Origin of the sequence: Serratia fonticola (assembly GCF_001006005.1) — a bacterium.
In the GTDB taxonomy this organism is placed as follows: Bacteria; Pseudomonadota; Gammaproteobacteria; order Enterobacterales; family Enterobacteriaceae; genus Chania; species Chania fonticola.
This window is the reverse complement of sequence record NZ_CP011254.1, coordinates 4,319,916-4,377,337: the sequence shown is the minus strand read 5'-3', so window position 1 is coordinate 4,377,337 and position 57,422 is coordinate 4,319,916. Positions and strand designations below refer to the sequence as shown.

General features: G+C 54.9%; 58 protein-coding genes (2 of these 58 cut by a window edge). 22 read left to right on the top strand and 36 right to left on the bottom strand.

What is annotated here, in order from left to right; all coding sequences use genetic code 11:
- The 3 genes in view from WN53_RS19405 to WN53_RS19395 are tightly spaced (at most 51 nt apart) and all read right to left on the bottom strand, a layout consistent with a single transcriptional unit that may run on beyond the window.
- Positions 1-236 carry the 5' portion of a PfkB family carbohydrate kinase gene (locus WN53_RS19405; RefSeq protein ID WP_024485249.1) on the bottom strand. It extends 739 nt beyond the left edge of the window, so 236 of the gene's 975 nt are visible here — the first part of the coding sequence; its start codon is at positions 234-236; the stop codon falls past the left edge of the window.
- A complete protein-coding gene (locus WN53_RS19400) occupies positions 233-1,252 on the bottom strand; it encodes an ADP-ribosylglycohydrolase family protein (protein WP_024485248.1) in 1,020 nt (339 codons plus the stop codon). Before WN53_RS19400 ends, WN53_RS19405 begins: the two co-directional genes overlap by 4 nt.
- Before the next feature lie 51 nt (positions 1,253-1,303).
- Entirely contained in the window at positions 1,304-2,554 is a 1,251-nt protein-coding gene (locus WN53_RS19395; RefSeq protein WP_024485247.1) for a nucleoside permease, read from the bottom strand.
- A gap of 352 nt (positions 2,555-2,906) precedes the next feature.
- Here WN53_RS19395 and phoP point away from each other — a divergent pair, with 352 nt between their 5' ends.
- The 3 genes from phoP to WN53_RS19380 all read left to right on the top strand — a co-directional run bounded on the left by phoP (position 2,907) and on the right by WN53_RS19380 (position 6,243).
- Positions 2,907-3,578, top strand: coding sequence for a two-component system response regulator PhoP (gene phoP / locus WN53_RS19390; protein WP_021804688.1), 672 nt, complete (start codon positions 2,907-2,909; stop codon positions 3,576-3,578).
- Positions 3,579-3,583: 5 nt separating this feature from the next.
- Positions 3,584-5,041 carry a two-component system sensor histidine kinase PhoQ gene (gene phoQ, locus WN53_RS19385; RefSeq protein ID WP_024485246.1) on the top strand — a complete coding sequence of 486 codons (1,458 nt, stop codon included), beginning with the start codon at positions 3,584-3,586 and terminating at the stop codon, positions 5,039-5,041.
- Positions 5,042-5,121: 80 nt separating this feature from the next.
- On the top strand, positions 5,122-6,243 hold the full coding sequence (locus WN53_RS19380; protein WP_024485245.1) for a ribosomal protein uL16 3-hydroxylase: 1,122 nt from the start codon (positions 5,122-5,124) through the stop codon (positions 6,241-6,243).
- Between the two features lie 53 nt (positions 6,244-6,296).
- Here the strand turns inward: WN53_RS19380 and pepT are convergent, their stop codons facing one another.
- On the bottom strand, positions 6,297-7,529 hold the full coding sequence (gene pepT / locus WN53_RS19375) for a peptidase T (RefSeq protein ID WP_024485244.1): 1,233 nt from the start codon (positions 7,527-7,529) through the stop codon (positions 6,297-6,299).
- 333 nt (positions 7,530-7,862) lie between these two features.
- On the opposite strand from pepT, the gene potA reads away from it, so the two are divergent.
- The 4 genes from potA (at position 7,863) to potD (ending at position 11,751) form a co-directional block, all read left to right on the top strand.
- Positions 7,863-8,969 carry a spermidine/putrescine ABC transporter ATP-binding protein PotA gene (potA, locus tag WN53_RS19370; protein WP_024485243.1) on the top strand — a complete coding sequence of 369 codons (1,107 nt, stop codon included), beginning with the start codon at positions 7,863-7,865 and terminating at the stop codon, positions 8,967-8,969.
- The gene (gene potB / locus WN53_RS19365) at positions 8,953-9,813 is read left to right on the top strand and encodes a spermidine/putrescine ABC transporter permease PotB (protein WP_024485242.1); all 861 of its coding nucleotides are present in this window, start codon (positions 8,953-8,955) and stop codon (positions 9,811-9,813) included. Before potA ends, potB begins: the two co-directional genes overlap by 17 nt.
- Entirely contained in the window at positions 9,810-10,586 is a 777-nt protein-coding gene (gene potC / locus WN53_RS19360) for a spermidine/putrescine ABC transporter permease PotC (RefSeq protein ID WP_021804693.1), read from the top strand. Before potB ends, potC begins: the two co-directional genes overlap by 4 nt.
- 118 nt (positions 10,587-10,704) lie before the next feature.
- Complete coding sequence (potD, locus tag WN53_RS19355; RefSeq protein ID WP_024485241.1) at positions 10,705-11,751, top strand: spermidine/putrescine ABC transporter substrate-binding protein PotD; 1,047 nt, start codon at positions 10,705-10,707, stop codon at positions 11,749-11,751.
- Between the two features lie 207 nt (positions 11,752-11,958).
- On the opposite strand, the gene cobB is transcribed toward potD, so the two are convergent.
- From cobB to lolC, 5 genes are read right to left on the bottom strand one after another with little or no spacing between them, the layout of a single operon-like run.
- Complete coding sequence (gene cobB / locus WN53_RS19350) at positions 11,959-12,798, bottom strand: Sir2 family NAD+-dependent deacetylase (protein WP_024485240.1); 840 nt, start codon at positions 12,796-12,798, stop codon at positions 11,959-11,961.
- A gap of 9 nt (positions 12,799-12,807) precedes the next feature.
- Positions 12,808-13,725 (bottom strand): N-acetylglucosamine kinase, encoded by a 918-nt coding sequence (gene nagK, locus WN53_RS19345; protein ID WP_024485239.1) that lies wholly within the window; start codon positions 13,723-13,725, stop codon positions 12,808-12,810.
- Between the two features lie 52 nt (positions 13,726-13,777).
- Entirely contained in the window at positions 13,778-15,025 is a 1,248-nt protein-coding gene (gene lolE / locus WN53_RS19340) for a lipoprotein-releasing ABC transporter permease subunit LolE (RefSeq protein ID WP_024485238.1), read from the bottom strand.
- Positions 15,025-15,729 carry a lipoprotein-releasing ABC transporter ATP-binding protein LolD gene (gene lolD / locus WN53_RS19335; protein ID WP_024485237.1) on the bottom strand — a complete coding sequence of 235 codons (705 nt, stop codon included), beginning with the start codon at positions 15,727-15,729 and terminating at the stop codon, positions 15,025-15,027. The genes lolE and lolD overlap by 1 nt, the downstream gene beginning before the upstream one ends.
- Positions 15,722-16,924 carry a lipoprotein-releasing ABC transporter permease subunit LolC gene (gene lolC / locus WN53_RS19330; protein WP_046808178.1) on the bottom strand — a complete coding sequence of 401 codons (1,203 nt, stop codon included), beginning with the start codon at positions 16,922-16,924 and terminating at the stop codon, positions 15,722-15,724. Before lolC ends, lolD begins: the two co-directional genes overlap by 8 nt.
- Positions 16,925-17,168: 244 nt before the next feature.
- Here lolC and WN53_RS19325 point away from each other — a divergent pair, with 244 nt between their 5' ends.
- Both WN53_RS19325 and mfd read left to right on the top strand, forming a co-directional pair.
- Complete coding sequence (locus WN53_RS19325) at positions 17,169-18,149, top strand: threo-3-hydroxy-L-aspartate ammonia-lyase (RefSeq protein ID WP_024487088.1); 981 nt, start codon at positions 17,169-17,171, stop codon at positions 18,147-18,149.
- Positions 18,150-18,498: 349 nt separating this feature from the next.
- The gene (mfd, locus tag WN53_RS19320; protein ID WP_024485959.1) at positions 18,499-21,975 is read left to right on the top strand and encodes a transcription-repair coupling factor; all 3,477 of its coding nucleotides are present in this window, start codon (positions 18,499-18,501) and stop codon (positions 21,973-21,975) included.
- Positions 21,976-22,087: 112 nt separating this feature from the next.
- Here the strand turns inward: mfd and WN53_RS19315 are convergent, their stop codons facing one another.
- The 9 genes from WN53_RS19315 to WN53_RS19275 all read right to left on the bottom strand — a co-directional run bounded on the left by WN53_RS19315 (position 22,088) and on the right by WN53_RS19275 (position 28,875).
- Entirely contained in the window at positions 22,088-22,624 is a 537-nt protein-coding gene (locus WN53_RS19315; protein ID WP_021804702.1) for a glycine zipper 2TM domain-containing protein, read from the bottom strand.
- Between the two features lie 295 nt (positions 22,625-22,919).
- Positions 22,920-24,224: an NAD(P)/FAD-dependent oxidoreductase gene (locus tag WN53_RS19310; protein WP_024485958.1), complete on the bottom strand. Its 1,305-nt coding sequence runs from the start codon at positions 24,222-24,224 to the stop codon at positions 22,920-22,922.
- Positions 24,225-24,556: 332 nt separating this feature from the next.
- A complete protein-coding gene (gene ycfP / locus WN53_RS19305; RefSeq protein ID WP_024485957.1) occupies positions 24,557-25,099 on the bottom strand; it encodes an alpha/beta hydrolase YcfP in 543 nt (180 codons plus the stop codon).
- A 76-nt stretch (positions 25,100-25,175) separates the two neighbouring features.
- Entirely contained in the window at positions 25,176-26,195 is a 1,020-nt protein-coding gene (nagZ, locus tag WN53_RS19300; RefSeq protein WP_037412937.1) for a beta-N-acetylhexosaminidase, read from the bottom strand.
- 37 nt (positions 26,196-26,232) lie between these two features.
- Positions 26,233-27,096 (bottom strand): phosphotransferase, encoded by an 864-nt coding sequence (locus WN53_RS19295; RefSeq protein WP_024485955.1) that lies wholly within the window; start codon positions 27,094-27,096, stop codon positions 26,233-26,235.
- Positions 27,077-27,658 carry a penicillin-binding protein activator LpoB gene (gene lpoB, locus WN53_RS19290; RefSeq protein WP_024485954.1) on the bottom strand — a complete coding sequence of 194 codons (582 nt, stop codon included), beginning with the start codon at positions 27,656-27,658 and terminating at the stop codon, positions 27,077-27,079. Before lpoB ends, WN53_RS19295 begins: the two co-directional genes overlap by 20 nt.
- A gap of 25 nt (positions 27,659-27,683) precedes the next feature.
- A complete protein-coding gene (locus tag WN53_RS19285) occupies positions 27,684-28,073 on the bottom strand; it encodes a YcfL family putative periplasmic lipoprotein (protein WP_021804705.1) in 390 nt (129 codons plus the stop codon).
- 12 nt (positions 28,074-28,085) lie between these two features.
- Positions 28,086-28,436, bottom strand: a complete 351-nt coding sequence (gene hinT, locus WN53_RS19280; RefSeq protein ID WP_021178295.1) for a purine nucleoside phosphoramidase — start codon at positions 28,434-28,436, stop codon at positions 28,086-28,088.
- A 130-nt stretch (positions 28,437-28,566) separates the two neighbouring features.
- Positions 28,567-28,875: a winged helix-turn-helix transcriptional regulator gene (locus WN53_RS19275; protein WP_024485953.1), complete on the bottom strand. Its 309-nt coding sequence runs from the start codon at positions 28,873-28,875 to the stop codon at positions 28,567-28,569.
- A gap of 167 nt (positions 28,876-29,042) precedes the next feature.
- Here WN53_RS19275 and WN53_RS19270 point away from each other — a divergent pair, with 167 nt between their 5' ends.
- On the top strand, positions 29,043-29,798 hold the full coding sequence (locus tag WN53_RS19270; protein ID WP_024485952.1) for an SDR family oxidoreductase: 756 nt from the start codon (positions 29,043-29,045) through the stop codon (positions 29,796-29,798).
- A gap of 65 nt (positions 29,799-29,863) precedes the next feature.
- Here the strand turns inward: WN53_RS19270 and WN53_RS19265 are convergent, their stop codons facing one another.
- Positions 29,864-30,460, bottom strand: coding sequence for a GNAT family N-acetyltransferase (locus WN53_RS19265; RefSeq protein WP_024485951.1), 597 nt, complete (start codon positions 30,458-30,460; stop codon positions 29,864-29,866).
- Between the two features lie 316 nt (positions 30,461-30,776).
- Between WN53_RS19265 and WN53_RS27645 the strand changes: the two genes are divergently transcribed.
- Together WN53_RS27645 and WN53_RS27640 are read left to right on the top strand one after the other, a co-directional pair.
- Positions 30,777-30,929, top strand: coding sequence for a type I toxin-antitoxin system Hok family toxin (locus WN53_RS27645; protein ID WP_021178298.1), 153 nt, complete (start codon positions 30,777-30,779; stop codon positions 30,927-30,929).
- 443 nt (positions 30,930-31,372) lie between these two features.
- Complete coding sequence (locus WN53_RS27640) at positions 31,373-31,525, top strand: type I toxin-antitoxin system Hok family toxin (protein WP_121606592.1); 153 nt, start codon at positions 31,373-31,375, stop codon at positions 31,523-31,525.
- Positions 31,526-31,673: 148 nt separating this feature from the next.
- On the opposite strand, the gene WN53_RS19260 is transcribed toward WN53_RS27640, so the two are convergent.
- The 15 genes from WN53_RS19260 to yceD all read right to left on the bottom strand — a co-directional run bounded on the left by WN53_RS19260 (position 31,674) and on the right by yceD (position 44,756).
- Positions 31,674-32,183 (bottom strand): hypothetical protein, encoded by a 510-nt coding sequence (locus tag WN53_RS19260; protein ID WP_024485950.1) that lies wholly within the window; start codon positions 32,181-32,183, stop codon positions 31,674-31,676.
- A gap of 153 nt (positions 32,184-32,336) precedes the next feature.
- Positions 32,337-33,770, bottom strand: a complete 1,434-nt coding sequence (gene ptsG, locus WN53_RS19255) for a PTS glucose transporter subunit IIBC (protein ID WP_024485949.1) — start codon at positions 33,768-33,770, stop codon at positions 32,337-32,339.
- A 339-nt stretch (positions 33,771-34,109) separates the two neighbouring features.
- Positions 34,110-34,886 carry a metal-dependent hydrolase gene (locus WN53_RS19250; RefSeq protein ID WP_021178300.1) on the bottom strand — a complete coding sequence of 259 codons (777 nt, stop codon included), beginning with the start codon at positions 34,884-34,886 and terminating at the stop codon, positions 34,110-34,112.
- Between the two features lie 14 nt (positions 34,887-34,900).
- Positions 34,901-35,908: a DNA polymerase III subunit delta' gene (gene holB / locus WN53_RS19245; RefSeq protein ID WP_046808177.1), complete on the bottom strand. Its 1,008-nt coding sequence runs from the start codon at positions 35,906-35,908 to the stop codon at positions 34,901-34,903.
- The gene (tmk, locus tag WN53_RS19240; protein ID WP_024485946.1) at positions 35,908-36,546 is read right to left on the bottom strand and encodes a dTMP kinase; all 639 of its coding nucleotides are present in this window, start codon (positions 36,544-36,546) and stop codon (positions 35,908-35,910) included. The genes holB and tmk overlap by 1 nt, the downstream gene beginning before the upstream one ends.
- Positions 36,536-37,561 (bottom strand): endolytic transglycosylase MltG, encoded by a 1,026-nt coding sequence (gene mltG, locus WN53_RS19235; protein ID WP_024485945.1) that lies wholly within the window; start codon positions 37,559-37,561, stop codon positions 36,536-36,538. Before mltG ends, tmk begins: the two co-directional genes overlap by 11 nt.
- A 13-nt stretch (positions 37,562-37,574) precedes the next feature.
- The gene (pabC, locus tag WN53_RS19230; protein ID WP_024485944.1) at positions 37,575-38,372 is read right to left on the bottom strand and encodes an aminodeoxychorismate lyase; all 798 of its coding nucleotides are present in this window, start codon (positions 38,370-38,372) and stop codon (positions 37,575-37,577) included.
- A gap of 262 nt (positions 38,373-38,634) precedes the next feature.
- On the bottom strand, positions 38,635-39,876 hold the full coding sequence (gene fabF, locus WN53_RS19225; RefSeq protein WP_024485943.1) for a beta-ketoacyl-ACP synthase II: 1,242 nt from the start codon (positions 39,874-39,876) through the stop codon (positions 38,635-38,637).
- Positions 39,877-39,957: 81 nt separating this feature from the next.
- A complete protein-coding gene (gene acpP / locus WN53_RS19220) occupies positions 39,958-40,194 on the bottom strand; it encodes an acyl carrier protein (RefSeq protein WP_004719003.1) in 237 nt (78 codons plus the stop codon).
- A gap of 154 nt (positions 40,195-40,348) precedes the next feature.
- Positions 40,349-41,083 (bottom strand): 3-oxoacyl-ACP reductase FabG, encoded by a 735-nt coding sequence (gene fabG, locus WN53_RS19215; RefSeq protein WP_021178306.1) that lies wholly within the window; start codon positions 41,081-41,083, stop codon positions 40,349-40,351.
- A gap of 12 nt (positions 41,084-41,095) precedes the next feature.
- On the bottom strand, positions 41,096-42,025 hold the full coding sequence (gene fabD / locus WN53_RS19210) for an ACP S-malonyltransferase (RefSeq protein ID WP_021804717.1): 930 nt from the start codon (positions 42,023-42,025) through the stop codon (positions 41,096-41,098).
- An 18-nt stretch (positions 42,026-42,043) separates the two neighbouring features.
- Positions 42,044-42,997, bottom strand: a complete 954-nt coding sequence (locus tag WN53_RS19205; protein WP_024485942.1) for a beta-ketoacyl-ACP synthase III — start codon at positions 42,995-42,997, stop codon at positions 42,044-42,046.
- A gap of 6 nt (positions 42,998-43,003) precedes the next feature.
- Positions 43,004-44,038 carry a phosphate acyltransferase PlsX gene (plsX, locus tag WN53_RS19200; RefSeq protein WP_024528541.1) on the bottom strand — a complete coding sequence of 345 codons (1,035 nt, stop codon included), beginning with the start codon at positions 44,036-44,038 and terminating at the stop codon, positions 43,004-43,006.
- Between the two features lie 12 nt (positions 44,039-44,050).
- Positions 44,051-44,218: a 50S ribosomal protein L32 gene (rpmF, locus tag WN53_RS19195; RefSeq protein WP_004943042.1), complete on the bottom strand. Its 168-nt coding sequence runs from the start codon at positions 44,216-44,218 to the stop codon at positions 44,051-44,053.
- A gap of 16 nt (positions 44,219-44,234) precedes the next feature.
- Positions 44,235-44,756, bottom strand: coding sequence for a 23S rRNA accumulation protein YceD (gene yceD, locus WN53_RS19190; protein WP_024485941.1), 522 nt, complete (start codon positions 44,754-44,756; stop codon positions 44,235-44,237).
- 141 nt (positions 44,757-44,897) lie between these two features.
- Between yceD and WN53_RS19185 the strand changes: the two genes are divergently transcribed.
- Complete coding sequence (locus tag WN53_RS19185) at positions 44,898-45,479, top strand: Maf family protein (RefSeq protein WP_024485940.1); 582 nt, start codon at positions 44,898-44,900, stop codon at positions 45,477-45,479.
- Between the two features lie 79 nt (positions 45,480-45,558).
- Here WN53_RS19185 and rluC read toward each other — a convergent pair whose 3' ends face one another.
- Complete coding sequence (gene rluC, locus WN53_RS19180; RefSeq protein ID WP_024485939.1) at positions 45,559-46,527, bottom strand: 23S rRNA pseudouridine(955/2504/2580) synthase RluC; 969 nt, start codon at positions 46,525-46,527, stop codon at positions 45,559-45,561.
- A gap of 553 nt (positions 46,528-47,080) precedes the next feature.
- Here rluC and rne point away from each other — a divergent pair.
- The 7 genes from rne to WN53_RS19145 all read left to right on the top strand — a co-directional run bounded on the left by rne (position 47,081) and on the right by WN53_RS19145 (position 55,000).
- The gene (rne, locus tag WN53_RS19175; protein WP_046808176.1) at positions 47,081-50,407 is read left to right on the top strand and encodes a ribonuclease E; all 3,327 of its coding nucleotides are present in this window, start codon (positions 47,081-47,083) and stop codon (positions 50,405-50,407) included.
- Positions 50,408-50,657: 250 nt separating this feature from the next.
- Entirely contained in the window at positions 50,658-51,707 is a 1,050-nt protein-coding gene (gene pyrC / locus WN53_RS19170; protein WP_024485938.1) for a dihydroorotase, read from the top strand.
- 74 nt (positions 51,708-51,781) lie between these two features.
- The gene (dinI, locus tag WN53_RS19165; RefSeq protein ID WP_024485937.1) at positions 51,782-52,021 is read left to right on the top strand and encodes a DNA damage-inducible protein I; all 240 of its coding nucleotides are present in this window, start codon (positions 51,782-51,784) and stop codon (positions 52,019-52,021) included.
- A 134-nt stretch (positions 52,022-52,155) separates the two neighbouring features.
- Entirely contained in the window at positions 52,156-52,434 is a 279-nt protein-coding gene (locus WN53_RS19160; RefSeq protein ID WP_024485936.1) for a hypothetical protein, read from the top strand.
- A 197-nt stretch (positions 52,435-52,631) separates the two neighbouring features.
- On the top strand, positions 52,632-52,886 hold the full coding sequence (gene bssS, locus WN53_RS19155) for a biofilm formation regulator BssS (protein ID WP_024485935.1): 255 nt from the start codon (positions 52,632-52,634) through the stop codon (positions 52,884-52,886).
- A 145-nt stretch (positions 52,887-53,031) separates the two neighbouring features.
- Positions 53,032-54,144: an N-methyl-L-tryptophan oxidase gene (solA, locus tag WN53_RS19150; RefSeq protein ID WP_046808175.1), complete on the top strand. Its 1,113-nt coding sequence runs from the start codon at positions 53,032-53,034 to the stop codon at positions 54,142-54,144.
- A gap of 214 nt (positions 54,145-54,358) precedes the next feature.
- The gene (locus tag WN53_RS19145; protein WP_046808174.1) at positions 54,359-55,000 is read left to right on the top strand and encodes a LuxR C-terminal-related transcriptional regulator; all 642 of its coding nucleotides are present in this window, start codon (positions 54,359-54,361) and stop codon (positions 54,998-55,000) included.
- Between the two features lie 3 nt (positions 55,001-55,003).
- Here the strand turns inward: WN53_RS19145 and WN53_RS19140 are convergent, their stop codons facing one another.
- A complete protein-coding gene (locus tag WN53_RS19140) occupies positions 55,004-56,062 on the bottom strand; it encodes an AI-2E family transporter (protein ID WP_024486806.1) in 1,059 nt (352 codons plus the stop codon).
- Positions 56,063-56,490: 428 nt separating this feature from the next.
- On the opposite strand from WN53_RS19140, the gene WN53_RS19135 reads away from it, so the two are divergent.
- Entirely contained in the window at positions 56,491-57,045 is a 555-nt protein-coding gene (locus WN53_RS19135; protein ID WP_024486807.1) for a cytochrome b, read from the top strand.
- A gap of 26 nt (positions 57,046-57,071) precedes the next feature.
- Positions 57,072-57,422: the 5' portion of a YceI family protein gene (locus WN53_RS19130; RefSeq protein ID WP_024486808.1), read on the top strand. 228 nt of this gene lie beyond the right edge of the window; the window shows 351 of its 579 coding nt (coding positions 1-351); the start codon lies at positions 57,072-57,074; the stop codon falls past the right edge of the window.

Here is a 57,422-nt window from a genome sequence, read left to right as displayed (position 1 = left end):
GGCAGCAGGTTACGACTGGTAATGCCCAACTGGCGCAGAGCCACAGCGATATTCAGCGCGCAGCCCCCTAAATGCAGCCCCTGCATCTGGGCCGACACATCGCCACCGCGCACCGGCAACGCATCGGCGCTCACCACCATATCCATTACCGCTGCGCCAATCACCGTCACCGGGCACTGCTGATGCCAGCCGCCCTGGGTCAGCGTCTGCAATAACTCGCGTCTTTCGTTACTCATTCAGCCTCCTGCCAGCGCTGGCGGAAACGGAGAAAGGCCTGCGCGTAGTGGTTGATATCCAGCGGATTCACCCGCTTCAGTTCTGCCAACATGGCCGCGTCGAACGCGTCGATACCGTTCAGGGCACCGCAGATCGCCGTGGCCATCGCGCCAATGGTGTCGGTATCACCGCCCAGGTTGGCGCACAGGATCGCACAGCGGGTAGGATCGGTTTGCGCCAGTTCAACCATCGCCAACGCGGCCGGTACGGATTCTATGGTGCTGACCCCTGCGCCAACCAACTGGTAGACCCGTTCTGAGGCCTGCTCGGTACCGCCTGCCTGTTCGACTACCTGGAAGGCCAGTTCGATGCGCGCCGCTAAAGAAGCACTGAAGGTGGTGCTCTGGCGGCGCTGAGCGTAATCTGCCACCCCTGGCAAGGCCAGGCGGATCTCTGCCCAACTAGCCCCTTCGACCGCCTTGGCAACTGCCCAGGCAATCACCACCGCACCGGCAACCGCGATATCGGATTTATGCGTCGGGCTGGAGGCCAGCCAAACCTGCTGGCAAAACTGCTCCAACGGCGCAGAAGGTAATACGCACCCCAACGGGGAAACCCGCATCGCCGCGCCGTTGGTCACGCCGTTGTTTTCCAAATCACTAATCGGCGTGCCCTTCTTCTGCTCCCCCAGCGCCAGTTTGGAACTTGGGCCAAGGATGTTTTTGTTGAAGGCGTCAAAACTATCAACCCAGCGGATCACGTTGCGGGCAATCAGCTCCGGCACCACTTGACCATCGGCCTCGATCAACGCGTCGGCGAGCGCCAGAGCCATCGAGGTATCATCGGTATACTGCGCTGCCGTGAAATAGCAGGCGGCGTTGTTCTCCGCCGGGCCGTCAAGGAAACGGTCGATCCAGCCAAAGTGGCGCTTAACCCGCTCACGCGGCCACAGCTCGGAAGGCATGCCGAGTGCGTCGCCCAGCATTTGGCCATAAAGTGCGCCCACCACGCGTTGTTCCTGGGTTAACTGCTTCATCTGTTTCTCCTGAATTTTTACCTTGCCGGGCAACACGCCCGGCGCAATGAATTAAGACCGTGCCACGTCAATCGGGGTGATGCTGTCGCTGCGTTCACGGAAGAACAGCAAGAACAGCAGCATGACGCCCACCACCATCACCGCACCCACGCCCCACACGGCGAACCAGTCAAACGTCATACCGTCTCGCGGCTGTTCGAGAGCGAAAGTGGTCATCGCACGCCCCCCGAGCCAGTTACCGATAAAGCTGCCCAACCCCTGGCAAATCAGGGTGATCAGGCCCTGAGCCGCGGTACGCATATGCGGTGGCGCTTTTTTGTCGACGTAGATATAACCGGTCACGAAATAGAAATCGTAGCTGACACCGTGCAGCAAAATGCCCAGGAACAGCATGCTGTAGGCCCAGACGTCCGCAGTGCCGCCGTAAATAAAGAATACATAGCGGATTGCTGCGGTCACAAAGCCCAGCAACAGCACCTTCTTGATACCGTACCGCTTGAGCAGCAACGGCAGCGCCAGCATGGCGAAGATTTCCGAGACCTGCCCCAGCGTCATCCAGCCGGTGGCATTCGGCAGCCCAACCTGCGTCAGATAGCCATTGGCAAACTGGTAGTAAAACGCCAACGGCATACAGAACAGGAACGAGCACAGGGCGAAGGTGGCAAATGAGCGATCCTTCAGCAGGCCAAGCGCATTCAGGCCCAGCAACGCCTTGATATCCACCGGGCCAGAGCCTTTGGCTGGCGTATTGGGCAGCACAAAGCTGTACAAACCGAGCGCGATCGAGGCCACTCCGGTAATGATTAACGGCAGGTTGCTATCGGAAATATTGCCTAACCCCAGCAGCGGCGGCAGCATAAAGCCCACCACCAGACCGGAGGCAATCCAACCCAAGGTGCCCAGTACGCGGATGCGCGGGAACTCTTTTTCGGTATCGGTAATGTTGGCAAAAGCGATGCTGTTGGTCAGCGCCACGGTCGGCATATAGGTAATGGCATAAATCACCAGCAGCGGGAAGAAGGTGGCAAAGGTGGTTTGCCAGGCGATGATAAACATCAGCCCCCCACCAGCCAGATGCAACCAGCCCAAGACTTTTTGCGCGGCGAAGTAGTGATCGGCAATGACGCCAACCAGCACCGGCGAGAGGATTGCCGCAATCGCCGTACTGCTGTACGACCAGGCAATTTCGCCCGGCGTAAAGCCCAGTTTGTTGAGGTATTGCCACAGGGGAACAAACCACGCTCCCCAGATAAACCACTCGATAAACATCATTACAGACAGCTTCAGATGAGGACGTTTCATTATTATGTATCCTTGCTGGCTACCTTCCCGGCATCGGCTCGGGAAAGCGGTGTAGGGTTCCTGGTATTAGCATCATTACGATACCTATATGATACCTTAATGATACCTTTGGTCCTTTGCCGCGATCCCGCTCACACTTCAGGCAGTCAGCTTTGTTTAAGTTTTGTTTACCTTTGGCACTGCGCTGTTTATCCTGCGTTTATCAGCCATTGCCGATAATCAATGGATGACAGAATCAAACGATCAGGGAATGGTCAGCTAATGCGCGTTACCACAACGTGGCCAACAGCGTGTAACCTTTTCAGTGTGGGTGCCTGGTATTGCACCCGCCTAAACAACAGGAGTCTGTACCATGCGAGTACTGGTTGTTGAAGACAATGGCCTATTGCGCCACCATCTTAGTGTGCAAATGCGCGAAATGGGGCATCAGGTTGATGCCGCAGAAGATGCCAAAGAAGCTGACTATTTTCTGCAGGAACATGCGCCTGATATCGCCATTGTCGATCTCGGGTTGCCGGGTGAAGACGGCCTGAGCCTGATCCGCCGTTGGCGTGCCAACCAGATGAAGTTGCCGATCCTGGTGCTGACCGCCCGCGAAAGCTGGCAGGATAAGGTGGCGGTGCTGGAAGCCGGTGCCGATGATTACGTCACCAAGCCCTTCCACCTGGAAGAAGTGATTGCCCGCATGCAGGCTTTGATGCGCCGCAATAGCGGCCTGGCCTCACAGGTGATCGTACTGCCGCCGTTCCAGATCGACCTCTCGCGCCGTGAGCTGAGCGTCAACGAACAGCAAATCAAACTGACGGCCTTTGAGTACACCATTATCGAAACGCTGATCCGTAACGCGGGTAAAGTGGTCAGCAAAGATTCATTGATGTTGCAACTCTACCCGGATGCCGAACTGCGCGAAAGCCACACCATCGACGTATTAATGGGCCGCCTGCGTAAAAAGCTACAGGCCGAATACCCACAGGAAGTGATCACCACCGTACGTGGTCAGGGCTACCGTTTCGATGCCAAGTGAGCATAATGTTCAACAGAGATAAAAAGCCCTTCTCACTGCGCGCCCGCTTTCTGATGGCCACCGCCGGGGTGATCCTGGCGCTGTCGCTGTCCTACGGGCTGGTTGCGGTCGTCGGCTATATCGTCAGCTTTGATAAAACCGCTTTCCGTCTGCTGCGCGGTGAGAGCAACCTGTTCTTCAGCCTGGCGCAGTGGAAAGACCAGAAGCTGACCATTGCCATCCCGCCCGATCTCGATCTCAATTCCCCAACGCTGGTGTTTATCTACGACGATAAAGGCAACCTGTTGTGGAGCCAACGCTCGGTGCCGGAACTGGAAAAACGGATCCAGAAAGAGTGGCTGCAAGAGTCCGGTTTCTATGAGATAGACACCGACACCCGGGTCAGTAGCGAAGTGCTGGGCGATAACCCCAAGGCCCAGGATCAGCTGAAAGACTATGACGATACCGACCATGAGGCGTTAACCCACTCGGTGGCCGTCAATACCTATGCCGCCACCCCACGCCTGCCCGCCTTGAGCATTGTGGTGGTCGACAGCATTCCGCAGGAGCTGCAACGCTCGGACGTGGTATGGGAATGGTTCAGCTACGTACTACTGGCCAATCTGCTACTGGTTGTGCCTCTGCTGTGGCTAGCTGCGTATTGGAGTTTGCGGCCTATCAAGGCGCTGATAACACAGGTCGGTGAATTGGAAAACGGCGAGCGCGAGCAACTGGATGAAAATCCCCCCAGTGAACTACGTGGCCTGGTACGGAACCTGAATATCCTGGTGCGCAACGAGCGTCAGCGCTACACCAAATACCGCACTACGCTGTCCGACCTCACCCACAGCCTGAAAACCCCGCTGGCGGTATTGCAGACCACCCTGCGCTCGCTGCGTTCCAGCAAGCAGACCACCATCGAAGAGGTCGAGCCGATCATGCTCGAGCAGATTAGCCGTATTTCGCAGCAGATTGGTTATTACCTGCATCGGGCCAGCATCAACTCTGGTCAAACCGTGCTGACCCGCGAGATCCATTCGGTTTCTGCCCTGCTCGACAGCCTGAGCGTGGCGCTGAACAAGGTCTATCAGCGTAAAGGGGTAGTCATCACCCTCGATATCTCACCAGAAGTCACCTTTATGGGCGAGAAAAACGACTTTATGGAGGTGATGGGCAACGTGCTGGAGAACGCCTGTAAATATTGCCTGGAGTTTGTGGAGATCACCTCGCTGCACTCGGACAAATACCTGACGATCGTCATTGATGACGACGGCCCCGGCATCCCGGAAAGCAAGCGTGAGTTGATCTTCCAACGCGGCCAACGCGTCGATACTCTGCGCCCCGGTCAGGGGATTGGCCTGTCGGTCGCCGCCGAGATCATCGAGCAATATGACGGGCAAATTACCATCAGCGACAGCCCGCTGGGTGGTGCACGGATGGAGGTCACCTTCTCCCGCCAGCACGACTCCCACCATCACGATTAAATTCTCTCGCTCAGGCCCCGATCCACGGGGCCTAACTTCCGTTATAATCCCTGCAGGCTCACTCTATCCTGGAATAGAACATGGATTACCAATTAGATCTCGACTGGAACGACTTTTTGCAACGCTATTGGCAAAAGCGCCCGGTAATTATCAAGCGTGGTTTTAGCAACTTTATCGATCCGATTTCCCCGGATGAGCTGGCCGGGTTGGCTATGGAAAACGAGGTGGACAGCCGCCTGGTGAGCCATCAGGAACGTCGCTGGCAGGTTGGCCACGGCCCGTTCGAAAGTTTCGACCATCTGGGCGAGAACAACTGGTCATTGCTGGTACAGGCCGTTGATCACTGGCATCAGCCATCCAGTGCCCTGATGCAACCGTTCCGTAAGCTGCCGGACTGGCGCATGGACGATCTGATGATTTCGTTCTCGGTACCGGGCGGCGGCGTTGGCCCGCATCTCGATCAATACGACGTGTTCATCATCCAGGGCACTGGCCGCCGCCGTTGGCGCGTGGGCGAAAAAGTGCCGATGAAACAGCACTGCCCGCACCCTGACCTGTTACAGGTAGAGCCGTTTGATGCCATCATTGACGAAGAGATGGAGCCTGGCGATATTCTGTATATCCCACCGGGATTCCCGCATGAAGGCTATTCGCTGGAAAATTCCCTCAACTATTCCGTCGGTTTCCGCGCGCCGAATGGCCGCGAGATGGTGAGTGGCTATGCCGACTACGTGCTAGCGCGGGAGTTAGGCAGCAAACGTTACACCGATCCGGATATCGCGCTGCGCGATCACCCGGCGATGGTTCTCTCCCATGAGGTCGATGCACTGCGTGGGATGATCCTGGAGCTGGTGCAGCAGCCGGAGCACTTCCAGAACTGGTTTGGCGAGTTTATTTCGCAGTCACGCCACGAGCTGGACATCGCGCCGCCAGAGCCGCCTTATCAGGCCGGTGAAATCTATGAGCTGCTGCAACAGGGTGAGCCATTACAACGTTTGGGTGGGTTGCGCGTGCTGCGCGTTGGCGACCAATGCTTTGTCAACGGTGAGCTAATCGACACCGAACATCTGCAAGCCGCCGATGCGCTGTGCCAGCACGCCAGCGTTGATGCCGCCTTGCTGGGCGACGCAGTGAACGATCCGTCGTTCCTGGCCCTGCTGACGGCGTTGATTAACAGCGGTTACTGGTATTTTAACGACTAATCATATTGAGTGAGGGGTAAACTAGCCCCTCACTCATTCTGTTAACGCAAAAACTACCGTTTAGCGCGCTCGGCGCTCAGAGTAGCAATGCGCATGATCACCGCCACCGCCTGCTCCATCCCTTCCAGCGTAATAAACTCATGCTTGCCATGGAAGTTATAGCCACCGGTAAACAGGTTTGGACAAGGCAGCCCCTTGAAGGATAGCTGCGCACCATCGGTACCACCGCGGATCGGCTTCATCACCGGCTCAATATCGCAGTCCCGCATCGCCTGCTGTGCCAGCTCGATCACATGAGGATGCTCAGCCACCTGCTCACGCATGTTGTAGTAATTATCCTCGATCGCCACCTCAATGTAGCAATCCCGTGGTAACCCACGGCCAACCTTTTGCGCGACTTCAATCATCTTGCGCTTGCGAGCCTCAAAGCCTTCACGCTCAAAATCCCGCAAGATGTAATGCATCTCGGCACGTTCGACGTTCCCCTTGATGCTGTTGAGATGGTAAAAGCCCTGATACCCCTCGGTATGCTCCGGTGTTTCCTCGGCCGGTAGCTCCTGTTGGAAACGGGTTGCCAGCGACAGCGCGTTCACCATCACCCCTTTGGCACTGCCAGGGTGTACGTTATTGCCGACGATTTTCACCGTCACTGCAGCTGCATTGAAGTTTTCACACTCCAGTTCGCCCACACCACCACCATCGACGGTGTAGGCCCACTCTGCATCGAACGCGGCAACGTCAAAGAAATGCGCTCCCTTGCCCACTTCTTCATCCGGCGTGAACGCCACGCGGATATCGCCGTGAGGAATTTTTTGCTGCTTTAGCCGCACCATCGCGGTCAAGATCTCGGCAATCCCGGCTTTATCGTCGGCACCCAACAGCGTTTTGCCGTCGGTGGTGATCAGCGTTTGCCCCAGCATCTGATGCAAGATCGGGAACATCACCGGCGATAACACTTCATCACCGATGCCCAAGGCAATGTCACCGCCGCGATAGTTTTCCACTATCTGCGGTGTCACATGCTTACCCGAAAAATCGGGTGAGGTATCAAGGTGAGAAATAAAGCCAATGGCCGGCACTGGCCAGCTCACATTGCCAGGCAACGTGCCCATCACGCAGCCATGTTCGCTTAGCGATACCCGTTCAAACCCCAGCCCAATCATTTCCTGTTGCAACGCACGCGCCAGCTTCAGTTGCCCTTCGGTACTAGGCACATGTTTGACGTTCGCTTTAGCCTGTGTGTCAAATGAGACGTAGTTAAAAAAGCGATCTAGTAGTTTATCCATGGTTCCGCCCTCAGAATTTCGCGTTTCATTATGCGGAACCGATCCGGATCAAATATTGAGACAGGTCATTAATAATCAGATTTAACACAAATCATTAAAGCAAGTGATGGTTTAATAGGGTCACTATCGACGCAAAAATCGGCCAACTGGCATGACTTATGGGCGGTTTGGCTTTCAATTACCGGATTCTGCGTCTATCATGCGCCCTCTTAAATTTTTGATCGGCGCCGCTGGCTTTGAGCTTCAGTACCTGACGGGTCACTCCCGTAAGCTCGCGCAGTCTTTTCCAGCGGCGGTTCTATCTGCACCACCGTACGGGATAGAGACACTAAAATGACTGAACAATCCTCTTTGGTTACACTGAACGCCCTGAGTAAAAGCTTTGACGGCAAAGAGATCATTCGCGATCTCAACCTTGAGATTAATGATGGTGAATTCCTGACCCTGCTTGGCCCTTCCGGCTGCGGGAAAACCACCGTGCTGCGGCTGATTGCCGGGTTGGAAAATGCCGACCACGGGCAGATCGTGCTCGACGGGCAAGACATCACCGCCATCCCGGCCGAGCATCGGCACGTTAACACCGTGTTTCAAAGCTATGCCCTGTTCCCCCATATGACCGTGTTTGAAAATGTCGCCTTTGGCCTGCGCATGCAGAAAACCCCAGAAGCGGAGTTAACGCCGCGCGTGGAGGAAGCCCTGCGCATGGTGCAATTGGACGAGTTCGCTCAGCGCCGCCCGCATCAGCTGTCTGGAGGGCAACAACAACGGGTCGCGATTGCCCGGGCCGTGGTGAATAAACCTAAACTGTTACTGCTCGACGAGTCGCTTTCGGCACTGGACTACAAGCTGCGCAAGCAGATGCAGAACGAGTTGAAGGCGCTACAGCGCCAATTGGGTATCACCTTTGTGTTTGTCACGCACGATCAGGAAGAGGCGCTGACCATGTCCGATCGGATTGTGGTGATGCGTGACGGACGAATAGAACAGGACGGCACCCCACGGGAAATCTATGAAGAGCCCAGGAACCTGTTTGTCGCCAGCTTTATCGGTGAGATCAATATCTTTGATGCGGTAGTGCTACATCGTATCGATCCGCAGCGAGTGCGCGCTCGTGTAGAAGGCCGTGAGTGTGATATCTACGCCGATCTCCCCGTCGAGCCAGGGCAATCCCTGAAGGTTCTGCTGCGCCCGGAAGACCTGCGCGTCGAAGAGGTGAACGACAGCGAGCAGATAGATGGCCTGATCGGCTACGTGCGCGAACGCAACTATAAAGGCATGACGCTAGAATCGGTGGTTGAACTGGAAAACGGTAAGATGGTGATGGTCAGCGAATTCTTCAATGAAGACGATCCTGACTTTGACCACTCGTTAAACCAGAAGATGGCGATAACCTGGGTTGCAAGCTGGGAGGTAGTGCTGGCCGATGAAGAAATCGCGTAATTTGCTGCAAAACCTGGTGATCAGCGGCACGGTCGGCTGGCTGGTGCTGTTTGTTTTTCTGCCGAACCTGATGATCATCGGCACCAGTTTCCTCACCCGTGACGACGCCAATCTGGTGCAGATGGTGTTCACTCTGGATAATTACACCCGGCTGTTTGATCCCCTGTATGGTCAGGTGATGCTGCACTCGCTGAACATGGCGGCGATCGCTACCTTGTGCTGCCTGCTGCTGGGTTATCCCTTCGCCTTTATTCTGGCTCGCCTGCCGCAAAGGGTGCGCCCGCTGCTGCTGTTCCTGCTGATTGTCCCCTTCTGGACCAACTCTCTGATCCGTATCTATGGCCTGAAGCTGTTTCTCAGCACCCGCGGCTATCTGAACGAGTTCCTGATGTGGGCCGGGATCATCGATACGCCGTTACGCATTATGTATACCTCTGGCGCCGTGGTGCTGGGGCTGGTCTACATCTTATTGCCGTTTATGGTGATGCCGCTCTACTCCAGCCTGGAAAAGCTGGATAAATCCTGCCTGGAGGCGGCCCGCGATCTCGGGGCCAGCAAGCTGCAAACCTTTATCCGCATCATCATTCCGCTGACTATGCCAGGCATTATCGCCGGTTGCCTGCTGGTGCTGCTGCCCGCCATGGGCCTGTTCTATGTGGCCGACCTGATGGGCGGAGCCAAAAACCTGCTGATCGGTAACGTCATCAAGAGCCAGTTCCTGAATATCCGTGATTGGCCGTTTGGCGCCGCCACCAGCATTTGCCTGACGCTGGTGATGGGGCTGATGCTGTGGATCTATTACCGGGCCGCCAAGTTGCTGAACAAAAAGGGGGAGCTGGAATGATCGGACGCCTGTTGCGCGGTGGCTTTATGAGCCTGATTTACGCCTATCTCTATATTCCCATCGTGATCCTGATCGTTAACTCGTTTAACACCTCGCGCTTTGGCATCAACTGGCGGGGTTTTACCACCCACTGGTACAGCATGTTGATGAACAACGACAGCCTGTTGCAGGCCGCTGGGCATTCACTGACCATGGCCGTGCTGTCCGCCAGCTTTGCGACCATGATCGGCTCTTTGGCGGCAGTGGCGTTATACCGCTATCGTTTTCGCGGGAAGCCCTTTGTTGGTGGCATGCTGTTTGTGGTGATGATGTCGCCGGATATCGTCATGGCCATCTCGCTGCTGGTGCTGTTTATGCTGCTGGGGGTCTCGTTGGGCTTCTGGTCGCTGTTATTTTCGCATATTACCTTCTGCCTGCCCTTTGTGGTGGTCACCGTCTATGCGCGCCTGAAGGGCTTTGACGTCAAGATGCTGGAGGCCGCACGCGATCTGGGTGCCAGCGAAATGGTGATCCTGCGCAAAATCATCCTGCCGTTGGCCATGCCCGCCGTCGCCGCCAGTTGGCTGCTAAGCTTCACGCTATCGATGGATGATGTCGTGGTTTCTTCGTTCGTGACCGGGCCAAGCTACGAGATTTTGCCCTTGAAGATCTATTCGATGGTGAAGGTCGGCGTATCTCCTGAAGTTAACGCCCTGGCGACCATTCTGCTGGTATTATCGCTAGCGCTGGTGCTGACCAGCCAACTGCTGTTGCGCGATCGGCAAAAACACTGATTTGCCAACGGGATAAGCGTCTTTACCCCGCTGGGTACGCCACCTATAATGGCCGCTCTCTGGGGTATGGCGCATCACGCTATACTGTAAAAACACGCACTGCTAAAGGATCCGTACCATGAAAAAGTGGTCACATCTGCTCGCAGCCGGGATGATGGCACTGAGCCTTGGCTCGGCAAACGCCGCGGACGACGGCAAAACGCTCTATTTCTACAACTGGACCGAGTATGTCCCGCCTGGGCTGCTGGAACAGTTCACCAAAGAAACCGGTATCAAGGTGATTTACTCCACCTATGAATCCAACGAAAGCATGTATGCCAAGCTCAAAACCTACCGGGACGGCGCGTACGATCTGGTAGTCCCTTCCACCTATTTCATCGCCAAGATGAGCAAGGAGGGGATGCTGCAAAAGATCGACAAAAGCAAACTCAGCCACTTTAACGATCTCGATCCCAACCTGTTGCACAAGCCGTTCGATCCCAACAACGATTACTCCATTCCCTATATCTGGGGCGCCACCGCCATTGGCGTCAATTCGGATGCCATTGATGCCAACACCGTAACTGCCTGGGCCGATCTGTGGAAACCGGGATACAAAGGCCGCGTACTGCTCACCGATGATGCACGTGAAGTGTTCCAGGTCGCGCTGCGCAAACTGGGTTATTCGGGCAATACCACCGATCCTAAGCAGATAGAGGCTGCCTATAACGAGCTCAAGAAGCTGATGCCAAACGTGCTGGCGTTTAACTCCGATAATCCGGGTAATCCGTATATGGAAGGTGAAGTCGATCTGGGCATGGTATGGAACGGTTCCGCCTATGTCGCGCGCCAGGCCGGTACCCCATTGGAGATCGTCTGGCCGAAAGAAGGCGGGATCTTCTGGATGGATAGCCTGGCCATTCCGGCTAACGCCAAGAACGTTGAGGGAGCGTTGAAGTTGATCGACTTCCTGCTGCGCCCAGAGATCGCGGTGCAGGTGGCGGAAACCATCGGTTACCCTACTCCCAATCTGGCCGCGAGAAAGCTGCTACCTAAAGAGATCGCCAACGACAAGTCGCTGTATCCAGATGATGCGGTGATTGAGAACGGTGAATGGCAAAATGATGTGGGTGAGACCAGTACGCTGTATGAAACCTACTTCCAGCAGCTAAAAGCTGGGCGCTGAGCCCCCTCACCCCAACCCTCTCCCACAGGGAGAGGGAGCTGTCCTGAGCGCGTAATTAGCCCGAGCAGCTCCGGAAAGCAGGGAGTAAGAACAAGTAAAACAAGGTATTACGCAAAGCAATCAACGAACTCGATCGGTCCCGTCTCCCTGTGGGAGAGGGTTAGGGTGAGGGGCATACTAAAGCCACCAATCTCACCCAACATTCTGCTAAGGCTTATCCGCCCGCTCGACCTTGCCCATCAGGAACTTGTGCACAAAGCGTGGCACCACTTCGCTGGCCGGGCCGTAATGCTTCTCTTCGAACTGGCTTTCCACCAGGCTCGGCTCCAGGTTCAGCTCCATGGTATAAGCCCCGCCCAACCGTGCCTCGTGAACAAAGCCTGCCGCCGGGTAAACATTGCCAGAGGTGCCAATCGCAATAAAGAAATCGGCCTTGGCCAACGCAGCGTAAATCTCATCCATCCCCAACGGCATTTCACCAAACCACACCACGTGGGGTCGCAGAGGCGCAGGGAACTGGCAGCAGTGGCAACGTTCATCCACGCTCAGGTCTCCCAACCATTCCACCACCTGCCCGGAGCTGGTGCAGCGCACTTTCAGCAGTTCGCCATGCATATGCAGCACCTGCTTGCTACCGGCCCGCTCGTGCAGGTTGTCGATATTTTGCGTAACCAGCAGGAAGTTCTCCTCCCCCAGCCACTCTTCCAAATCAGCCAGCGCACGATGAGCCGCATTAGGGCCGATATCCGACTGCTGTAGCTGCCGGCGGCGCGCATTATAAAACTCCTGCACCAAGGCAGGATCGCGCTGAAAACCGTCCAGGGTGGCGACATCTTCCACCTTGTGCTCTTCCCACAGCCCATCGGCAGCGCGGAAAGTACGGATGCCGGACTCGGCAGAGATCCCGGCCCCCGTCAGCACCACGACAAACGGCTTTTTCAGCTCTGCCGCCGCCATGGTATCGCGTTGGAATATCCGCGAGCGAAAACGCTGATGCCGCACATGCTTACTCTTGCGAAACTGACACAACCGATGGCGAGTGTGCATGAACTCTCCTTATTTATGACTTTCCACCAAATTGAGGAACGCTGCCCCACGAACACCACCGGCATCGCCATAGCGCGCCTTCTCGATGCGTGGCAGTTTGGCTACCCGTAACAAATGGGCGGGCAAACGCTGGGGCAACGCCTGATAAATTGCGGCAAAATTCGATAAGCCGCCGCCAATCACCACCAGGTGGGGGTCGATGATGGTCAGCAGGTTGCCCAGGCAAATGGCCAGGACATCCAGAAAACGTTCTACGTGTGCTACAGCCTGTGGTTCACCGGCCTGATAATGCGCAATGATTTGCTGCGCTGGCAACTGTTGTTGATAAAAATGCGCGTACATCCACTCAAATCCGCGGCCCGAGATGTAATTCTCGATGCAACCGTCATGGCCGCAGCCACAGGGAACGCGAGGAATATCACGCCCGAGCACCTCCAGCGCATCCACCGGCAAGCGGAAGTGGCCAAACTCTCCGGTGATAAAGTTACGCCCAGAGACCACTTTACCATTAACGATCAAACCACCACCAACTCCGGTGCCCAGGATGATGCCCAGCACCGTCGGGTAATGGCGAAACTCTTCGTCCCAAGCTTCCGAGAGCGTGAAGCAGTTGGCGTCGTTATCGACCTTGACCTCACGGCCAATCAGCGCGCTCAGATCGCGCGGCAATGGCTGCCCCATCGCGGCCGGGACGTTGGCGGTAAACAAGGTACCATCTTCGTTTGGTAACCCGGGAATGCCGATGCCCACCAGCCCTTGCGTACCACAAACGGCATCGGCTTCATGGGTGAGATCGCGTAATACCGCCAGCAGTTGCCGGTAGTCGTCACGCGGCGTCGGCACCCGCTTTTGCCAGATACGTTGCAGATTGGCGTCGAACACCCCAAGTTCAATCTTGGTGCCGCCCATGTCGAAACCGTAGTACATAACTCGCCCTCAGGGTAAAAAAATGGGGCCCGCTACTGGCCCCAGGTTTTTATTACTGCCCGCTCAATACGCGGGCCGGATCGATGCGGCTGGCACGTCTGGCCGGATACCAACTGGCCAGCAGGCTAAGCACGATTGCCGTACCCAGTACGATGGCCACATCAAGCCAGTGCAGCTCGGACGGCAGGAAATCGATAAAGTAGATATCGCCAGACAGGAAAGAGTGGCCCATCAGCTTTTCGATGCCCTTGATAATATTGGTCAACTGTAGCGAGGCGATCACTCCAACCACTACCCCACTAAGGCTACCTACCAGCCCGGCCAGCAAGCCGTACCAGACAAAGATGGCGCGGATAAAGCCGTCTTTGGCTCCCAGCGTACGCAGCACGGCAATGTCGCCACTCTTGTCCTTCACCGCCATCACCAGGGTGGAAACAATGTTGAAACAGGCCACGCCGATCACCAGCACCATCGCCAGATACATGATGGCGCGGATCATCTGAATGTCGCGATACATAAAGCCGTAGGTGCCAATCCAGCTCTTGATATAGACGGTGGCATCGGCGACTTCTCCGGCGTCACGCACCAGCTTGTTAGCGGCGAACACGTCGTTAACCTTGATGGCGATACCGGTGACACTGTCACCCATATCCAGATATTGCTGGGCATCCGCCAACGGCACCATAGCCATGCTGTGATCGAGCTGGCCGCTAAGTTGCAGAATACCGGTGACATGCAAGCGAATACGCTTCGGCTGCAGCAGCTTCATCTCAGGATCGCTGTTGGGGATCATCACAGTGACGTAAGAGCCCTGCTTCACGCCCAGCGCTTCAGCCACGCCCTTACCCAGGATCACCTGCTGCTCACCGCTTTTGAAGTTTGCCCAGGCATCGCCCTGCACATAACTTGGCAGCGCGCTGAGCTGTTTTTCCTGCGCAGGATCGACGCCTTTTACCTGCACGGCGCGTAGCTGAGCACCATTTTCCATCAGCCCGGTAAAGTTGATATAAGGTGCCGCAGCCACAATGCCCGGAACCTTTTCGACCCGTTGCAGGATCTCAGGCCAGCCGGTGAACGGTTGTTTGACCGGTTCGATCTCGCCGTGCGGCACCACCGCCAGAATACGGTTTTGCAGTTCACGTTCGAAGCCGTTCATCGCGCTCAACCCGACGATCAGCACCGCCACGCCCAGCGCGATGCCGATGGTGGAGATCACCGAGATTAACGAAACCATGCCGCCGCGCCGCCGGCCACGGCTAAAACGCAGCGCCATCAGCAATGAAAGTGGCGAAGCGCTCATTACTCGGCCCCCATCAGGGTCAGTTGCGCCTGTAGATGGCCGTCTGCCATTTCCAACTGGCGGCTCAGGCGCTTAGCAAGTTGCAGATCGTGGGTGACCACCAAAAATGCGGTGCCCTGGCGTACGTTCAATTCGCCCAGCAGATCGAAGATGCTGTCTGCGGTGCGTTTATCCAGGTTGCCGGTAGGCTCATCCGCCAACACCAGCGAAGGGTTATTCACCAACGCACGGGCAATCGCCACGCGCTGACGTTCACCGCCGGAAAGCTCGGACGGGCGATGTTTGCTACGTTTTTCCAAGCCCACGGCCGCCAGCATCTCCAGCGCCTTTTCCTTCGCCAGCGCCGGTTTCATGCCGCCGATCAGCAGCGGCATCGCGGCGTTCTCCAGCGCGGTGAAATCTGGCAGCAGATGATGGAACTGATAGATAAAGCCGAGCTGGCGGTTGCGCAGCTCCGCTTTGGCAGTGGAAGAAAGCTTGTTCAACGACTGCCCTTTGTAGATCACCTCACCCGAGGTAGGTGAATCCAGCCCCCCCAGCAGGTGCAGCAAAGTACTTTTACCGGAACCCGAGCTGCCGACGATCGCCATCATCTCGCCCGGTTGCATGGCAAAACTGACATTGCGCAGCACGTCGGTATGCAGGTTGCCTTCCTGATAGGTTTTACACAGGCGCTCACACTGCAATAAAGGATGGTTACTCATAACGTAAAGCCTCAGCGGGTTGTACGGCGGCAGCGCGCCATGAAGGGTAAAGCGTGGATAACAGCGAGACCGCCATCGCCACTACGGCAATGATCGTGACCTGGATAGGGTCAACCGCCACTGGCAGAGAAGCCCCGTCGATCAACGCGCCAAGGATTGGCATCAGGTTGTTTAGATTGGTGGCAAGCAGAACGCCTAATAGCGTTCCCAGCAATGAGCCGATAATCCCGGCGCTGGCCCCCTGCACCATAAAGACCGACATGATCTGCCGCCGCGTCAGGCCCAGGGTTTGCAGAATGGCCACTTCGCCCTGCTTCTCCATCACCAACAGGCCCAGCGAAGTAATGATATTGAATGCCGCCACCGCCACGATCAGGCTAAGCAGCAGCCCCATCATGTTTTTCTCCATGCGCACCGCCTGGAACAGCTCGCCCTTGCGTTCGCGCCAGTCCTTCCACTGGGTGCCTTCCGGCAGCGTTTGCTGGCTAAGGGTGTCCACCGTCAACGGCTGTTGCAGGAACAAACGCCAGCCGGTGATATTGCCTGCCGGGTAGCGCATCAGACGTGAAGCATCTTGCTGGTTCGCCAGCAGCTGATAGCCGTCCACTTCGCTATTGGCATGGAAGGTGCCAATCACGGTGAACAGACGTTGGCTAGGGATGCGCCCCATCGGGGTGAACTGGCTGGCGCTCGGTACCATCAGACGCAGCTGATCGCCACGCTTGACGCCCAACTGCCCGGCAAGCTGTTCACCGATAATCAGGTTGTACTCACCCGGTTGCAGCTGTTGCTGTTTAACGTTGACCAGATAAGGAGTCAGCGGATCGGGCTGCTGCGGGTCAACCCCCAACATGACGCCAACGGCCACGCTGCGAGCGCTTTGCAGCACCACATCGCCGGTAGTCAACGGGGTGACTCGGGTGACACCATGCAGGTTTTGCACGGCAGAGGCTGGCAGCTGTTCAGGGTTGATAGAACCCTGTTTGCTGGTGATCAGCGCCTGCGGCATGAGCCCCAGGATGTTGTTTTCGAGATCTTTCTCGAAGCCATTCATCACTGAAAGCACCGTCACCAGCGCCATCACCCCCAGCGTAATGCCAATGGTGGATAGCCAGGAAACAAACCGCCCAAAGCGGTCTGAGGCTCGCCCACGCATATAACGCAGGCCAATAAATAACGCGACAGGTTGATACATGAAATCCGTTTTGTTGCCGTAGCTTAAGCAAAGTGATCAAGGATAATAAAGGCTCTACCGGGTTTATGGAACCACCCGGCCGGTTTTATTCATCATGTTTGCACGGGTTTACAGAAAATGCCGGATTTTGACCTTCCTGATGGCACGGTTGTTTCTGCCGGCAGCCGCTTAACCGTTTGACAAACCGTTTACAACGGGCAAATTAATAGACTGAACGAATCAATGCCAACCACATGAGGTAGTCATGACCGTTACGTCCCACTGCATCACCGCCGCCGATATTGCCAAAGCGGCCGAAATCCTGCAAAACCACGCGATCCGCACACCAGTAATGACTTCCCGCCAGGCGGATGAGATCGCCGGTGCCCAGCTCTTTTTCAAGTGCGAGAATTTCCAGCGCATTGGGGCCTTTAAATTCCGTGGTGCCTTTAACGCCATCAGCCAATTGACCCCGGCTCAGCGCCAGGCCGGAGTGATAGCCTTCTCATCCGGTAACCATGCGCAGGCCATGGCGTTGGCGGCCCGTGAGCTTGGGGTAAGCGTCACCATTGTGATGCCACATGACGCCCCCGCCGCCAAGCTGGCGGCAACCCGCGGCTATGGAGCTAACGTGGTGATCTATCAGCGGCAAACCGAAGACCGGGAAGCCATCACCCAACGGTTAGCTGCGGAACAGGGCTTAACGGTGATCCCACCTTACGATTATCCGCAGGTAATGGCTGGCCAAGGCACCGCAGCTAAAGAGTTGATCGAAGAAGTTGGCCCGTTGGATATTCTGCTGGTTTGTACCGGTGGCGGCGGGCTGCTCTCTGGATGCGCCATTGCGGCACATCACTGGTCGCCTGGCTGCCGGGTATTTGGCGTCGAACCCGAGGCGGGCAACGATGTGCAACAGGCGTTCCGCAGCGGTGAAAAAGTGTGGATCCCGGTACCAAAAACCATTGCCGACGGCGCGCAGACTCAGCAGGTAGGCAATCTCACCTTCCCGATCATTCAACACTATGTGGAAGATATCCTGACGGTGACCGACCAACAGCTATGCCAGCAAATGCGTTTCTTTATGGAGCGGATGAAGATGGTGGTTGAACCGACCGGCTGCCTGGCTGCCGCTGCGGCGATGAATCAGGTCATCGATCTGCGGGGCAAAAAAGTCGGGGTGATCGTCAGCGGTGGTAACGTGGACGTCGATAAAATCGGCCAGTACCTCGCCATGGCGCAGGATTGATTAAATTACCGCCAACAGGAAGCTTGCTCGCGCTTTTACCGGTGTCAGTTTATACGCCGCTGGGCTAGTATAACCAAGGTAAAAAGGTGATGGGCTTGAACCACTTGATAGTCCCCTCACCCTAACCCTCTCCCAAAGGGAGAGGGAACCGAATGTGCCACAGCCATACTCCGTACCTAACCGCAACTCCGTTCCAGCTCCCTCTCCTTGGGGAGAGGGTTGGGGTGAGGGAGAACGGGTTAGCTTTAGCCAAACACCAGGTCAACAGGATTTTGTGGTATTCACGCGTCGAGCGCCACGGTGAACACCACAAAAACTGTTATTCAATTCATTGATTAAAGATAACTGAATGAGCATTTCTGATAAAAGCCGCAGCTCCGCATCCTCCTACCGTTACTCTCTTCCTGACCGCGCGGGCGATTTACGCCAGCTAGGGCAGCTCACCGGTTCTGCCTGTGCCGTTGAATGCGCCGAAATCGCCGAACGCCATCCCGGCCCGGTGATGCTCATCGCCCCGGATATGCAGAATGCATTGCGGTTGCGTGACGAAATCCAGCAGTTTACCGATCAGATGGTGACCACCCTTTCCGACTGGGAAACGCTGCCATACGACAGCTTCTCGCCCCACCAGGAAATCATCTCGGCGCGGCTTTCCAGCCTGTATCATCTGCCGACCATGGCACGCGGCATCATCATTCTGCCGGTGAATACGCTGATGCAACGCGTCTGCCCGCATGAGTTCCTGCATGGCCATGCGTTGGTGATGAAAAAGGGCCAACGACTATCGCGGGATCTGCTACGGTCACAGTTGGAACAGGCCGGTTACCGCAGCGTCGATCAGGTGATGGAACATGGCGAATTTGCTACGCGCGGTGCGCTGCTGGATCTGTATCCTATGGGCAGCGAAGAGCCTTATCGCATCGACTTTTTCGACGACGAGATCGACAGCCTGCGCACCTTTGATGTGGATAACCAGCGCACGTTGAGTGAAGTGGAAGCCATCAACCTGCTGCCAGCGCACGAGTTCCCGACCGATAAGGCCGCCATCGAGCTGTTCCGCAGCCAGTGGCGTGAACAGTTTGAAGTGCGTCGCGACGCCGAACATATTTATCAGCAAGTGAGTAAAGGCACCTGGCCTGCCGGTATCGAATACTGGCAACCGCTGTTCTTCAGCCAGCCTCTGCCCTCGCTTTTCAGCTATCTGCCAGCCAATACGCTGCTCGTCAACACTGGCAACCTGGAAGGCGCCGCCGAACGTTTCTGGCTGGATGTCAATCAACGCTATGAGAACCGGCGGATCGATCCGATGCGGCCGCTGCTGGCCCCGGATACCCTATGGCTGCGGGTCGATGCGCTATTTGCCGAGCTGAAAGCCTGGCCGCGGATGGCGTTGAAAACCGAGGAGCTGCCTGCCAAAGCGGGTTGCACCAACCTGGGCTACCAAACCCTGCCGGATCTCACCGTCCAGGCCCAGCAAAAGGCCCCACTGGATAATCTGCGGCGCTTTATTGAAAGCTTCACCGGTGGCGTGGTCTTCTCGGTAGAGAGTGAAGGCCGCCGCGAAACCCTGCAAGATCTGCTTGGCCGCATCAAGCTGAGTACCAGCCTGATCCATCATCTGGATGAGGTCGAAGCATCGGGCCGTTACATGATGGTCGGTGCCTCCGAGCGTGGCTTCCTGGATACGCTGCGTGACCGGGCGTTGATCTGTGAAAGCGATCTGCTCGGTGAACGCGTCAGCCGCCGTCGGCAGGATAATCGCCGCACCATCAATACCGATACCCTGATCCGCAACCTGGCAGAGCTGCACCCAGGGCAGCCAGTGGTGCATCTGGAACACGGCGTTGGCCGCTACGTTGGCCTGACGACGCTGGAAGCTGGGGGCATCAAAGCGGAATATCTGATCCTCTCCTATGCCGGTGAAGACAAGCTGTACGTGCCGGTCTCTTCCCTGCACCTGATCAGCCGCTATGCCGGAGGAGCCGACGAGAACGCCCCGCTGCACCGGCTTGGCGGGGATGTCTGGTCGCGAGCCAGGCAGAAAGCCGCCGAACGCGTGCGTGACGTGGCCGCCGAGCTGTTGGACATCTATGCCCAACGTGCCGCCAAGAGCGGTTTTGCGTTCAAACATAATCGTGAGCAGTATCAGCTGTTCTGCCAGACCTTCCCGTTTGAGACCACGCCAGATCAGGAACAGGCCATCAACGCGGTGCTGAGCGACATGTGCCAGCCACTGGCGATGGATCGTCTGGTCTGCGGCGACGTTGGCTTTGGTAAAACCGAAGTCGCGATGCGTGCCGCCTTCCTGGCCGTCGAAAACGGTAAGCAGGTCGCGGTACTGGTGCCGACAACCCTGCTGGCGCAGCAGCACTTCGACAACTTCCGCGATCGCTTTGCCACCTGGCCCATCCGCATCGAAATGATGTCGCGTTTTCGCAGCGCCAAAGAGCAGCAGCAGATCCTGGAAGAGGCGGCCGAGGGCAAAGTCGATATCCTCATTGGCACCCATAAGCTGTTGCAGAGCGATCTGCGCTGGAAAGATCTGGGGCTGTTGGTGGTTGATGAAGAACACCGCTTTGGCGTACGTCACAAAGAGCGTATTAAGGCAATGCGTGCAGACGTAGATATTCTGACGTTAACCGCCACTCCAATCCCACGCACCCTGAATATGGCCATGAGCGGCATGCGCGATCTGTCGATCATTGCTACCCCACCGGCCCGCCGTCTGGCAGTGAAAACCTTTGTCCGCGAGTACGACAGCCTGGTGGTGCGCGAGGCCATCCTGCGTGAGGTACTGCGCGGCGGCCAGGTGTATTACCTGTATAACGACGTCGAGAATATCGATAAGGCCGCCGAACGCTTGGCAGAACTGGTGCCGGAAGCAAGGATTGCCATTGGCCACGGCCAGATGCGGGAACGCGATCTGGAACGGGTGATGAACGATTTCCACCACCAGCGCTTCAACGTGCTGGTCTGTACCACCATTATTGAAACCGGTATCGATATCCCCAGCGCCAATACCATCATTATCGAACGGGCAGACCGCTTTGGCCTGGCGCAGCTACATCAGCTGCGTGGCCGCGTCGGGCGTTCGCACCATCAGGCCTATGCTTATCTGTTAACCCCGAACCCAAAGGTCATGAGCACCGACGCGCACAAGCGGTTGGAAGCGATTGCCTCGCTGGAAGATTTGGGGGCCGGGTTCGCACTCGCCACCCACGATTTGGAAATCCGTGGTGCTGGGGAACTGCTGGGGGAAGACCAAAGCGGCCAGATGACCACCGTGGGCTTCTCGCTGTATATGGAGCTGTTGGAAAGCGCCGTCGACGCCCTGAAGAACGGGCGTGAGCCTTCGCTGGAAGATCTCACCAGCAATCAGACGGAAGTGGAACTGCGCATGCCAGCGCTGCTGCCCGATGACTTTATCCCAGACGTGAATACCCGTTTGTCCTTCTATAAACGCATTGCCAGCGCTAAAAATGAGGGTGAACTGGAGGAACTGAAGGTTGAGCTGATTGACCGCTTTGGCCTGCTGCCGGATGCGGCGCGTAACCTGCTGCAAAGCGCGGCGATGCGTCAACAGGCGCAGATATTGGGGATCAAGCGAATCGAAGGCAACGAGCGCGGGGGCTTTATCGAGTTTGGCGAGAAGAACCGGGTCGATCCGGGTTATCTGATTGGCTTGCTGCAAAGCAAACCGCAGGTTTACCGCCTGGATGGGCCGACCAAGCTGAAGTTTATGCTGGATCTCACTGACAGGGTCGAACGACTGAAGTTTATCGGCGAGCTGCTGGCGGCGTTTCGGGAACATACTTTGGCAGTTTGATTACCGCACCGTTCCAGCGCCCTTTTAAGGGGAAAGCAGTTCCCTGATAAGGACGCCAGAACGGCTCCCTCTCCCTGTGGAGAGGGTTGGTGTGAAGGGTAAACTCCGAAGATCAGACCTTGGTCAGCACTAACTGGCCGCTTCTATCCAGCGGGATCTGGGTGCCTGGATCGTGATCCATGCGGATTTTGCCCTGCTGGTCGCCAATCTTATAAGTCACGTCATAGCCCAGCATTTTCTGCGATTTGTCATACACCGTTTTGCAGCGCTGCTGCGTGCTGGTGGTAGTGTCGTTGTCTTGCAAGGCCCCCTGCACCTGGTGACCGGCATAGCCACCACCCAACGCACCTACTACGGTCGCAACATCACGGCCCCGGCCACCGCCAAACTGGTGACCAATCACCCCCCCAGCAACTGCGCCCAGCACGGAGCCAGCGATGCGGTTTTCATCCTGAACCGGCGCACGATGGGTCACCGTGACGTTCCGGCACTCCTGCCGAGGGGTTTTGATGGTTTCTTTGATCGGTGTTGCGGCGAGAACCTGCGCATATTGTGGGCCGGGAGTGAATACGTCCAGACCAGCTACGGCAGCAATTCCCAGAGCGGCTGCAATACCAATCCCAACACCGGCTAACATTGATTTGTTCACAGGAAATCCTCCTGAATGTGTTACCACGCATTATGCACCGGGCAAACTCGCATTGATCACAGGCGATTTCCCCGGTTTACGGCGTGCGTGACGCGCCGTCTGTAAACTCCCTAAAGTCTGCACAAGGAAGTTCACCCTCGCAATAAGACTCAATGAGCAAAACGCACTGAAAATGGGCCAAAACCAATGAATTGAGAAGAATCCTATCTCTGCCTGTCCCCTTCTCACGACAATAAAAAAACCCACGCGGCAAGCCTACGTGGGTTTTCATCAACCGAACAAGCGGGTTAAAACATCAGTGCATCTTCAAGCGCGGACGGATCACGCGGTTGATCCCACCCACCAGCATCATCAGGCCGGTTTTGGTATAGCCATGCAGCGCTACCTGGTGCATACGGTACAGCGAAATATACACCACGCGGGCGATACGCCCTTCGACCATCATCGAACCGCGCATCAGGTTACCCATCAGGCTACCTACGGTGCTGAAGCGGGAAAGCGAGACCAGTGAACCGTGATCCTTATAAACGTAAGGCTTCATCGGCTGATCGTGCATCATCGCCAGGATGTTGCTGTAGCAACGTGATGCCATCTGGTGGGCAGACTGTGCCCGTGGTGGCACAAAACCGCCGCCTTCACGCGGGCAGGAAGCGCAGTCACCAATGGCAAAGATGTTGGCATCACGGGTGGTTTGCAGCGTTGGCTCAACCACCAGCTGATTGATGCGGTTGGTTTCCAGCCCGGCAATCTCTTTCATAAAGTCCGGTGCCTTGATGCCCGCCGCCCACACCATCAGATCGGCATTGATAAATTCGCCGCCTTTGGTGTTCAAGCCATGCTCATCGGCACTGGTCACCATGGTATTGGTTAATACGCGTACGCCAAGCTTGTTCAGCTCCTGGTGCGCCGCTGCGGAAATACGCGGCGGCAGCGCTGGCAGAATACGCTCACCGGCTTCAACCAGGGTAACCTTCAAGGCGCTGTTATCCAGCCCTTCAAAGCCGTAGCTGTGCAGCTGTTTGACCGCGTTATGCAGTTCTGCCGACAGCTCAACGCCGGTAGCCCCACCACCCACGATGGCAATATTCACGCTCTCCTTCTCTTCCGGATTGGCAGAGAACTTGAGGAACAGGTTCAACATCTCGTTATGGAAACGGTGCGCCTGATTCGGGTTATCCAGGAAGATGCAGTTATCTCTTACCCCTGGGGTGCCAAAGTCGTTCGAGGTGCTGCCGAGCGCCATCACCAGGATGTCGTAGCTCAACTCGCGGGCGGGAACCAGCTGGCAGCCCTGCTCATCGCAGATCTGCGTTAGCTGCAGCGTTTTCTTTTCACGGTCAATGTTGACCAGTGAACCCAGTTGGAAGTTGAAGAAGTGGTTACGCGCATGCGCCAGGTAGTTCAACGCATCCACACCGTCATCCAGGGAGCCGGTAGCCACTTCATGCAGCAACGGCTTCCACAAATGGCTGTGGTTGCGATCCACCAGCGTGATCTCCGCTTTGTGCTTACGACCCAGTTTATGGCCCAGGCTGGTTGCCAGCTCCAGACCACCGGCACCACCGCCGACAATAACGATTTTCTTCTTTGGCGTTGTCAAAATGACCCCCTGAATGTGAACCAATTGTTGCCTAAGGGTAAATAAATAATATCCTTAGAATACATAGGGTTCGCTTAAGTTAAACCTGCAATCTGAGGCCAGAATAGCACGAGAGGTTATTTGGTCATACCAAAATTGATGTACGTCAAAGTTTTTTGGTTAAAGGCTGGACGAAGGGCTTTTTTGAGGATTGTGATTCAAATAGTTAGCGTGAGATCACAGTTTTGCATTTTGCTGCCAAGCGGCGAAAACCGGCTCGACAAAAACAAAAAAGCCGCAATTGCTGCCCTTTAGGAACAACGTTCACGGCTTGGTTATGCGTTATAAAACTGTTACGCCAGCGTCTTGAATGCCTTGATACGCTGAAGGTGTGGCGAGATGTTTTTAAACTTGTGACTCTGCTGTTCATCCCAGACGATTTCATAATACTTGTGCAACAACTCGGCACTACGCTGGCTGTCCAACACTTCATCCTGGCGAGAAAGCACCACCAGGCAGCGATCGCGGTTCTTCTCACGGAAATCTTCCACGCATTTGGTGGCGATATCGCGATACTCTTCCGGCCGGTCGATCTTGCCGTGCATATGTTCTTCCGGGTACAGGTTCGGGTTGAAGATCACCTGACGGATGCCGCACAAAAATCCGATACGTTCGGCCCAAAAGCCCCCAAGACCCACGCCGCAGATCAGAGGATGGGCATCCCCTTCCTGCTGAACCGCCTTGTCCACCTCTTTCAATAAATGCTGCATATCATGGCGCGGATGCAAAGTGCTGTAGCTGATAAAGCGCACGTCCGGATCGATGAACTGTAACTGCATAATCTTTTCATGATTGCCGGGACTGGTGGAATCGAAGCCATGCAAATAAATAATCATGTGGTTCCTCGCAACAAGCTGGAGGCCGCTGGCAGCCCCCATTATTAACGCCGCCTTCTTGCGGCGCCCTAGCCGTTCACCCCGCTGAGCGTTGCTTATGCTCTTCCCAGCGTTCATGCAATTGACTCAGCGCATGATGCGCCTTTTGCCAACGGTCGGAATCGCGCAGTTCCTGACGGGTGAACTGACCGCGATGATATAACCGCTGCAATTTCTCTACTTTGACCGGGGACAGGTTATCTAACACGCTGACCGCCCCTGCCCGATTATTACAAACCAGGATCATATCGCAACCGGCATCCAGCGCCGCCTGGCCACGCTCGGCATAGCTGCCCATGATCGCCGCCCCTTCCATCGACAGATCGTCAGAGAAGATCACGCCCTCAAAGCCTAGCTCCTGACGCAAGATTTGCTGCAGCCAGTAAGGCGAGCCGCTAGCCGGGCGCGGATCTGCTTCAGTATAGATAACATGGGCTGGCATGATGGCATCCAGCAATCCGCGTTGGATCAGCTCACGGAAGATAGTCATATCATGTTCGCGGATTTGGGCCAATGGCCGTGGATCGCGCGGGGTTTCTTTATGCGAGTCCGCCGTGACTGCGCCATGCCCTGGGAAATGCTTGCCGGTGGTTTTCATCCCGGCGCTGTGCATCCCCTGGATAAAGCGTTCCGCCATCACTAACGCCTGCTGCGGATCGCTATGGAAAGAACGCTCGCCAATCGCCGCGCTGGCGTGGCCGATGTCCAATACCGGGGCGAAGCTGATATCGATATCCTGGGCAATCATTTCCGAGGCCATCAACCAGCCAGCTTCCCGAGCCAAACGCCCGCCTTCCTGGGCATCGTTGAGCGCCGCAAAGGACTGCGCCGCCGGTAAGCGGGTAAAACCTTCGCGAAAACGCTGCACGCGCCCGCCTTCCTGATCCACTGCCACCACCAACCGCGAATGCGAGGCCGCGCGGATTTGGCGAACCAGCTCACGCAACTGCTGCGGATCGGCAAAGTTGCGGGTAAACAGGATCAGGCCCCCTACCAGCGGGTGTTTTAAAATCTCGCGTTCTTCTGCGTCCAGCTCATAGCCGACGACATCTAGCATTACTGGGCCCACGGCCACCTCACATCAGTATTCATGATTAATTTGACGATGATAAACAAAAACGCTGGTATAACGCTGCGCCCCAACGCAAAAATTCCGCATCCCGACACTGCTGCCAGCGCACTTCACACCACATTAGTATCAGGTAATCCACCCACGGCAACCAACGCTGGACCTGTGAGGCCAACTGCGGCAAATCGGCATAGCCGTGAGGTTGGTATTGCTCCAAAAAGCGTTGTTGCACAGCCGGGGAAAATTGATTGAAGCGAAACATCGCCGCCAGCTCCAGGGCGATATCGCCATCGGCAGCATACTCCCAGTCGATCAGCCTGAGCTGCCCGGCCTGTCGCAGCAGATTGCCGGCATGAATATCCATGTGCAGCGTTGCCAACTGCAACGGGCGCGGCATGGTACCGTTGATGAAATAGCGCTGCCAACGCAGCCAAGCTGGCGTGATCCGCCGGCGATCGATTTGCTGCCAATAGCGGGTAAATTGCTGTTGCAGATCCAGCCGGTAACCACTCAACCCACGGTTATGCAACCGGGCGGTCAGCTCTGCCAACTCCCCGTTGGCCGTTAAGGAAGCAAACGCCGTTTCATCAACGCTCTCACCGGCAAGCCATTCGACGATCAGCCACTCAGGACTCTGTAACCACACCTTCGGACCTATGCCCAATCCAGCGCGCTTCAGCACTTGCCCCTCACGCCGACGGTTAACGCCGAGCATGCGTTTTTCCGGCGTCTGCGGACGGGCCAGCAGTTGCACATCGCCACTGTCGATCCGCCAGCTCTCGCCGCTCAACCCTTGTACCAGGCTAAAATGACAACCGGCGGTATTTACCGCCGGCAGTCTGTTACTCAAGAGTCGCCGCAGCTGGGATTCAGTATTTGACGTCGCCATTGCCTGACCAGACGATCTCACCGGTTTGTACCAACATCAGCTGCATTTCCATCGCTGGTGACTTCACATCGCCACTGACGGCGCTATACAACACGTATTGCGCGTTGACGATACGCGCCAAGCCAATCGCCTTGCTGCGCGACCCGAGGCTATCTTCCGCCGACAGGCCCAGCGTCTGTTTGGCGCTCGCCAACTGCGCTTCCGGCACGACGGCAAAGGTCTTGTTGGATGCCAAAGCCTGGTGCAGCGCCGAAGTGGCGTTGCCGATGCTCAATGAGCCATTGGTATTGTTCTTCACGCTGTCCAACAGCAATACGCTGCCAGGCGTGACGCCATCGGCCTTCAGCATCTGATTGACCAACGGCTGCACGCTGCCCAGCCAGTCAAGCTGCTGGATCTTCGGCGGCTGTGGCACCGGCTCGGTGGTTGGTGGCAACGGTTCAGGCTGAGGCTCTGGTTGCGGCTGTGGCTCTACCGTCACCGGTGCCGTAGGCTCTGGCGGGCGTGATGGACAACCGGTTAACACCAACGCGGCCAGCGCCACCCATAGGAACTTTTTCATTACCTTCTCCAACGTAACCCAAAACTTATAAGTATAAATACAGACGTACACGCTTGGCATCAAGGTTGCCATTCAACGAATAAATCTCGGCGTCTGAATTGGCGGCAACGGTGACCGTGCGCGGCTGTTCAAAAGGCAGGATATCCAGCCCCTGTTTGTCATACCAATAGAAACGATAGTGGAGGGTCACTGGCGTGGTCTGAGTATTGCTGAGCACCGAACTGGCCCGCAGGCGGCCAGATGCGTCAGCAATAGACGGGTTATCCGCCAGAATACCCGCCGTCAGTACCGGTGAATCCATCACCACCGTTTGCCGTTCATTGACCGAGATGCCCTTCGGGCTGCTACAGCCCATCAGCATCGCGGCGGGGAGCACCAGCGCCATCAAGTAACGCGTCGTGTGAATATAGCGCATGGTCTTCCTCGGTTAACGTGACAACAACGGGCCCAGAGCGCGCCCACCAACTAAATGCATATGAATATGATAGACCTCTTGCCCGCCGTGACGATTGCAATTGATGAGCAGGCGGTAGCCGTCTTCGGCAATCCCTTCCTGCTCGGCAATTTTGGCCGCCACGGTGATCATACGGCCTAGGGCGGCCTCGTGTTCCACGGTCACGTCGTTCACCGTTGGGATCAGCACGTTCGGCACGATCAGGATATGGGTCGGTGCCTGTGGGGAAATATCACGAAATGCGGTGACCAGTTCGTCCTGGTAGACCACATCGGCAGGGATTTCACGGCGAATAATTTTACTGAAAATCGTTTCTTCGGCCATCTGGAACTCCTTGTTCAGCGAAAATATTGGTTTACGCAGTATCGTGACAAATTCTACTGCTATCAACCCGATTGCGCACTTTCCGTATCGAGTGATGGAGAATCACTCAACCTTACGAGTTTACCGGCGGTTATTGGCTACCGATCAACTGAGGCGCATGGTCACGCATCCAAGCGGCCAACGAGTCCAACGTGGGGCGCAGCGTTTTACCCAGCGGCGTTATCTGGTACTCCACCCGTGGTGGCACCTCTGGAAACACCTGGCGAGTGACAAGACCGCATTGTTCAAACTGGCGGAGCTGACGCGTCAGCTCTTTTTGCGCAATTGGCGCCACCGCGCGCTGTAATTCGCTAAAGCGTATCGGGCCGTCGATCACCATCAGGCGATACAGGATTGGGATGGCCCATTTGCCCGAAACCAAATTGACGAAGCTCACCATCGGGCACGGCTCCCCCGCAGGCGGTAAAAGAAAATATTTTTCAACCTGCCCTTTCACTGTTGACGCCATTGCATCCCACCTTGTCCTTTAGTATCCAAATGGTACCTACTATGCAAAAGGTACTGACAGACCAATAATGGCGTAACTGACCAACGAGAGGAAGGGTTATGTCACGATTAGCAGGTAAATACGCGTTGATTACCGGGGGAACCAGCGGCATCGGGCTGGAGACGGCCCGGCAGTTTATTGCCGAAGGAGCAACCGTGGCGATCACCGGGCGCAGCGCAAGCGGGTTAACAGCGACTGGCGAAATGCTAGGGGATGTCGTGCTGTTGCACAATGACGCCGGGGATATCGGCCAACAGCCGATTTTGGCCGCGCAGTTGGCTAAAAGCTGGCCCCGGTTGGATATCTTGTATATCAACGCCGGTGATGTCACCCACCTGCCGTTGCAGGAATGGGATGAGCAGCGTTATGACCAACTGATGAACACTAATCTCAAAGGCCCTCTGTTTTTGATCCAGGCCCTGTTACCGTTGCTGGGCAATCCTGCCTCGGTGATCCTGTGTGGTTCCGTCAGCGCGCATATTGGCTTGGCGCAAAGCAGCGTCTATGCCGCCAGTAAAGCCGGAATTTTGTCTTTGGCGCGTTCGCTTTCTGCCGAACTGCACCCGCGCGGTATTCGCGTCAACGGCCTCAGCCCTGGCCCAACGGCAACCCCAGCGCTGGGCAAGCTGGGTTTGCCGGCACAGGCTGAGCAAGCATTACGCGAAGAGATCCGCGCGCTGGTGCCGATTGGCCGCATGGGGACCGCGCTGGAATTAGCCAAAGCCGCCGTATTTCTCGCGTCTGACGAGTCCAGCTACATGGTGGGCAGTGAACTGCTGATCGACGGTGGCGTGGGGAATTTAGCGCGGAGTTGAAAGGCTGCTGTAGGGGCGCTGCATGCTGCGCCCGTTGAGATCTTGCCACTGTTTGCTCCTCGAGTTTAGCGCTTCAGCAAAACTTCCAGCCTGGCTTTCACCTCACACCATTCATCATCGATAATGCTGAACCTGACCGAGTTACGTTTACGCCCGTCGGGCATGATGCGTTCATGGCGTACAATCCCCTCCTGCTTTGCACCAATCCGCAGAATTGCCGCGCGTGACCTGTCGTTCAGTTCGTCGGTGGTGAACTGTACACGTACCGCCTGTAATACTTCAAAGGCATAGCCGAGCAGTAGGTATTTCGCTTCGGTATTCACGCCGGTGCGCTGCACCGATTGGCTCAACCAGGTGTGGCCGATTTCCATTTTGCGATTAGTCCGGTCGATTTTCCAGAAACGGGCGCTGCCGATAATGCGGCCGCTAGCCTGCTGAACAATGACAAATGGCAGCATGGAACCGGCATCACGGCCTGCCATGGCGGTGGCGATATAGCTGTCGATCGTGCTGGTACTCGGCACTGCGGTAACCTTCAGGTTCCACAGTTCGCCATCAGCAGCCGCGCTCAGCATTGCCTCACGGTGCTCTGGCTGCAATGGCCGAAGTTCGATTTGATTGCCGATCAACGTTGGTGGTTTGAGCACGGATGGGTTGGGCATTGTTCCCTCTTTTGCTGCGATCTATGGACTGCCATCAGCATCGCAATAAACAGGGAAAAAAACCAACAAATTAAGCAGGATGTACACTGAACCGGTTCAGCTTACTTGTTATATGTACCAAAGCGCTGATTTATTACCAGGCAGGATTAGGGGTAAAATTCGCGTGGGTGCTCTGGATCTTTTTGTCCTGAGCATTAGCAAGGGATAGAAAGAGAAAAGCCCCGAATCGATGTAAATCAACCCGAGGCCACTCTTATGCTCCAACAACATAAAGGTAGCCTCTTACCCGCCGAAAGGCAAGGACAAGGAGGCTATCATGCCGCAAAAATTAGTAGTAATGGCCCTGGTTATTCTCTGTATCACCGTACTGGTGTTTACCTGGATGACCAGGAAAAGACTCTGTGAGATCCGCATTCGTAGCGGAGAAACGGAGGTTGCGGCCATGATGGCTTACGAATCCGCAAGGTAAGGCAACCCAACGGCGGGGCTTGCCCCGCCTGTTGGTTGTTTGAGCAGAGATCCATGAGCGCCCCTCCCTATCTTGTTAAACAATTCCATACAAAAGAGCCCGCAGCCGCCATAGCATATATAAGAAAAATAGGTGTAAAAAAATAAATGTTTTATATAGAGGTTAGTCACCGCAAGAAACGGGCAAAAAACCAATAAACAACAAGGATGAGCACTGAGCCGGTTCAGCTTAATTGTTCTATGTAACAAAGCGCTGATTTATTACCAGGCAGGATTAGGGGTAAAATTCACGTGGGTGCTCTGGATCTTTTTGTCCTGAGCATTAGCAAGGGATAGAAAGAGAAAAGCCCCGAATCGATGTAAATCAACCCGAGGCCACTCTTATGCATGAACACCATAAAGGTAGCCTCTTACCCGCCGAAAGGCAAGGACAAGGAGGCTATCATGCCGCAAAAGTTAGTAGTAATGGCCTTGGTTATTCTCTGTATCACCGTACTGGTGTTTACCTGGATGACCAGGAAAAGACTCTGTGAGATCCGCATTCGTAGCGGAGAAACGGAGGTTGCGGCCATGATGGCTTACGAACCCGCAAGGTAAGGCAACCCAACGGCGGGGCTTGCCCCGCCTGTTGGTTGTTTGAGCAGAGATCCATGAGCACCCCTCCATCAAAAAAGAAGACTTTCCCCGCCTTTAACTACCGCTATCCCCCTTCCCATAGCCACTTATTATCGACGACGTGCCACCTTTAAGGGAAAGTTATAGCGTAAGTCACTACCATACCAAGGGCATTAGTTCGTTTTTCAATATATATCTTGTTATTAAACTCATAGTTACCCACGGGATGACATACTCTAATACTTATGCCTAAATCTGCATCATTAACTTCTGCCCCAGCGCAGCTGCTGCGACTCCCGTAGGCATAGGAATACGTCGTAGTATATGAAGATGTTTTACCGGGGAGATAGTAAGTGGCCGTTATTAATAACATGATAGCGACAAACGCCGTTACGATGCTGATAGCGGCATACAGCTTGATATAATCAACAAATTTACTGCTGTTAAACACGCCACGTCTGATAATCAAAAGTGAGATAAGTAAAGCCAGTGCCAGCGCCGTCACAAGCATATAACGCACACTTGTCCGATTCAGAAAGGTTTGACGATAGATCTCACCATGCCATAGCATCATCCCGAAAACGAATCCCAAAAATAATATCGTCACGCTAAAAAGATAAGGATAAGAGTATTTTTTCATCGCCAATGTCCTTCTGGCTGGCTTCATGAAGCTAATTTTTTGTACTAACGGATATAAACTTAATACCGAACTCATGTCAATAACGGTGACTAGCTCAGAAAAGTGCATAAAAAAAGGGAGACCTAAGTCTCCCCATTAACTCCCCTACCTGAATCAGTGGTTACGGATGTATTCATCCATATCGGTTTTCAGGTTGTCGGATTTGGTACCAAAGATCGCCTGAACGCCTGAGCCAGCCACAACCACACCGGCAGCACCCAGTTTCTTCAGACCAGCCTGGTCAACCTTGGATACGTCGGCCACGCTAACGCGCAGACGGGTAATACAGGCATCCAGGTTGGTAATGTTCTCTTTACCGCCGAATGCCTGAACCAGCGCAGCAGACATTTCAGAGCCACCCTGAGCCACCTGCTCGGAAGCATTGTCTTCACGGCCAGGGGTTTTCAGATCCAGTTTGGCAATCAGCACGCGGAAGATGGTGTAGTACACCAAGCCGTAGATGACACCAACGATTGGGAACAGCCAGATTTTGCTGCTGTTGCCGCTCAGTACGATGAAGTCGATCAGGCCGTGTGAGAAGCTGGTACCGTCACGCATCCCCAACAGAATACAGATTGGGAACGCCAGGCCGGCCAGGATCGCATGGATTACGTACAGGATCGGCGCAACGAACATGAAGGAGAACTCGATCGGCTCGGTAATACCGGTCAGGAACGAGGTCAGCGCAGCGGAGATCATGATACCGCCGACTTTGGCACGGTTTTCCGGCTTGGCTGAGTGCCAGATGGCAATCGCGGCAGCAGGCAGACCATACATTTTGAACAGGAAGCCACCAGACAGCATACCCGCAGTTGGGTCACCCGCCATGTAACGCGGAATGTCGCCGTGGAACACTTGACCGGCCGCATTGGTATATTCACCAATCTGCATTTGGAACGGAACGTTCCAGATGTGGTGCAGACCAAACGGTACCAGCGCACGCTCAACAAAACCGTAGATACCGAATGCCACCACTGGGTTCTGATAAGCCGCCCATTCGGAGAAGGTCTGGATAGCCGTACCGATTGGCGGCCAGATGAAGGAGAGGATCACACCCAGAATGATAGCGGCCAGACCAGAGATGATCGGCACAAAACGCTTACCGGCAAAGAAGCCCAGGTATTCTGGCAGTTGAATACGGAAGAAGCGGTTAAACATGTAGGCAGCAATGGCACCGGAGATAATCCCTCCGAGCACACCGGTATCCGCCAGGTGTTTGGCCGCAATCTCTTCGGCTGGCAAATGCAGCACCAGCGGCGCAACCACGGCCATGGTTTTCACCATGATGCCGTAAGCCACTACCGCGGCCAATGCAGAAACGCCGTCGTTGTTAGTGAAGCCCAGGGCAACACCGATAGCGAAGATCAACGGCATATTGGCGAATACGGAACCGCCGGCTTCCGCCATCACGTGTGAGACTACCAGCGGTAGCCAGCTAAAGTTGGCGGAACCGACGCCCAGCAGGATACCTGCGATAGGCAATACGGAAACCGGCAGCATCAGCGATTTACCTACTTTTTGCAGGTTGGCAAATGCGTTCTTGAACATAGTTGAGTGTGCTCCTGAGTAATAGTGCTTTGCTACTTCTCGCGAATTTTCGCGTTGCAGAGGGGGGAGAGAAAACCCCTGCATTTTCAGGGTGTCTGAGCACCCCTTTAATTTTTACGCAGAGTAAAATAAATACCCTGAACAATGTTTGATGGCAGTCACGTTTCGATGAATCTGACCGGCCATTTTTCAAAAATCGTCTACTTTTTGTGAAGAAAGATGAAAATTTGCCCGGCCGCTCCCCTGAAACGGGTGGGAACATTACCCGTTTCGAGGATTAATTACGAGCTTAAAAAGAATTAGATTATCGCCAGCGTTTCGCTAAGCCTAGACGAAGGATCAGAGTTCGATGTGAAACAAACGTGAAAAGTTGGCAGTGGTCGCCTGCGCCAGGTTTTCCAGGCTGACGCCCTTCAACACGGCCAGGTATTCTGCGACGTCACGCACATAGGCGGGTTGGTTTTCTTTGCCGCGATGAGGTACCGGCGCCAGGTATGGCGAGTCGGTTTCCACCAGCATGCGATCCAATGGCACATAGCGGGCTACCTCGCGCAGCGGCTCGGCGTTACGGAAAGTGACAATACCGGAGAACGAGATATAGAAGCCCAGATCGAGCAAGGCTTTCGCCGTTGGCAAATCTTCGGTGAAGCAATGCAGCACGCCGCCGCAATCCTGTGCGTTCTCTTCGCGCAGAATGGCCAACGTATCGTCACGCGCGTCACGCGTATGCACAATCACCGGCTTGTTGAGATCCCGGCCAATACGAATATGTTGGCGGAACGACTCTTGCTGTAACGGGATATTGTCTTTCTGATAAAAGTAATCCAGCCCGGTTTCCCCCAGGGCAACCACCTGCTCTGCCGCTGCCAGACTGCGCAGTTCGGCATAATCGTAGCCCCCCTCCAGATTCAACGGATGAACGCCACAGGAGAAGGCAACATCGTTACGTTGACCGATCAGCTGGGTCATCGCCTGGTAACCCGGCAGCGTGGTGGCAACCGCCAGTACAAAGCCCACATCCTGCGCTTTGGCTTTGACCAGAGCATCGTCCACGCTGTGGTGCAAGGTGGCGAAGTCCAGGCTGTCGAGGTGGCAGTGAGAATCTACTAATAACATGATAATTAACTCTTTTACAACGAATGAGGGGATGAGTAACCGGTAGTGCCGAGCATCTGCTCCCAACCGAGTAACTGTTCTGTCAGCAACAGCTCGCGATTAACGCCGACCACGCTGAGTAACTGATGGCGGCAGTTAAGCCACTGCTGCATGATTTGCTGGAGCGAAACGCTGCTCAAACGGCTGGCCAACTGCTGGACCAGCGGCAATTGATCCTGGTTCAGAGCATAGTTCGCGGCACCCTGCTGGTATTTCATAGCATCCATCAGTAGCGCGCATAACCAGTGTAGCCGGTCCGCCACGTCGTCATGGTTCAGTGCCGGCAACAGGGCCAACATATCGCACTGCGGCAAAGCGGCGCTCAAGGCGTTACACAGTGCGGCCCGCTGTTGCCAGCGATTCGGTTGCAGCAACTGTTCGGCAGCGAGTGGAGCACCGTCATGCAAGCGTAATGCGGTCAGACGATCGACCGGATTGCCCACACCCTGGCGGTTAAGCCATTGCAGACTAAGCTGTTCATCTGGGCTGGCCAGATGCCAGTAGAAACAGCGGCTACGCAGCGTCGCCAACAGGCGTGAGGGCTCACGGCAGCCTAGCAGGAAGTAGGTATTGGCCGGAGGCTCTTCCAGGGTTTTCAGCAAGGCGTTGGCGGCGGCCTCGGTCAACAGTTCTGCCTGCGATAGCCACACCACCTTTGCTCCCCCCTGCTGGGCATGGGAATAGAGGACCTCAATCACTTGGCGGATCGGTTCGATACCCAAGCTACTTTTGCCCTTTTCCGGAGCCAGTACGTGGTAGTCCGGATGGTTGCCTGCCAGCATCAACCGGCAGCTGTGGCACTCACCGCAGCTCTTTTCACCATTGCGCTTTTGGCAGATCAGCCAACGGCTCAGGGCATAGAGTAGCTCAGCATCGCCGTTGCCCACCGCCGCATGCAGCAGTAATGCGTGATGGCCACGCCCAGCCGCATACTGCCCCACCAAATGACGATAGGGAGCGTTAAGCCACGGGTACCAGTTCATTACGCTCCTTCCTGCTGTTGCAGCCACTGTACAACCACCTGGCGAATATCGGCAGTGACCTGTTCCAGCGTTTGTGCCGCATCTATGGTAACGATGCTCGCATCCTGAGCCGCCAGTTCAAGATAGCGCGCGCGGGTACGTTCAAAGAACGGCAGCGCTTCTTGCTCAATACGGTCCAACTCTCCGCGCGCGCGTGCCCTTTGCAGGCCCACCGACGGCGGTAAGTCGAGATAAAGGGTCAGGTCGGGGCGGAAGTCACCCAATACCGTATCACGCAGCGAACTCATCAAGTGTGGGTCGATTCCCCGGCCCCCGCCCTGATAGGCTTGTGCGGAAAGATCGTGACGATCGCCTACCACCCAGGCTCCCCGCGCCAACGCAGGTTGGATCACGGTTTCCACCAGTTGCACCCGCGCGGCATATATCATCAGCAGCTCCGCCTTGATGGTCGGCAAATCGCCATCTGAGCCGCATTTAAACAGCTCGCGCAGCTTCTCCGCCAGTGGCGTACCGCCCGGTTCACGGGTAAACACAATGTCGTTAATACCCTGCTCGTTAAGCACGTTGACCACTGTATTGCGCGCGGTGGTTTTACCCGCGCCTTCCAACCCTTCAATCACTACAAAGTTACTTTTCATTCTTTTCCTTTTGTACCTGCCGATAGACACGCACCGCAGCATTATGGCTTGCCAGGTTGGTGGTGAACGTATGGCCACCCTTTCCGTCGGCAACAAAGTACAAATAATCGGTTTTAGCCGGATTGGCGGCAGCTTCCAATGAAGCACGGCTCGGCATGGCGATCGGCGTTGGCGGTAGGCCGCTGATCACATAGGTGTTATAGGGAGTTGCCGTCTCCAGATCCTTACGGGTGATGTTACCGGTATAACTGTCGCCCATGCCGTAGATCACGGTAGGATCGGTTTGCAAACGCATGCCCAAACGCAGGCGATTGATAAACACCGAAGCGACCTTGGTGCGTTCCTCCGCTACGGCAGTCTCTTTCTCAACGATCGAAGCCATCGTCAGCAACTCTTCCGGCGTTTTGTATGGCAAGCTGGTGTCTCGCGCATGCCAAACGTCCTGCAATGCCTTGTACATCCGCAACTGCGAGCGCTTTAACAATGCCTGATCGGTGGTTCCCGCCGTATAGAGATAGGTATCTGGATACAAACGACCTTCCAGCACGCCACCTTCCGGTAGCCCCAGCTCCTTGGCGATTTCCGCCTCGCTTTTACCTGCCAGGGTATGTTTGACATATTTCGACTCTTGCAGCACCTGCAGCCAATCTTTCAGACGCGAACCCTCGATAAAGCGTGCGCTGAACTGGGCTTCTTTGCCGCTTGCCAACAGTTTCAGCATCTGGCGCACCGTCATCCCCGGGGTTAAACGGTAGGTACCCGCCTTGAATTCGGCCAGTTCCGGCTCCAGGCGCAGTAACCACGGGAACCAGCGGCCATTGTGGATCAGCTTGTCGCGTACCAGCAGCCCTTCCAGCGCCACACGGCCAGTGCCTGCGGGCAGTTTGAAGTAGGTTTCCTGCCCAATCGCCAGCGGAGTATCGGCAAAGCGTTCAATCCGCTGATGCCCCCAATACAGCGAAGCCAACGCCAGGAGCAGCAGCAGTACAACAATCTTGAGCTTTTTTCTCTTCATCGATCAGCCATCATTAACAGTGTGGTCGCAAAAAATCATACAGTTGGCGCGAAGGGTAGCGCCATGATTGTGCCCTATTCACCGGCAGCAACGGCATCAGCGCGTTGCATATCAGCACTTCCTCCGCATCGGCCAGCGTCTCCAGCGGTTCACTGACGTAATGCAGTAGATACTCGCTGCCCGTCAGAAGTTCAATCACTCGGCGGCGCATCACACCGGCGACACCGGCCTGATCCAGATTTGGCGTAAAGACGTTTTTTCCTTTGCGCCAGAACAAATTAGCCGCACAGCATTCCACCAGCATACCCGCAGTGTCAAGCACCAGCGCCTCATCGGCATCGGCCTGGTCAAGATGTGCGCGGATCAACACCTGCTCCAGGCGGTTAAGGTGTTTCAGGCCTGCCAGCAGTGGATTACGCGCCAGCGCAACCGGGCTGAGCGTCAGGCTGATCCCTTCTTCACGCCATGACTGGTAGTGCATGGGATAGGCGCTGCGCGAAACGATCCGTGTAGGAGCAGCACAGCCGTGCGGGCTGTAACCTCGTCCGCCGCTGCCTCTGGTCAGTATCGCTTTGACCACGCCCAGGGAGAGAGAGCTTGCCGCATGGCGCATCTCAAGTTCCAATGCCGCCCAGTCCACCGCTGGCAATAGCAATCTCTGCGCCGCCTGCTGCATCCGATCAAGATGCCAGGGGAAAAGATCGATGTTGCCATCCACTACTCTGGCAGTAGAAAAGCAGCCGTCGCCAAACTGCAAACCGCGATCGCTGGGTGCCAGGGCGTCATGTTGTTGTCCGTTGATCCAGTACATGCGTTTCCTCACTGTGTTATCACTACAGCATAACAGGCGTAGATGACGATAGCAGCAGACACGGCTTTCCCCACGCTTTTCACCATAAAAAAAGCCCGGTCGACGTGAACCGGGCCTTGATCAACTTCGTTACTCTCATACCCTATGAATTTCAAGTTGTGGCTAGGCACCAAGCTTGTTCATCCCCAGGAGCTTACTTTTAGTAAGTGACTGGGGTGGACAAGTGCAGGTAACAACGCTACAGCTTGAAAGGCGACGGGTATTATACGCGACGGAAAATCAGCGAACCATTAGTGCCACCGAAGCCGAAGGAGTTACACAGCGTGAACTCCATATCTTTGGTCTGGCGCGCTTCGTGTGGTACGAAGTCCAGATCGCAACCTTCATCCGGATTATCCAGATTGATGGTAGGTGGAACCGCCTGATCGCGCAAAGCCAACACGGTAAAGATCGACTCAATCGCCCCAGCGGCACCCAGCAGGTGGCCGGTCATCGATTTGGTGGAGCTGACCATTACCCGGTTGGCATCGCTGCCAAATACGGATTTCACCGCTTGGGTTTCGGCTTTATCACCGGCCGGCGTCGAGGTGCCATGCGCGTTGATATAACCAATCTGTGACGTTGTCACACCCGCATCACGCAGCGCGTTTTCCATCGCCAAGGCGGCACCAGCACCGTTTTCCGGTGGCGATGTCATGTGGTAGGCATCGCTGCTCATACCAAACCCGACAATTTCGGCGTAAATTTTCGCACCGCGTTGTTTTGCGTGTTCGTACTCTTCCAGCACCATCATCCCCGCACCATCGCCCAGCACAAAACCATCACGGTCTTTATCCCAAGGGCGGCTTGCGGCCTGTGGGTTGTCATTGCGGGTTGAGAGCGCACGAGCCGCCCCAAAGCCGCCGACACCCAGAGGGGTACTGGCTTTTTCTGCGCCACCGGCCAGCATCACATCGGCATCATTGTAAGCAATGATACGTGCAGCATGGCCAATGTTATGGACACCTGAGGTACAGGCGGTAGCGATGGAAATACTTGGGCCACGCATGCCGTACATAATGGTCAGGTGACCGGCAATCATGTTCACAATGGTCGAGGGCACAAAAAACGGACTGATTTTCCGTGGGCCACCGTTAACCAGTGAGCTATGGTTTTCTTCAATCAACCCCAGGCCGCCGATACCAGAGCCGATAGCGGCACCAATACGATTGGCGTTCGCCTCGTTGATATCCAGCCCCGCATCCTGCATGGCTTGCATGCCGGCGACGATGCCGTATTGAATGAAGGCATCCATCTTGCGCGCATCTTTGCGCGAGATGAAATCTTCACAGTTAAAATTCTTTACCAAGCCAGCAAAACGGGTTGCATAGGCAGTAGTATCGAAATGGTCGATCAGGCTGATGCCACTCTGACCGGCAAGAAGAGCATTCCATGTGGACTCTACCGTATTGCCGACAGGAGACAACATGCCCAGTCCGGTCACAACTACTCGACGCTTAGACACGTTTGTCCTCCAAGGAGGGAAAATATGACGCTAGGGATAGAAAAAACTTAGGCGGTCGAGTGACCGCCTAGATATGTTCGCTTACTGCTGGCTAGCGTTGATGAAATCAATAGCTGCTTGCACAGTAGTGATTTTCTCTGCTTCTTCGTCTGGAATTTCGGTGTCGAATTCTTCTTCCAGAGCCATTACCAGCTCAACGGTGTCAAGAGAATCAGCGCCCAGGTCTTCAACGAAAGAAGCGTTGTTCAATACTTCTTCCTGCTTAACACCCAGTTGCTCAACAATGATTTTCTTAACGCGTTCTTCGATAGTGCTCATACTCTTAAATTTCCTATCAAAACTCGCTTTCGCGATGGTTTTCGTAGTGTATAAAATGTTGAAAAAGATGCAACTAAATCCCGGCTGGTCAAACCACGATTTTACGCTATTTTGCGGTTTTTACCTCAAATAACGCAAATAGTTTTCGCATTTTTTAAATCATATACATGCCGCCATTGACATGTAACGTTTCACCGGTGATGTAGCTGGCCTCGTCAGAGGCTAAAAATGCAACAGCGCTGGCGATTTCTTTAGCTTCCCCAAGCCGGCTAGCCGGAACCTGAGTCAAAATGCCTGCGCGTTGATCTTCTGTCAACGCCCGTGTCATGTCCGTCTCAATAAAGCCAGGAGCCACGACGTTGACCGTAATGCCACGTGAAGCGATCTCACGTGCCAAAGACTTACTAAAACCAATCAGACCGGCTTTAGCCGCCGCGTAATTAGCCTGCCCTGCATTCCCCATGGTACCAACAACGGAACCGATAGAGATGATACGGCCAAACCGCTTTTTCATCATAGCTCGCATTACCGCTTTTGACAGACGGAATACGGAAGTCAGATTGGTGTCCAGGATATCCTGCCACTCCTCATCCTTCATTCGCATCAGCAGGTTATCACGCGTAATCCCGGCATTATTCACTAAAATGTCGATTTCGCCAAATTCCGCACGAATCGAGGTCAAAACGTTGTCGATAGATTGAGCATCAACCACGTTCAGCATATAGCCTTTGCCGTTCTCACCCAGATAGCTGCTGATGGCTTCAGCACCGCTCTCGCTGGTAGCGGTGCCGATAACCTTGGCGCCACGTGCAACAAACAACTCTGCAATAGCCCGGCCAATACCGCGGCTTGCGCCGGTGACCAGGACAATTTTCCCTTCGAAGCTCATGGTTATCCTCTTTTACTGTTCCAACGCCGCAGACAGGCTGGCAGTATCGTTAACCGCTGCCGCCGTCAAAGTGTCGACAATGCGTTTGGTCAGGCCGGTCAGCACTTTGCCTGGGCCCACTTCCAACAGCAGAGTCACACCCTCTGCCGCCATAAATTCTACGCTTTCCGTCCAGCGCACCGGGCTGTACAGCTGGCGAACCAACGCACTGCGGATAGCTTCTGGCGCGGTCTCTGCGCGGACATCAACGTTATTGACTACCGGGACTAACGGCGCGTTGAAGGTGATGTCTTGCAACGCTACAGCCAGCTTATCGGCAGCCGGTTTCATCAGTGCGCAGTGCGAAGGCACGCTCACCGGCAACGGCAGTGCACGTTTGGCACCGGCCGCCTTGCAAGCTGCGCCTGCACGCTCAACCGCTTCTTTGTTGCCCGCGATAACGACCTGCCCCGGAGAGTTGAAGTTCACCGGTGAAACTACCTGGCCTTGAGCAGACTCCTCACAGGCTTTGGCAATCGAGGCATTATCCAGACCGATGATGGCGTACATGGCACCGGTACCTTCTGGTACCGCTTCCTGCATCAGCTTGCCGCGCAACTCTACCAAACGGATGGCCGCAGCAAAATCCAGCACACCGGCACACACCAGCGCCGAGTATTCACCCAGGCTGTGGCCGGCCATCATCACCGGCATGTTACCGCCCTGCTGCTGCCAGACACGGAAGATGGCAACGGAGGCCGCCAACAACGCTGGCTGTGTCTGCCAGGTTTTATTCAGCTCTTCTGCCGGGCCAGTCTGTACCAACTGCCACAGATCGTAACCCAAAGCCGCTGAAGCGTCGCTAAAAGTTTGTTCCACAATGGGAAACTGTGCGGCCAAATCGGCCAACATGCCAACGGTTTGTGAACCCTGGCCTGGAAAAACAAAAGCAGTTTGCGTCATTTTTTTATTCCTGTTGAATCAAAAACGAACCAGCGCCGAGCCCCAGGTAAAGCCACCGCCGAATGCTTCCAGCAACACCAGCTGACCACGCTGGATGCGCCCGTCGCGTACGGCTTCGTCGAGCGCCGCAGGTACCGAGGCGGCAGAAGTGTTTCCGTGACGATCGAGCGTCACCACCACTTTCTCCATCCCCATACCCAGTTTTTTTGCCGTTGCGCTGATGATGCGCAGGTTGGCCTGGTGCGGAACCAGCCAATCCAGTTCGCTGCGGTCAAGATCGTTGGCCTTCAGCGTTTCATCAACGATATGTGCCAGTTCGGTGACTGCCACTTTAAACACTTCGTTGCCCGCCATGGTGACGTAGGCAGGCTGATCCGGGTTCTGACGATCTTTATTTGGCAGCGCCAGCAGATTGCCATAGCGGCCATCCGCATGCAGATGGGTAGAGATAATGCCCTGGTCCTCAGAAGCCCCCAGCACTACCGCGCCCGCACCGTCGCCAAACAGGATGATCGTGCCGCGATCTTCAGGATCGAGCGTGCGCGACAGCGCATCTGAGCCAATCACCAGCGCATGTTTTACCGCGCCGTTCTTGACGTACTGATCGGCCACGCTCAAGGCGTAGGTAAAACCAGCACAGGCCGCCGCGATGTCAAACGCCGCGCAGTCCTGAATGCCCAGCATCTGCTGCACCTGGCAGGCAGAACTTGGGAACGCATGGCTTGAGGTGGTGGTCGCCACCACGATCAGGCCGATATCTTCTTTAGCCACACCTGCCATTTCCAGCGCGTGAGACGCAGCGTGGAAGCTCATGGTTGCCACGGTTTCATCCGGGGCAGCGATACGACGTTCACGAATACCGGTGCGAGTCACGATCCACTCGTCAGACGTATCCACCATTTTTTCTAAGTCAGCGTTGGTGCGCACTTGTGCGGGTAAGTAACTCCCCGTACCGAGAATCTTTGTATACATGAACGATCAGTCACTCTTGGGTAATACAGCTTCAAGGCGCGCAGCAATCCTGTCCGGAACTTGCCGCTGCACCGCCTGTACAGCCTGTTCGATTGCCACCGCAAACGCGTTTTGGTTTGCAGCGCCGTGGCTCTTAATCACGGTTCCCCGCAATCCTAACAGACATGCACCATTATACTGGTCGGGGTTCAGATGACCAAAACGCCTTGCCACCCTTTTTTGTAACCAACGACCCAACAATTTTAACCACCACGCCTGTTTTCCTCCTTCGGAGGATGACTTGAGTAGCGACAAGAACAGTCTTATCACACCTTCCATGGTTTTCAGAGTGACGTTGCCGACAAAGCCGTCGCAGACCATCACATCAGTTTTGCCGGTGAGCAGGTCGTTGCCTTCCAGATAACCAATATAGTTGATTGCCTGAGTTTTTTTAAGTACGGCGGAGGCTTCGCGGATATTATCCAGTCCTTTGGTTTCTTCTTCGCCGATATTGAGCAGCGCCACACGTGGCTGCGCGATACCCAATACCTCTTCCGCCATCACTGCTCCCATGACCGCGAACTGCACCAGCATCGTGCTATCGCACTCTACGTTGGCCCCCAGATCCAGCACCACGGTTTTACCGCGCTGTTGGTTAGGTATCACGGTCATCAACGCCGGGCGTTCAATGCCGTCCAACGGTTTGATCAGCAGCTTGGCCAGCCCCATCAACGCCCCGGTATTCCCTGCACTGACACAAGCCTGCGCCTCACCGCTTTTAATCAACTCCAGCGCAATACGCATAGAGGTACCTCGGCTGGCCCGGATCGCTTGTGAAGGCTTGGCGTCACCGGCAATAACCGATTCGGCAGGTACGACTTGCAAGCGTTCCAGGACAGACGGATCGGCTTTGGCAAGTAACGGGGAGATGACGTCGGGATCGCCGACTAACAGGAGATGAAGCTGTAAATTAGAGGCCAGTGCCTGCAATGAAGCAGGCACTGTGACGCAGGGACCGAAATCCCCGCCCATTGCATCTAACGCCAGGGTTAGACGAGTCAAAGTATCGCTGACTTAGCCGATAACCTTGCGACCGCGGTAGAAACCGTCGGCAGTGATGTGGTGACGACGATGAGTTTCACCGGAAGTCGCATCTACAGACAAGGTGGTGGTGGTCAGGGCATCGTGTGAACGACGCATGCCACGTTTGGAACGGGTTGGTTTATTTTGTTGTACGGCCATGGACCTTACTCCTCGATTACTTACGCTTTAAACTGGCTAATACGGCAAATGGATTTGGTTTCTCCGCCTCAGGAGGCAGTTTGCCAAACACCATGTCCGCTTCGGACACTTCACAGTGTTCAGATTCATGTACCGGAACGACAGGCAGTGAAAGAATAATTTCATCTTCAATCATTGCCAACAGATCGACTTCGCCAAACTCGTCAACTTCGATCGGTTCGTACGCTTCCGGTAATGCCTCAGCCTGCTCATCATTGACGACCGGGCTAAAACAATATGTTGTGTGGACTTGATGTGCAAACGGGACACCACAGCGTTGGCACATCAGCGTTACCGCGACGTCCGCATGCCCTGTTATCACCGCGAGGCGCTGGTTATCAATATCAAACGACAACTGCACTTCGACATCACTGTCCACACTGACCACAGAGTCGGCAACACGTGTAACCAGCTCAGGCGCATAGGAACCAACATAGTCCAGGCGTTTCTGAGCGGTACGTACCGCATCAATGGTCAAGGGTAATTTTACCTTTTGCATAGGGCGCGCATATTAACTTTGTAACGTCATAGAGTCAAAGAAAAAGGCCCTAAAACGGCACCTTTCACCAATATTCGCTTCCAGAGCGGCCGACAGTTTAAGATGACCAACATATTTACGCTACGGTTTGTGGAAAAAATTATGCAAAGACTCTTACTCGCCTCAACGTCAATCTACCGCCAGCAGCTGTTGGAGAAGCTGCACCTGCCCTTTATTTGTGCAGCACCGCAAACCGATGAAACACCGCTGCCCGGGGAAAGTGCCGAGGCTTTGGTGCTGCGCCTGGCAGCGGCCAAGGCTCAGGCGCTGGCTATGGCCTACCCAGATTATCTGATTATCGGTTCCGATCAGGTCTGCGTGATCGCCGGAGAAATCACCGGTAAGCCCCATAGCGAAGAGAACGCCCGCCAGCAGCTACGTAAGGCCAGCGGCCAGCAGGTGACCTTCTATACCGGTTTGGCGCTCTATAATAGCCGTAGCCAACGACTACAGGTGATATGTGAACCTTTCCACGTTCATTTCCGTACCTTGAGCGAAGTGGAGATCGAAACCTACGTGCACCTTGAGCAGCCGCTCTATTGTGCCGGTAGCTTCAAGAGTGAAGGTTTGGGGATTGCGCTGTTTGAAAAGCTGGAGGGCCGCGACCCGAATGCGCTGATCGGCCTGCCGCTGATCGCATTGTTGGAAATGTTGCGGGCTGAAGGGATCAACCCGCTGGTATAAGTGGGCGCGGCATGCTGCGCCCCTACGAGCGAATATGTTCGGCCCTAACAAATTCCACAACTGCTCACTATGTCGGGGTTTATTTTTTTGCTGCGGCGGTCCGTTGGCGCAATACCTGCAGGCAATGACGCAGTTCGTCATCCATCGGCGCTTCGATGCGCATCGTTTCGCCGGTAGCAGGATGTTCAAAGCGCAGCGCCGCCGCATGCAGGAACAGGCGCTTCAGGCCGGTGCCCGCCAATTGGCGATCGAACTCCCGGTCACCATAACGATCGTCAAAGGCGATCGGATGCCCGGCATGCAAGGTATGCACGCGAATCTGGTGGGTACGCCCAGTGATCGGGCTGGCCTTCACCAGCGTGGCATGTTCAAAGCGCTCTTCGATCTTGAAGCGGGTCTCCGAAGGTTTGCCTTCGCTGTTGACGCGAACAATGCGCTCCCCGCTCTGCAAAATATTCTTCAGCAACGGTGCCTGCACCGCTTTACAGTGCGACTGCCACTCGCCGCGTACCAACGCCATATAATCCTTCTGCATCCCCTTGAGGCGCAGTTGCTCGTGCAGCGAACGCAGCGCCGAACGCTTCTTGGCCACCATCAAGACGCCGGAGGTATCGCGATCCAGACGGTGCACCAGCTCCAGAAAACGTGCTTCCGGACGTAATGCCCGCAATCCTTCGATCACACCAAAACTCAGGCCGCTACCGCCGTGCACCGCCGTTCCAGAAGGTTTGTTCAGCAGCAGCAGGTGATCGTCCTCATAAAGGATGCAATCCGCCAGGGCAGCAACTTTATCCAACTTGGCGGAAACCGGCGCATCTTCACGCTCGGCGACCCGAACCGGAGGAATGCGCACCACGTCGCCCGCGGCCAGTTTATATTCAGCCTTGATGCGGCCTTTATTGACCCGCACCTCGCCTTTGCGCACGATGCGATAAATCATGCTCTTCGGCACGCCTTTCAGGCGGGCAAGCAAAAAATTGTCGATTCTCTGACCGGCTTCGTCGTCAGAAATCGTCACTAATTGTACTGCGGGAATGTTCGTTTTCATGGGGCGGGATTCTAAATAGAGCGCGTCAATAGCGCCACCTCTTTTTATGTGCTTAACTGTCTCTCAGACTGTGAAAGAAACGCCAGCGAACAATAAGGCAGCAAGCAAGGTTGATCGTTTGCGGTTTCGATCATAGTTAAGGAAAAGTCACCTTGCTATAAAGGTACTTGCAATGGAATAATGCTGTAACTTTCCGTGCCGATCCCCTTGAAACGAGGAGAATTGCGGAATTATACAGTTTGTCTGGTTGCACAAAAACGCAGCAATGGCGTAAGACGTAATGTGAAATCAAACAATTAGCGGGCTGCGGGTTGCAGCTTGGCCGGCAAATGGAATCAGATCTGTCATCATAAATCAGAGGCTATTCCCTGAGTCAAAAGCGCTGTGTTTCACAAAGAAATACAGGCTTACCGAGATAATGCGCCCCTATGCAGGCGACAACCGTGAGGTTGACGGCTTTGCGAGAAGACACGGGGTTTTCGGTTTTAACCTGGCCATGAGGTTATTTTGCCCGCAGCTTTGTCGATAATGTAAAAAAAACGAGTAAGTTAAGATGAAAAGAATGTTGATTAACGCAACTCAGCAGGAAGAGTTGCGTGTTGCCCTTGTAGATGGACAGCGGCTGTACGATCTGGATATTGAAAGCCCTGGCCATGAGCAGAAAAAAGCGAATATTTACAAAGGCAAAATCACTCGAATTGAACCTAGTCTTGAGGCCGCGTTCGTTGATTACGGCGCTGAAAGACATGGTTTCCTCCCGCTAAAAGAAATCGCTCGCGAATACTTCCCAAGCAATTACTCTTCCCATGGTCGCCCAAACATCAAAGATGTGCTGCGTGAAGGCCAGGAAGTCATCGTTCAGGTTGATAAAGAAGAACGGGGTAATAAAGGCGCTGCCTTGACCACCTTCATCAGCCTGGCCGGTAGCTATCTGGTTCTGATGCCGAACAATCCGCGTGCCGGTGGTATTTCCCGCCGCATCGAAGGTGACGACCGTACCGAACTGAAAGAAGCGCTCTCCTCGCTGCAATTGCCAGACGGCATGGGACTGATTGTCCGCACCGCTGGCGTTGGCAAATCTGCCGACGCTCTGCAATGGGACCTGTCATTCCGCCTCAAGCACTGGGAAGCGATTAAAAAAGCCGCCGAAGGCCGCCCTGCTCCGTTCCTGATCCACCAGGAAAGCAATGTTATCGTGCGAGCATTCCGCGACTACCTGCGCCCGGACATCGGCGAAATCCTGATCGACAACCCGAAGGTACTCGATCTGGCCAAAGAGCACATCGCTGCCCTGGGCCGCCCGGATTTCAGCAGCAAGATCAAATTGTACAGTGGCGAAATCCCGCTGTTCAGCCATTACCAGATCGAATCGCAGATCGAGTCCGCGTTCCAACGTGAAGTGCGTCTGCCTTCCGGTGGTTCCATCGTGATCGACACCACCGAAGCCTTGACCGCTATCGATATCAACTCCGCGCGTGCAACCCGCGGTGGCGACATCGAAGAAACCGCATTCAATACCAACCTGGAAGCCGCAGATGAAATTGCTCGCCAATTGCGCCTGCGCGACCTGGGTGGCCTGATCGTTATCGACTTTATCGATATGACCCCGGTTCGTCACCAGCGTGAAGTGGAAAACCGTCTGCGCGATGCCGTCCGCCAGGACCGTGCCCGCATTCAGATTGGCCGTATTTCTCGTTTCGGCCTGTTGGAAATGTCCCGTCAGCGCCTCAGCCCGTCACTGGGTGAATCTAGCCACCACGTGTGCCCACGCTGTACCGGTACCGGCACCATCCGTGATAACGAATCGCTGGCGCTGTCTATTCTGCGCCTGATCGAAGAAGAAGCGCTGAAAGAGAACACCAAAGAAGTTCACGCCATCGTACCGGTTCAGGTTGCTTCCTACCTGCTGAACGAAAAACGTGATTCTGTCAGCGCGATCGAGAAGCGCCAGGGTGGCGTGAAAGCGATCATCGTGCCAAACGATCAGATGCAGACTCCGCATTACTCCGTGCTGCGCGTACGCAAAGGTGAAGAAACACCAACCCTGAGCTACCTGCTGCCGAAGCTGCATGAAGAAGAAATGGCCCAGCCGCAGGATGATGCGCCAGTCGAGCGCAAACGCGAGCAACCGGCTCTGGCATCCTTCTCTCTGTCACAGGATGCTCCACCGCAGGAAGAAGAACCTGTGGTTAGCAAGCCTGCCGTTGCCGCCAAACCGGCAGTTTCATCAGCCCCTGCTGCTGAAGCCAAACCTGGCCTGTTAAGCCGTCTGTTCGGTGGCTTGAAGTCACTGTTCGCCGGTGAAGAAACGCCAGTGGTTGAAGCTAAACCGGCCGTAGCTGAGAAAACGGAAGACAGCGACAACCGTCGTCAGGATCGTCGTGGCCAACGTCGCCAGGGTTCTGGCCGTAAAGGTGAACGTGGCGAGCGTAAAGAACGTGGCGAAGGGCGTGACAACCGTGAACGTGGCGATCGTGAGCCACGCGAAAATCGCGAGCCGCGTGAACCACGTGAAAACCGTGACGACCAGCGCCGCAACAACCGCCGTAACGCACAGCAACAGACTGCACCAGCGGCTGCCAATACCGAAGTGCAAACTGAAGAAGCGGCCAAGGTACAGCGCGAAGATCAGCAACAGCGCCGTGAACAACGTGCCGAGCGTCAACGCCGTCGTCAGGAAGAAAAACGCCAGGCTCCGCAAGACGTCAAAGTGCCAGAAACTGCGGAAGTCGTTGTTGCCAGCCATAGCAATGACGAAGATGAAGACCGTCATCAGCAGCCAACGCAGCGTCGTCAACGCCGTCCACTCGCGCAGAAAGTTCGCGTCCTGTCGGCGGAAGAAGAACTGCATCGCGCCGCTGAAGAGCTGTTAGCGCCTAAAGCGCCGGTCGCCAAGGTTGAAGAAAACCAGGCTCCGGTATTGGCTGAGAGCGTTAAGCTGTTGCCACAGACCATTGCGGCACAGTCTGAAGATGACGCGCAAGCTGACAACCGTGGTAACGGTGAAAATGGCATGCCACGTCGCTCTCGTCGTTCTCCACGCCATCTGCGCGTCAGTGGTCAGCGTCGTCGTCGCTATCGTGACGAGCGTTATCCGAACCAGTCACCAATGCCGTTGGCCGGGGCGTTTGCCTCACCAGAGATGGCTTCAGGCAAGGTTTGGGTCAGCTATCCTGTGGCACAAGCAGCCGTCTACGTTGAACACGAAGAAGCTCAAGCGCCAGTGCCGGTAGAAACCGTAGCCGTTGCTGCTGCACCGGTGGCTGTTGAAGCCGCTCCTGTTCAGCCTGTAGTCAACGAAGCGCCAAGCGTAGTTGAAACCGCTCCGGCAGTGACTGAATCGGTGGCAACACCGGTAGTTGAAGCCCAGGTAGAAACTGCACCTGTTGATACCGTAGCCGTCGCTGCCGAGCCAGCCGCTGTTGTGGTAGATGAAACCGTTGTCAGTGAAACAGCTGAGGATGAGACGGTTGCAGATGCAGCGGTACAAGCTGAGCCAGTTATCACTGAACCCGTGGTGCAAGAGCCTGTAGTTGAAGAAGCCGCAGTGGAAGAAGTTGTAGTGGAAGCCGTTGTGGCAGCCCCTGCAGAGGCTACTGTAACCGCAGAGCCGGAAGTGGTGTCAGCACAGCCAGAGGCAGCTCCAGCTCCTGTGCAGGCGGCCCCAGTGGTTGCACAACCCCAACCGGCGCTCTACAAGCATATCGCTACCGCCCCGATGACCAAAGCGCCTGCGCCGGATTATCAGCCGGAAGCCGCGAAGACCAGCGAGTGGCAGCGCCCTTCCTTCAACTTTGACGGAAAAGGTTCTGCTGGCGGCCATGCAGCGGCTAATCAGGCCACTGCTCCAGCCACCAAACCGCAGCCGGTTAACGACTAAGTTAATTCCTGCCATACAAAACCCGCCTAGATGGCGGGTTTTTTTTACTACTGAACACTCAGGCCCTCCTTTTCAGTTTGTTAATGTCCAATGCCTCAAGTTGCTCCGATCGCGTAAGCCAATTGATTTCAACTTGTCATTAACTAACAGATGCATCCAAAACGTTTTCCGCTTATCCTTTCACCCCGGCGTGAATAACCCTCGTTTATTCGCTTTTATTAAGATTTTTTGACCGCCGGAGCTCTGCACCATGACCGCACAACCCCAAGCCCTGAAAATCCGCCGCCCTGACGACTGGCATATCCATTTGCGTGACGACGACATGCTGAAAACGGTTCTGCCCTATACCAGTCAGGTGTTTGGCCGGGCGATTGTGATGCCGAACCTGGCCCCACCGATCACCACCGTTGCCGCGGCACGTAGCTATCGTGAACGTATTCTGGCAGCCCTCCCCGCAGAACATGACTTCACGCCGTTGATGACCTGCTACCTGACGGATTCACTGGCTGCGGCTGAGCTGGTCAACGGGTTTGAGCAAGGGGTATTTACCGCTGCCAAGCTCTATCCAGCCAATGCCACCACCAACTCCAGCCACGGCGTGAGCGATGTGGCCGGGATTTATCCCCTGCTTGAGCAGATGCAGAAGATCGGTATGCCGCTGCTGATCCATGGCGAAGTCACCGATGCCAGCGTGGATATCTTCGATCGCGAGGCTCGCTTTATCGAACAGGTGATGGAGCCGGTTCGCCGCCAGTTCCCGGAGTTGAAAATCGTATTCGAGCATATCACCACCCGGGAAGCCGCTCAGTACGTGCAGGAAGGCAATCGTTTCCTTGGTGCCACCATTACGCCGCAGCACCTGATGTTTAACCGCAACCACATGCTGGTAGGCGGGATCCGGCCACACCTGTTCTGCCTGCCAATCCTCAAGCGTAACATCCATCAGGAAGCGTTACGCAGCGCCATTGCCAGCGGTTGTGACCGCTTCTTCCTCGGCACCGACTCGGCACCTCATGCCAAACACCGTAAAGAGACCAGCTGTGGCTGTGCAGGGGTATTCAACGCCCCAAACGCGATGCCCGCCTACGCCACCGTGTTTGAGCAATTAGGCGCGCTGGAGCATCTGGAAGCCTTCAGCTCGCTGAATGGCCCCCGCTTCTACGGCTTGCCGGTGAACCAGGACTTTATCACGCTGCAACGCCTGCCGGTGGCCCAGCCAGAGGAGATCACTTTGGGTAATGAAGCCGTGGTGCCCTTCCTGGCCGGTGAGACCATCAACTGGTCAGTGACCGACTGCTAAATATTTTATTTCTGCTCTTGCCTCCGGCGCTAGTTAACTGTATAAATATCCAGTAGACAGTTCCGGGGGCAATTATGCGTGTTGAAGTCACTATAGATAAAACCAAACCACTGCCGCCGGGGGCAATCGAAGCCCTGACCGGCGAATTCAGTAAACGGGTCAATCGCCAGTTTCCTAACACTACCGTCCAGATCCGTTATGCCGGTGCCAATGGCCTTTCAGTAATGGGCGGTGCCAAAACAGATAAAGACCTGATCGAGGAGATACTCCAGGAAACCTGGGAAAGTGCCGACGATTGGTTCAGTGCAGAATAATTCTGCAATGTAGTTGTTGCCGGGGGTCGCTCTCCGGCTTTTTTGTTTCCGCCGTATTGCCCTTTTCCCTGGAAGAAACAGCACTTGTGGTCTGTAATGATTAGACGACTTATGGTGCAACAAAGGTGTAAACAATGGTTCCGGATAAAGGCAAGCCCGAAGAAGCGATGACCTTTGGCGAGTTGCTGGCCCTGATCGCCGATCAAAAACGGCGGCTGAGCGTGCTCGAGGTCGCTTTCTCTTATTTGTCTTTTGGCTTGAATGACAAAGCCAACCAGTTGCTGATCCACAGCCTGAAACTGGAAGCACAAAATCAGAACCGCGATCCTGAAATGCAAATGCATTTCGCCCATCTTGCAGCCGAATTAGAAAGTCATGCGCACGTGCAACTTCCTCCTGCATCCGAAGAGTAATATTTGAACGGGCGCAGCATGCAGCGCCCCAACCATTTGCCGATTAATTGCGCAAAAAATATTTATTTGCAATAAACCGCAGGAAAACACCCCACGCCAGATCTCGGATGCGTATACTGTAAAAGCTCACCATGAAGATGAGACGCATTGATCCTCGTTAGTAACTCCAGCTAGTCACTACTTGATAAGGGGTCTTTATGGACAGAAATGATGAAGTAATACAGACACATCCGCTTGTTGGCTGGGATATCAGTACCGTCGATGTTTATGATGCCATGATGATTCGCCTTCATTACCTGTCTTCACTAGACCAAACAGCCGAAGAAGCGCAAGTGGATCGGACTCTTTGGCTAACCACAGACGTTGCCCGCCAATTGATCAATATTTTAGAGGCTGGCATCGCCAAGATAGAATCTACGGATTATTTAGACCTTGATCGAAGAAAACATTAACCCATTCACCCTCAACCGCTAAGGCGTCGGCAAATAACCGGCGCCTTTTCTTTTGTATCGGCCCGCATCGGTTCCTGATGCATTACCGCCGCCAAACTCTTATCATATCCGCCATCAGCGACACATCAAAGAAAGGACATGGCACGTGGAATATGACTTGATCATCGTGGGTAGCGGCTCGGTTGGGGCTGCTGCAGGCTATTATGCGACAGCCGCAGGCCTTAAGGTCTTAATGATCGATAGCGCTTTCCCCCCGCACCGTCAGGGCAGCCACCACGGCGATACCCGCATCATCCGCCATGCCTACGGCGAAGGCGAAAAATATGTGCCTTTTCTGCTGCGTGCCCAGGCACTGTGGAACGGATTAGAGCAGAAAAGCGGCGACAAGCTGTTTCATCCCTGTGGCGTGCTCACACTTGGGCCACAAGACAGTGAATTTGTCACCACAGCACAGCGCAGTGCCAAAAACTTTAACCTTAATACCGAGTTACTGAGCGCCGAACAGATCCAACAACGCTGGCAAGAATTCACTGCGCCAGCAGGTTATGTCGGCCTGTTCGAACCCGATGCAGGAATACTGCGCTCGGAACTGATTGTTGCCAGCTACGTCAAATTGGCCAGAGAAGCGGGCTGCGCCCAACTGTTCAATTGCCCGGTAACCGCCATCGAGCCAATCGAGCAAGGTGTTGAGGTCGTTACTTCAGAGGGGCGCTACCAAGGGCGTAAAGCCGTGGTCTGCGCGGGTACCTGGGTTAAAAATCTGTTACCACAGCTTCCAATTTCACCGGTGCGTAAGGTGTTTTCCTGGTATCAGGCCGATGGCCGTTACAGCGAAAACAACCGTTTTCCGGCTTTCACCGTTGAAGCGCAAGACGGCTGCCACTACTACGGTTTCCCATCCGAGAATGACGGCTTAAAGATCGGTAAACATGATGGTGGACAACCGATGGAGACAGCAGATCAGCGCAAGCCGTTCGGCTCCCTGGCCAGCGACGGTACCGAAGTATTCGGCTTTCTGCGCCACTTCCTGCCAGGGCTTGGCGTCTGTCTGCACGGTGAAGCCTGTAGCTATGATATGAGCCCGGATGAAGACTTTATCATCGACACCCTGCCTGACTGCCAACACCTGATGGTGATCACCGGTCTGAGTGGCCACGGCTTTAAGTTTGCCAGCGTACTGGGTGAGATAGCCGCGCTGTTTGCGCAAGATAAGCCTTCATCCCTGGATATCACGCCCTTCAGCCTGCGGCGTTTCTGACCGATCAAGCCCCTGTTCGCCCCGCTCTGGCCAGCGGCAGGGGAAACCTCCAACAATGAAATCCCGCTAATATACTGATATTCCTGAAAAATAGGTTATAGACGGAAATATCTTCCTATAGCCACTGGATTTCCGAATTGATCCCACAACCGGGTAAGGCCTATTTTACATAATTAGGCTCTAGCCCTTTTGTATCTTCAACAAGGACGTCACTATGAAACTACTCGTTGTGGACGAATGCTGTTTCACTCGTATTGGGATCGCCAACCACTTTACTGACAACGTGTTTGCGTCAGTAAACTGCTGCCCAGACATCGACACCGCGCTTCCTCTACTGGCCAGTTTCAAACCCAACCATATTTTGGTGAATCTGTCCAACTACTGCCGCTGCACAACAGACAATCAACTGCTTTCAGCGTTTATCACGGCGGCCTGGCGTGCAACGGTATATATTTATCTGGATGTTCCTTATCCCTACAGTGAAAGCCCGCTGCGTATTGCCAGCAATACTTTTTTATTCAACAAAACCGTGCTACCCATTGCGCTAAAAACGCTAAGTAAAATCCCAAGTGAGCTAATGAAGGATGAAGAGGCTCATTCGCTTTTCAGCCCGCAAGAGTTGACGGTAATGCGCTATTGGATGTCCGAAATGCCGAATTATCGCATCGCCAAGAAATTACAGATCAGCGCCCATACGGTGTACGTACATAAACGCCATATCACCGAGAAAATCAACGTGCGTAACCGGCTGGAATTTTATTCACTGTATAACATACTGCGTTATTTCTATCCGCCAGAACCCACCACCTTTAAGCCGGTGGGTTCGGCTTCGTTAGAACTGCGGGCCGCCGTTTAAGCCTTATTTCGGCGTGATTTCGTTTATCTGGCGTCCATCACCGAGGAGCATGGCCACCTTGCGTCCTCCGTCCATGGTTTCCAACGTGATGCGCGCAATAATGGTCAAGGGGACCGAAAGCAACATCCCCACGGGCCCCATCAGCCAGCCCCAGAAGATCAGGGAAAGGAACACCACCAGCGTAGAAAGCCCCAGCCCACGGCCCATGATCCGCGGTTCCAGCATATTACCGATGATCAGGTTGATTAGAATATAGCCCGCAGCCACCACGACTGCATCGGCAAAGCCGTTAAACAGCAAAGCCTGGATCAGCGGCGGAATAGCAGCAATGATCGAACCAATATTGGGCACATAGTTGAACATGAACGCCATCATGCCCCAGATAAAGGCAAAACGAACGCCAACCCAGCTCAGAAAGCCCCAGACGATCAGGCCAGTTGCCAGACTGATGGCGGTCTTGATCACCAAATAGTGTGTGACCCCTTGCAAGGCCCGGCGGATAGTGGCCATCCCTTCGGTGGGATTATCCAGCGCCTGCTGCAGCTTAAAGGGCAATACCTTCACCTCAAACAGCATAAAGACCACCGTCATCAATAACAGGAAGATGCTGGTCATCGCCCCGGAAAGGTGCCCCAGCAGGCGGGTCACCAAGTTCATGGTGGCACCAGGATCGACGTATTTGACCACCGCATCTGCCGAGAAGTTAATATCCAGATTGAAGCGTTGCGCCTGGTATTGCAACTCACCCAGCTTCTCCAGCATCATGCCCCGATACTGTGGCAAGGAGCGAGCAAACTCATTTAATGAAGCACCCAGCATGCCGACCAGGGTCAGCAACAGCACGACGATGGCAATCACCAACAGCGTCACCCCCAGCGCTCTGGGCACACGAAAGCGTTCCAGTAGCAGCACCAGCGGGTTTAACACGATGGCCAAGAACACCGCCAGCAGGAATGGCACCACAATATCTGCCGCCGCCTTGATGCCAGCCAGGATCACCACCAGCATAGCCAGCATCATAATCAAACGTAGCTTGCGGTCATTAAACTCGGGTATGCCCATGAAAATTCCTTGTGTGATACTGGCCCACCAGAGCCATTGATAAATACATGTTAGCAAATTATTCCTTGCTGTCGCAGGCATATTACCCTCAAGTTGCTGAAGGAATTAAACTAATCCTGGTTGACAGGGCGAACAAATAATCGACGCTAGTCGTTATTCAATTATTTGCCAAGGTTTCTGATGGTATTTACGAAAAATGACAAAAGCTGACAATGAAGAATAAAGTCGATAGATTTCAATTGGCCAGCGTTTCTCCAGCATTGCCAAAAAAACGCCCTCTCCGACGATTCCTTTGACCAACTTGCCACAACTCAAACAAATCTACTGATTAATATTTTTATGCAGTAACTTAGTTAAATTTATTATTGATTTATGTTTCTTAAAGTTTAAGTATTGCTGTCGGTAAATGAGTTTTGTAAGGAAAACTGATGCTCTGGAAAAATACCGCCGACCGCTTTGGTCACGTTTCTGTACTGATCCACTGGCTGGTGGCGCTGACCGTTTACGGCATGTTCGCCCTCGGATTATGGATGGTGACGCTGGGTTACTACGACGTTTGGTATCACCAGGCGCCGGAGATCCACAAAAGTATTGGCACGCTGCTGTTTATCGTCATGGTGGTACGAGTGGTTTGGCGCTTTATCTCGCCGCCGCCCAAGCCTCTGGCCAGTTATAGCCGTCTTACGCGTATCAGTGCCGTGCTCGCCCATATCGCACTTTACACCGTGCTGTTCGCCATCCTGATCAGCGGCTACCTGATCTCGACGGCCGATGGTCAGGCAATCAGCGTATTTGGCTGGTTTGACGTACCGGCTAGCGTGACCAGTTTGCCACAGCAGGCCGACACCGCCGGGACTATCCACCTTTATCTGGCTTGGGCCGTCGTCGTGCTTTCGGTACTGCACGCCCTGGCTGCGCTTAAACATCACTTTATTGATCGTGATGTTACTTTGAAACGGATGCTGGGTCGCAGCACCGATTAACCCTTTGGATTTATGGAGATATTGCTATGTTGAAGAAAACCGTATTAGGCCTGGCCGCAGGAGCCCTACTGTTAAACGCCGGTTCCGCTCTGGCTGCCAATTATAAAATCGACAAACAAGGCCAGCACGCCTTTATCGAATTCCGCATCCAGCACCTGGGTTACAGCTGGATTTACGGCACTTTCAAAGATTTTGACGGTGGCTTCACCTTCGATGAAAAAGACCCGGCTAACGATAAAGTCAACGTTACCATCAACACAGCCAGCGTAGACACCAACCACGCCGAGCGTGACAAACACCTGCGCAGCGCCGATTTCTTGAACGTTGAAAAGAACAAGCAGGCTACCTTTACCTCTACCGAAGTGAAAAAAGACGGT

Coding starts and splice junctions, on each gene's coding strand:
- WN53_RS19400 (WP_024485248.1), bottom strand. CDS start 1,252: ATGAAGCAGTTAACCCAGGAACAACGCGTGGTGGGCGCACTTTATGGC.
- WN53_RS19395 (WP_024485247.1), bottom strand. CDS start 2,554: ATGAAACGTCCTCATCTGAAGCTGTCTGTAATGATGTTTATCGAGTGG.
- phoP (WP_021804688.1), top strand. CDS start 2,907: ATGCGAGTACTGGTTGTTGAAGACAATGGCCTATTGCGCCACCATCTT.
- phoQ (WP_024485246.1), top strand. CDS start 3,584: ATGTTCAACAGAGATAAAAAGCCCTTCTCACTGCGCGCCCGCTTTCTG.
- WN53_RS19380 (WP_024485245.1), top strand. CDS start 5,122: ATGGATTACCAATTAGATCTCGACTGGAACGACTTTTTGCAACGCTAT.
- pepT (WP_024485244.1), bottom strand. CDS start 7,529: ATGGATAAACTACTAGATCGCTTTTTTAACTACGTCTCATTTGACACA.
- potA (WP_024485243.1), top strand. CDS start 7,863: ATGACTGAACAATCCTCTTTGGTTACACTGAACGCCCTGAGTAAAAGC.
- potB (WP_024485242.1), top strand. CDS start 8,953: ATGAAGAAATCGCGTAATTTGCTGCAAAACCTGGTGATCAGCGGCACG.
- potC (WP_021804693.1), top strand. CDS start 9,810: ATGATCGGACGCCTGTTGCGCGGTGGCTTTATGAGCCTGATTTACGCC.
- potD (WP_024485241.1), top strand. CDS start 10,705: ATGAAAAAGTGGTCACATCTGCTCGCAGCCGGGATGATGGCACTGAGC.
- cobB (WP_024485240.1), bottom strand. CDS start 12,798: ATGCACACTCGCCATCGGTTGTGTCAGTTTCGCAAGAGTAAGCATGTG.
- nagK (WP_024485239.1), bottom strand. CDS start 13,725: ATGTACTACGGTTTCGACATGGGCGGCACCAAGATTGAACTTGGGGTG.
- lolE (WP_024485238.1), bottom strand. CDS start 15,025: ATGAGCGCTTCGCCACTTTCATTGCTGATGGCGCTGCGTTTTAGCCGT.
- lolD (WP_024485237.1), bottom strand. CDS start 15,729: ATGAGTAACCATCCTTTATTGCAGTGTGAGCGCCTGTGTAAAACCTAT.
- lolC (WP_046808178.1), bottom strand. CDS start 16,924: ATGTATCAACCTGTCGCGTTATTTATTGGCCTGCGTTATATGCGTGGG.
- WN53_RS19325 (WP_024487088.1), top strand. CDS start 17,169: ATGACCGTTACGTCCCACTGCATCACCGCCGCCGATATTGCCAAAGCG.
- mfd (WP_024485959.1), top strand. CDS start 18,499: ATGAGCATTTCTGATAAAAGCCGCAGCTCCGCATCCTCCTACCGTTAC.
- ycfP (WP_024485957.1), bottom strand. CDS start 25,099: ATGATTATTTATTTGCATGGCTTCGATTCCACCAGTCCCGGCAATCAT.
- nagZ (WP_037412937.1), bottom strand. CDS start 26,195: ATGCTAGATGTCGTCGGCTATGAGCTGGACGCAGAAGAACGCGAGATT.
- WN53_RS19295 (WP_024485955.1), bottom strand. CDS start 27,096: ATGGCGACGTCAAATACTGAATCCCAGCTGCGGCGACTCTTGAGTAAC.
- lpoB (WP_024485954.1), bottom strand. CDS start 27,658: ATGAAAAAGTTCCTATGGGTGGCGCTGGCCGCGTTGGTGTTAACCGGT.
- WN53_RS19285 (WP_021804705.1), bottom strand. CDS start 28,073: ATGCGCTATATTCACACGACGCGTTACTTGATGGCGCTGGTGCTCCCC.
- hinT (WP_021178295.1), bottom strand. CDS start 28,436: ATGGCCGAAGAAACGATTTTCAGTAAAATTATTCGCCGTGAAATCCCT.
- WN53_RS19275 (WP_024485953.1), bottom strand. CDS start 28,875: ATGGTGAGCTTCGTCAATTTGGTTTCGGGCAAATGGGCCATCCCAATC.
- WN53_RS19270 (WP_024485952.1), top strand. CDS start 29,043: ATGTCACGATTAGCAGGTAAATACGCGTTGATTACCGGGGGAACCAGC.
- WN53_RS19265 (WP_024485951.1), bottom strand. CDS start 30,460: ATGCCCAACCCATCCGTGCTCAAACCACCAACGTTGATCGGCAATCAA.
- WN53_RS27645 (WP_021178298.1), top strand. CDS start 30,777: ATGCCGCAAAAATTAGTAGTAATGGCCCTGGTTATTCTCTGTATCACC.
- WN53_RS27640 (WP_121606592.1), top strand. CDS start 31,373: ATGCCGCAAAAGTTAGTAGTAATGGCCTTGGTTATTCTCTGTATCACC.
- WN53_RS19260 (WP_024485950.1), bottom strand. CDS start 32,183: ATGAAAAAATACTCTTATCCTTATCTTTTTAGCGTGACGATATTATTT.
- ptsG (WP_024485949.1), bottom strand. CDS start 33,770: ATGTTCAAGAACGCATTTGCCAACCTGCAAAAAGTAGGTAAATCGCTG.
- WN53_RS19250 (WP_021178300.1), bottom strand. CDS start 34,886: ATGTTATTAGTAGATTCTCACTGCCACCTCGACAGCCTGGACTTCGCC.
- holB (WP_046808177.1), bottom strand. CDS start 35,908: ATGAACTGGTACCCGTGGCTTAACGCTCCCTATCGTCATTTGGTGGGG.
- tmk (WP_024485946.1), bottom strand. CDS start 36,546: ATGAAAAGTAACTTTGTAGTGATTGAAGGGTTGGAAGGCGCGGGTAAA.
- mltG (WP_024485945.1), bottom strand. CDS start 37,561: ATGAAGAGAAAAAAGCTCAAGATTGTTGTACTGCTGCTGCTCCTGGCG.
- pabC (WP_024485944.1), bottom strand. CDS start 38,372: ATGTACTGGATCAACGGACAACAACATGACGCCCTGGCACCCAGCGAT.
- acpP (WP_004719003.1), bottom strand. CDS start 40,194: ATGAGCACTATCGAAGAACGCGTTAAGAAAATCATTGTTGAGCAACTG.
- fabG (WP_021178306.1), bottom strand. CDS start 41,083: ATGAGCTTCGAAGGGAAAATTGTCCTGGTCACCGGCGCAAGCCGCGGT.
- fabD (WP_021804717.1), bottom strand. CDS start 42,025: ATGACGCAAACTGCTTTTGTTTTTCCAGGCCAGGGTTCACAAACCGTT.
- WN53_RS19205 (WP_024485942.1), bottom strand. CDS start 42,997: ATGTATACAAAGATTCTCGGTACGGGGAGTTACTTACCCGCACAAGTG.
- rpmF (WP_004943042.1), bottom strand. CDS start 44,218: ATGGCCGTACAACAAAATAAACCAACCCGTTCCAAACGTGGCATGCGT.
- yceD (WP_024485941.1), bottom strand. CDS start 44,756: ATGCAAAAGGTAAAATTACCCTTGACCATTGATGCGGTACGTACCGCT.
- WN53_RS19185 (WP_024485940.1), top strand. CDS start 44,898: ATGCAAAGACTCTTACTCGCCTCAACGTCAATCTACCGCCAGCAGCTG.
- rluC (WP_024485939.1), bottom strand. CDS start 46,527: ATGAAAACGAACATTCCCGCAGTACAATTAGTGACGATTTCTGACGAC.
- rne (WP_046808176.1), top strand. CDS start 47,081: ATGAAAAGAATGTTGATTAACGCAACTCAGCAGGAAGAGTTGCGTGTT.
- pyrC (WP_024485938.1), top strand. CDS start 50,658: ATGACCGCACAACCCCAAGCCCTGAAAATCCGCCGCCCTGACGACTGG.
- dinI (WP_024485937.1), top strand. CDS start 51,782: ATGCGTGTTGAAGTCACTATAGATAAAACCAAACCACTGCCGCCGGGG.
- WN53_RS19160 (WP_024485936.1), top strand. CDS start 52,156: ATGGTTCCGGATAAAGGCAAGCCCGAAGAAGCGATGACCTTTGGCGAG.
- bssS (WP_024485935.1), top strand. CDS start 52,632: ATGGACAGAAATGATGAAGTAATACAGACACATCCGCTTGTTGGCTGG.
- WN53_RS19145 (WP_046808174.1), top strand. CDS start 54,359: ATGAAACTACTCGTTGTGGACGAATGCTGTTTCACTCGTATTGGGATC.
- WN53_RS19140 (WP_024486806.1), bottom strand. CDS start 56,062: ATGGGCATACCCGAGTTTAATGACCGCAAGCTACGTTTGATTATGATG.
- WN53_RS19135 (WP_024486807.1), top strand. CDS start 56,491: ATGCTCTGGAAAAATACCGCCGACCGCTTTGGTCACGTTTCTGTACTG.